This is a genomic window from Pseudomonas folii, from assembly GCF_014357575.1.
GTDB classification, from domain to species: Bacteria; Pseudomonadota; Gammaproteobacteria; order Pseudomonadales; family Pseudomonadaceae; genus Aquipseudomonas; species Aquipseudomonas folii.
Map to the genome: position 1 here is coordinate 1 of NZ_JACONW010000044.1, position 40549 is coordinate 40549.

33 protein-coding genes, 4 tRNA genes and 1 riboswitch are annotated in these 40549 nt (G+C 57.1%); of the genes, 30 read left to right on the forward strand and 7 right to left on the reverse strand.

What is annotated here, in order from left to right; all coding sequences use genetic code 11:
- Nucleotides 1–95 precede the first annotated feature (95 nt).
- Entirely contained in the window at nt 96–374 is a 279-nt protein-coding gene (gene rpsT / locus H8S59_RS11560) for a 30S ribosomal protein S20 (protein WP_027899711.1), read from the reverse strand.
- Between the two features lie 252 nt (nt 375–626).
- On the opposite strand from rpsT, the gene murJ reads away from it, so the two are divergent.
- From murJ to ispH, 6 genes are all read left to right on the forward strand, one after another.
- Nucleotides 627–2165, forward strand: a complete 1539-nt coding sequence (gene murJ, locus H8S59_RS11565; protein WP_187521487.1) for a murein biosynthesis integral membrane protein MurJ — start codon at nt 627–629, stop codon at nt 2163–2165.
- A gap of 132 nt (nt 2166–2297) precedes the next feature.
- Nucleotides 2298–3224 carry a bifunctional riboflavin kinase/FAD synthetase gene (gene ribF, locus H8S59_RS11570; RefSeq protein WP_027899713.1) on the forward strand — a complete coding sequence of 309 codons (927 nt, stop codon included), beginning with the start codon at nt 2298–2300 and terminating at the stop codon, nt 3222–3224.
- Between the two features lie 20 nt (nt 3225–3244).
- The gene (gene ileS / locus H8S59_RS11575; RefSeq protein WP_187521488.1) at nt 3245–6076 is read left to right on the forward strand and encodes an isoleucine--tRNA ligase; all 2832 of its coding nucleotides are present in this window, start codon (nt 3245–3247) and stop codon (nt 6074–6076) included.
- Entirely contained in the window at nt 6069–6572 is a 504-nt protein-coding gene (gene lspA, locus H8S59_RS11580) for a signal peptidase II (RefSeq protein ID WP_095096760.1), read from the forward strand. Before ileS ends, lspA begins: the two co-directional genes overlap by 8 nt.
- Entirely contained in the window at nt 6565–7017 is a 453-nt protein-coding gene (locus H8S59_RS11585; protein ID WP_027899716.1) for an FKBP-type peptidyl-prolyl cis-trans isomerase, read from the forward strand. Before lspA ends, H8S59_RS11585 begins: the two co-directional genes overlap by 8 nt.
- A gap of 62 nt (nt 7018–7079) precedes the next feature.
- The gene (gene ispH, locus H8S59_RS11590) at nt 7080–8027 is read left to right on the forward strand and encodes a 4-hydroxy-3-methylbut-2-enyl diphosphate reductase (protein ID WP_095096757.1); all 948 of its coding nucleotides are present in this window, start codon (nt 7080–7082) and stop codon (nt 8025–8027) included.
- Nucleotides 8028–8200: 173 nt separating this feature from the next.
- On the opposite strand, the gene H8S59_RS11595 is transcribed toward ispH, so the two are convergent.
- Complete coding sequence (locus H8S59_RS11595) at nt 8201–8698, reverse strand: GspH/FimT family pseudopilin (RefSeq protein ID WP_187521489.1); 498 nt, start codon at nt 8696–8698, stop codon at nt 8201–8203.
- A 131-nt stretch (nt 8699–8829) separates the two neighbouring features.
- On the opposite strand from H8S59_RS11595, the gene H8S59_RS11600 reads away from it, so the two are divergent.
- Genes H8S59_RS11600 through thiO form a run of 7 tightly spaced genes read left to right on the forward strand, consistent with a single transcriptional unit; the run spans nt 8830 to nt 15864 of the window.
- A complete protein-coding gene (locus H8S59_RS11600) occupies nt 8830–9309 on the forward strand; it encodes a GspH/FimT family pseudopilin (RefSeq protein ID WP_187521490.1) in 480 nt (159 codons plus the stop codon).
- Nucleotides 9302–9826: a type IV pilus modification protein PilV gene (gene pilV, locus H8S59_RS11605; protein WP_187521491.1), complete on the forward strand. Its 525-nt coding sequence runs from the start codon at nt 9302–9304 to the stop codon at nt 9824–9826. Before H8S59_RS11600 ends, pilV begins: the two co-directional genes overlap by 8 nt.
- The gene (locus H8S59_RS11610; protein ID WP_187521492.1) at nt 9823–10530 is read left to right on the forward strand and encodes a PilW family protein; all 708 of its coding nucleotides are present in this window, start codon (nt 9823–9825) and stop codon (nt 10528–10530) included. Before pilV ends, H8S59_RS11610 begins: the two co-directional genes overlap by 4 nt.
- An 11-nt stretch (nt 10531–10541) precedes the next feature.
- Entirely contained in the window at nt 10542–11045 is a 504-nt protein-coding gene (locus tag H8S59_RS11615; RefSeq protein WP_246475243.1) for a pilus assembly PilX family protein, read from the forward strand.
- The gene (locus H8S59_RS11620) at nt 11032–14292 is read left to right on the forward strand and encodes a pilus assembly protein (RefSeq protein ID WP_187521493.1); all 3261 of its coding nucleotides are present in this window, start codon (nt 11032–11034) and stop codon (nt 14290–14292) included. The genes H8S59_RS11615 and H8S59_RS11620 overlap by 14 nt, the downstream gene beginning before the upstream one ends.
- Nucleotides 14293–14304: 12 nt before the next feature.
- Nucleotides 14305–14727, forward strand: a complete 423-nt coding sequence (locus H8S59_RS11625; RefSeq protein WP_122807588.1) for a type IV pilin protein — start codon at nt 14305–14307, stop codon at nt 14725–14727.
- A gap of 27 nt (nt 14728–14754) precedes the next feature.
- Nucleotides 14755–15864, forward strand: a complete 1110-nt coding sequence (gene thiO / locus H8S59_RS11630) for a glycine oxidase ThiO (RefSeq protein ID WP_187521494.1) — start codon at nt 14755–14757, stop codon at nt 15862–15864.
- Between the two features lie 78 nt (nt 15865–15942).
- On the opposite strand, the gene H8S59_RS11635 is transcribed toward thiO, so the two are convergent.
- The gene (locus H8S59_RS11635; RefSeq protein ID WP_281391296.1) at nt 15943–16182 is read right to left on the reverse strand and encodes a PP0621 family protein; all 240 of its coding nucleotides are present in this window, start codon (nt 16180–16182) and stop codon (nt 15943–15945) included.
- Between the two features lie 400 nt (nt 16183–16582).
- Entirely contained in the window at nt 16583–17596 is a 1014-nt protein-coding gene (locus H8S59_RS11640; RefSeq protein ID WP_095096736.1) for an outer membrane protein assembly factor BamD, read from the reverse strand.
- Nucleotides 17597–17744: 148 nt separating this feature from the next.
- Here H8S59_RS11640 and rluD point away from each other — a divergent pair, with 148 nt between their 5' ends.
- From rluD to H8S59_RS11695, 11 genes are all read left to right on the forward strand, one after another.
- Entirely contained in the window at nt 17745–18707 is a 963-nt protein-coding gene (gene rluD, locus H8S59_RS11645) for a 23S rRNA pseudouridine(1911/1915/1917) synthase RluD (protein WP_095096734.1), read from the forward strand.
- Nucleotides 18704–19435: a peptidoglycan editing factor PgeF gene (gene pgeF, locus H8S59_RS11650; RefSeq protein WP_187521495.1), complete on the forward strand. Its 732-nt coding sequence runs from the start codon at nt 18704–18706 to the stop codon at nt 19433–19435. Before rluD ends, pgeF begins: the two co-directional genes overlap by 4 nt.
- Nucleotides 19436–19885: 450 nt before the next feature.
- A complete protein-coding gene (gene clpB, locus H8S59_RS11655) occupies nt 19886–22450 on the forward strand; it encodes an ATP-dependent chaperone ClpB (protein WP_187521496.1) in 2565 nt (854 codons plus the stop codon).
- A gap of 285 nt (nt 22451–22735) precedes the next feature.
- Nucleotides 22736–22811, forward strand: a tRNA-Asn gene (locus tag H8S59_RS11660).
- A 21-nt stretch (nt 22812–22832) separates the two neighbouring features.
- A tRNA-Pro gene (locus H8S59_RS11665) sits at nt 22833–22909 on the forward strand.
- Between the two features lie 5 nt (nt 22910–22914).
- Nucleotides 22915–22990 (forward strand) — tRNA-Lys (locus H8S59_RS11670).
- A 102-nt stretch (nt 22991–23092) separates the two neighbouring features.
- A tRNA-Pro gene (locus H8S59_RS11675) sits at nt 23093–23169 on the forward strand.
- Nucleotides 23170–24100: 931 nt separating this feature from the next.
- Complete coding sequence (locus tag H8S59_RS11680) at nt 24101–24967, forward strand: alpha/beta fold hydrolase (RefSeq protein ID WP_095096725.1); 867 nt, start codon at nt 24101–24103, stop codon at nt 24965–24967.
- Between the two features lie 98 nt (nt 24968–25065).
- Nucleotides 25066–26280, forward strand: a complete 1215-nt coding sequence (locus tag H8S59_RS11685; protein ID WP_187521497.1) for an efflux RND transporter periplasmic adaptor subunit — start codon at nt 25066–25068, stop codon at nt 26278–26280.
- Nucleotides 26277–27377 (forward strand): efflux RND transporter periplasmic adaptor subunit, encoded by a 1101-nt coding sequence (locus tag H8S59_RS11690; RefSeq protein WP_246475245.1) that lies wholly within the window; start codon nt 26277–26279, stop codon nt 27375–27377. Before H8S59_RS11685 ends, H8S59_RS11690 begins: the two co-directional genes overlap by 4 nt.
- A complete protein-coding gene (locus H8S59_RS11695; RefSeq protein ID WP_187521498.1) occupies nt 27374–30415 on the forward strand; it encodes an efflux RND transporter permease subunit in 3042 nt (1013 codons plus the stop codon). The genes H8S59_RS11690 and H8S59_RS11695 overlap by 4 nt, the downstream gene beginning before the upstream one ends.
- 239 nt (nt 30416–30654) lie before the next feature.
- Here H8S59_RS11695 and H8S59_RS11700 read toward each other — a convergent pair whose 3' ends face one another.
- Nucleotides 30655–32028 (reverse strand): ATP-binding protein, encoded by a 1374-nt coding sequence (locus H8S59_RS11700; protein ID WP_187521499.1) that lies wholly within the window; start codon nt 32026–32028, stop codon nt 30655–30657.
- Nucleotides 32028–32687: a response regulator gene (locus tag H8S59_RS11705; protein WP_187521500.1), complete on the reverse strand. Its 660-nt coding sequence runs from the start codon at nt 32685–32687 to the stop codon at nt 32028–32030. Before H8S59_RS11705 ends, H8S59_RS11700 begins: the two co-directional genes overlap by 1 nt.
- A 169-nt stretch (nt 32688–32856) precedes the next feature.
- On the opposite strand from H8S59_RS11705, the gene H8S59_RS11710 reads away from it, so the two are divergent.
- From H8S59_RS11710 to mntP, 6 genes are all read left to right on the forward strand, one after another.
- Nucleotides 32857–33126 carry a PepSY domain-containing protein gene (locus tag H8S59_RS11710; protein WP_027900126.1) on the forward strand — a complete coding sequence of 90 codons (270 nt, stop codon included), beginning with the start codon at nt 32857–32859 and terminating at the stop codon, nt 33124–33126.
- On the forward strand, nt 33126–33671 hold the full coding sequence (locus H8S59_RS11715) for a cytochrome b/b6 domain-containing protein (RefSeq protein WP_187521501.1): 546 nt from the start codon (nt 33126–33128) through the stop codon (nt 33669–33671). Before H8S59_RS11710 ends, H8S59_RS11715 begins: the two co-directional genes overlap by 1 nt.
- Nucleotides 33672–33708: 37 nt before the next feature.
- Nucleotides 33709–35007, forward strand: a complete 1299-nt coding sequence (locus H8S59_RS11720) for a sialidase family protein (protein WP_187521502.1) — start codon at nt 33709–33711, stop codon at nt 35005–35007.
- The gene (locus H8S59_RS11725) at nt 35004–35633 is read left to right on the forward strand and encodes a hypothetical protein (RefSeq protein ID WP_187521503.1); all 630 of its coding nucleotides are present in this window, start codon (nt 35004–35006) and stop codon (nt 35631–35633) included. The genes H8S59_RS11720 and H8S59_RS11725 overlap by 4 nt, the downstream gene beginning before the upstream one ends.
- A gap of 23 nt (nt 35634–35656) precedes the next feature.
- A complete protein-coding gene (locus tag H8S59_RS11730; RefSeq protein ID WP_187521504.1) occupies nt 35657–37690 on the forward strand; it encodes an LTA synthase family protein in 2034 nt (677 codons plus the stop codon).
- Nucleotides 37691–37887: 197 nt separating this feature from the next.
- A riboswitch (yybP-ykoY riboswitch) is annotated at nt 37888–38065 on the forward strand.
- Nucleotides 38064–38630, forward strand: a complete 567-nt coding sequence (gene mntP / locus H8S59_RS11735) for a manganese efflux pump MntP (protein ID WP_187521505.1) — start codon at nt 38064–38066, stop codon at nt 38628–38630. It overlaps the preceding riboswitch by 2 nt.
- Before the next feature lie 107 nt (nt 38631–38737).
- On the opposite strand, the gene H8S59_RS11740 is transcribed toward mntP, so the two are convergent.
- Complete coding sequence (locus tag H8S59_RS11740; protein ID WP_187521506.1) at nt 38738–40243, reverse strand: methyl-accepting chemotaxis protein; 1506 nt, start codon at nt 40241–40243, stop codon at nt 38738–38740.
- Nucleotides 40244–40549 lie beyond the last annotated feature (306 nt).

The following is a 40549-nucleotide window of genomic DNA, read 5'->3' on the forward strand; positions in this document are numbered from 1 at the left end:
CAAGTTCGCTCCTACCGGGTTACTGTAATTCATCAAATTGCAGACAACAAAAAACCGACCCTTGGGTCGGTTTTTTTACGGCTTAAGCTTATCGCTTAGGCTGCAGCAGCAACGCTCAGGTCTTTGATGTGACCGTTCAGGCGGCTTTTATGACGAGCAGCTTTGTTCTTGTGGATGATGCCTTTATCGGCCATACGGTCGATAACTGGCACGGCCAGAACATAAGCAGCTTGTGCTTTTTCAGCGTCTTTTGCGTCGATGGCTTTAACTACATTCTTGATGTAGGTACGAACCATGGAACGCAGGCTGGCGTTGTGGCTGCGACGCTTCTCAGCCTGTTTTGCACGTTTTTTGGCGGAAGGTGTGTTGGCCACCGTCGAGCTCCTCGAAAGACTTTTTAGGGAATAGCTTACAAAATAGGCCGCGAATCATGCCGATGACTGGATTGATTGTCAAGGGGTGGTGATCGGTTCCGCCGAGTGGTCGCTATGTTCAACCGGGATATTTATTTCCGGTGCACGACCTGTAAACTCGCCGGCTTTGCCTCTGTGCTTTTGCGGCGCGGAGTATCGCATAAATGGACAGGTTTATCGCCTGGTCCTTTAGCCAAGGCGCTAAATTCTTCAATGAACCTACTCAAATCGTTGGCTGCCGTCAGCTCTATCACCATGCTTTCCCGGGTGTTGGGCTTTGTTCGAGACACTATCATTGCGCGCACATTTGGCGCAGGAATGGCGACGGATGCGTTCTTTATTGCCTTTAAATTGCCCAATCTGCTGCGCCGGATTTTCGCTGAAGGCGCATTCTCTCAGGCTTTTGTGCCAATCCTGGCGGAATATAAAAGCCAGCAAGGCGAGGAGGCGACACGCACCTTTGTCGCTTACGTCACAGGGCTCCTGACACTGGTTCTGGCGCTGGTCACTCTACTTGGGGTAATCGCTGCGCCTTGGGTGATCTGGGCCACTGCGCCGGGCTTTGTCGATACTCCGGAAAAATTCGCGCTGACGTCTGATCTGCTGCGAGTGACCTTTCCTTATATATTGCTGATTTCCCTGTCGTCGCTGGCAGGTGCGATTCTTAATACCTGGAACCGCTTTTCGGTCCCGGCGTTTGTGCCAACGCTACTGAACGTCAGCATGATTTTCTTCGCCTTGTTCCTCACGCCTTATTTTGACCCGCCTGTAATGGCGCTGGGCTGGGCGGTTCTGGTCGGCGGCCTGTTGCAGTTGCTCTATCAGCTGCCGCACCTGAAAAAGATCGGCATGCTGGTACTGCCGCGTCTGAATCTGCATGACACGGGCGTGTGGCGGGTAATGAAGCAGATGCTGCCTGCCATCCTTGGCGTCTCGGTCAGTCAGATTTCTCTGATTATCAATACGATATTTGCCTCGTTCCTTGTGGCTGGTTCAGTGTCCTGGATGTACTACGCCGACCGTTTGATGGAGTTGCCGTCCGGTGTGCTGGGTGTGGCGCTGGGTACGATTCTGCTGCCAATCCTGTCGAAAACCTATGCCAGCAAGGATCGTCAGGAATATTCGCGGATTCTCGACTGGGGTCTGCGCCTGTGTTTTGTGCTGGTCCTGCCGTGCACGCTCGCGCTGGGGATTCTGGCTGAACCGTTAACCGTTTCCCTGTTTCAATACGGTAAATTCGACGCCGTCGATGCTGCCATGACCCAGCGGGCGCTCATCGCTTACTCGGTGGGGTTACTGGGCATCATTGTGATTAAAGTGCTCGCGCCGGGCTTTTACGCTCAACAAAATATTCGCACCCCGGTGAAAATCGCGATTTTCACCCTTATTGTGACCCAACTGCTTAACCTGGTTTTTATCGTACCGCTGCAGCATGCCGGGCTGGCCCTGGCGATCAGTGTTGGCGCTTGCATCAACGCGCTGCTGTTGTTCTGGCAGTTGCGCAAGCAGGATCTGTTTCAGCCGCAGCCGGGTTGGGCGAGGTTTCTGCTCAAGTTGTGTCTGGCGGTTGGGGTGATGTCTGGCGTGCTGCTCGGTCTGATGCATGTGATGCCGGCCTGGAGCGACGGGCAAATGCTTGAACGCTTCATTCGTCTCGGCGGGCTGGTGGCGGCTGGGGTTGTGGCTTATTTCGCGACCCTGTTGCTGTTGGGTTTTCGCCTCAAGGATTTCGCCCGTAGCGCAGTACTGTGAGCAATAGTTGTAACGGGTAGTCGTCGTTTTTTCCCGTCGTGGAGCGATGACTGTTGTTTTGCCTTGGCGTGTTCCTGTCGTCCGGGGCTGTGTGTGGTTATAATCGGCCACTTTATGAGCAAGAAGTGCGTTATGCAGCTGGTTCGAGGCCTCCATAATCTGCGCCCCCAGCATCGGGGCTGCGTCGCCACCATTGGCAACTTTGACGGTGTTCACCGGGGCCACCAGGCTATCCTGGCTCGCTTGCGTGAACGTGCGGTCGAGTTGGGCGTGCCCAGCTGTGTGGTGATTTTCGAGCCGCAGCCGCGTGAGTTCTTTGCTCCGGCCACTGCTCCGGCCCGTCTCGCACGCTTGCGTGACAAGCTGGAGCTGCTGGAGGCCGAGGGCGTTGATCGGGTGTTGTGTCTGGCGTTCAACCAGCGCTTTAGTAAGCTCAGCGCGGCAGAATTTGTCGATACGATATTGATCGACGGGCTCGGCATACAACATCTTGAGGTAGGCGATGATTTCCGTTTCGGTTGCGACCGAATGGGCGACTTCGACTTCCTGCAACAAGCGGGCGATGCCCGTGGCTTTACGGTTGAGGCGGCGCAGACCGTCGAAATCGATGGCGTTCGCGTCAGCAGTACCAAGGTGCGTAATGCCCTGGCCGTGGCGGATTTCGCCCTGGCCGAGCGCATGCTCGGGCGACCGTTCCGGATTACCGGACGTATCCTGCATGGCCAGAAGCTGGCTCGGCAGTTGGGCACTCCCACCGCCAACGTGCAGCTCAAACGGCGTCGTGTGCCGCTGACCGGGGTTTATCTGGTCAGTGCAAGCATTGATGGCAAGACCTGGCCGGGCGTCGCCAATATTGGCGTGCGTCCGACCGTGGCAGGTGATGGCAGTGCCCACCTTGAAGTACATCTTCTGGATTTTGCCGGTGACCTTTACGACCGGCGTTTGACGGTGGCTTTCCACCATAAGCTGCGTGATGAGCAGCGTTTCGCCTCCCTGGAGGCGCTCAAGACGGCAATCAATGCGGACGTCGCCGCCGCCCGTGCCCATTGGCATGGCTAACCGCTAATCAAGAGCCTGAAATGACCGACTACAAAGCCACGCTAAACCTTCCGGACACCGCCTTCCCAATGAAGGCCGGCCTGCCCCAGCGCGAGCCGCAAACTCTGCAGCGCTGGGACAGCATTGGCCTGTACCAGAAGCTGCGCGAAATTGGCAAGGATCGTCCGAAGTTCGTTCTGCACGACGGTCCTCCTTACGCCAACGGCTCTATTCACATCGGTCACGCCGTTAACAAGATTCTCAAGGACATGATCCTGCGCTCGAAAACGCTTTCGGGTTTCGACGCGCCTTATGTTCCGGGTTGGGACTGCCACGGTCTGCCGATCGAGCACAAGGTTGAAGTGACTCACGGCAAGAATCTGTCTGCGGACAAGACTCGCGAGCTGTGCCGCGCTTATGCTTCCGAGCAGATTGAAGGGCAAAAATCCGAGTTCATTCGCCTGGGTGTTCTGGGCGACTGGAGCAATCCTTACCTGACCATGAACTTCACCAACGAAGCCGGGGAAATCCGGGCGCTGGCGGAAATGGTCAAAGGTGGCTTCGTGTTCAAGGGCCTCAAGCCCGTGAACTGGTGTTTCGACTGTGGCTCGGCTCTGGCTGAAGCAGAAGTCGAATATCAGGACAAAAAGTCCTCGACCATCGACGTGGCTTTCCCGATCGCGGATGACGCGAAGCTGGCCCAGGCGTTCGGCCTGGATGCATTGAGCAAACCTGCCGCCATCGTGATCTGGACCACCACCCCGTGGACCATCCCGGCCAACCAGGCGCTGAACGTTCACCCCGAGTTTGAATACGCGCTGGTTGATGTTGGCGACAGGCTGCTGGTGCTGGCCGCTGAGCTGGTTGAAAGCTGCCTGGCCCGTTACAAGCTGGAAGGCTCGGTTATCGCCACTGCGACCGGTGCTGCGCTGGAACTGATCAACTTCCGCCACCCGTTCTACGACCGCCTGTCGCCAGTCTATCTGGCTGACTACGTCGAGCTGGGCGCTGGCACTGGCGTCGTTCACTGCTCGCCTGCTTATGGCGTCGATGACTTCGTGATCAGCAAAAGTTATGGCCTGACCAACGATGACATCATCAGCCCGGTGCAGAGCAACGGTGTCTATGTGGATTCGCTGGAGTTCTTCGGCGGTCAGTTCATCTTCAAGGCCAACCAGGCGATCATCGACAAGCTGGCCGAAGTCGGCAGCCTGATGGATACCGAGGTCATCACCCACAGCTACATGCACTGCTGGCGTCACAAATCGCCGCTGATCTACCGCGCTACCGCGCAGTGGTTTGTGGGCATGGACAAACAGCCTGAATCCGGCGACACCCTGCGTGAGCGCGCGGTCAAGGCTATCGAAGACACTCAGTTCGTTCCGGCATGGGGTCAGGCGCGCCTGCACTCGATGATCGCCAACCGTCCTGACTGGTGCATCTCGCGTCAGCGTAACTGGGGCGTGCCGATCCCGTTCTTCCTGCACAAGGAAAGCGGTGATCTGCATCCGCGTACCGTTGAGCTGATGGAAGAAGTCGCCCAACGCGTCGAGAAAGAAGGCATCGAAGCCTGGTTCAAGCTGGACGCCGCCGAGCTGCTGGGTGACGAAGCATCGAAGTACGACAAGATTTCCGACACGCTGGACGTCTGGTTCGACTCCGGTACTACGCATTGGCACGTGCTGCGCGGTTCACACCCGATGGGTCATGAGACCGGGCCACGCGCCGACCTGTACCTTGAAGGTTCCGACCAACACCGCGGCTGGTTCCATTCGTCGCTGTTGACCGGCTGCATGCTGGACGACCACGCGCCTTACCGCGAATTGCTGACCCATGGTTTTGTCGTCGACGAAAACGGTCGCAAGATGTCCAAGTCGCTGAACAACGTTGTGGCGCCGCAGAAGGTCAACGATTCGCTGGGCGCAGACATCATGCGTCTGTGGGTGTCGGCGACCGACTACTCTGGCGAAATGGCTGTTTCCGATCAGATTCTGCAACGCAGCGCTGACGCCTACCGCCGTATCCGCAACACTGCCCGTTTCCTGCTCTCTAACCTGAGCGGTTTCAATCCGGCTACCGATATCCTGCCGCCGGAAGAAATGCTGGCGCTGGATCGCTGGGCGGTAGACCGTGCCTTGCTGTTGCAACGCGAGCTGGAAGAGCATTACGGCGAATACCGTTTCTGGAACGTGTACTCCAAGATCCACAACTTCTGCGTGCAGGAGTTGGGTGGGTTCTATCTGGACATCATCAAGGACCGCCAATACACCACGGCCGCGGACAGCACTGCACGTCGGTCCTGCCAGACCGCGCTGTTCCATATCTCCGAAGCGCTGGTGCGCTGGATCGCGCCGATCCTGGCATTCACGGCCGACGAGCTGTGGCAGTTCCTGCCGGGCGAGCGTAACGAATCGGTCATGCTTAACACCTGGTACCAAGGGCTGAGCGAAATGCCGGCTGACTTCGAACTGGACCGCGCCTATTGGGAGCGGATCATGGCGGTGAAGGTCGCGGTCAACAAAGAGATGGAAAACCTGCGTGCGGCCAAGGCGATTGGCGGCAACCTGCAGGCCGAAGTCACTCTGTATGCTGAAGACGCACTGGTCGCCGACCTGTCGAAACTCAGCAACGAGCTGCGCTTTGTACTGATCACCTCCACGGCCAGCGTCGCGCCGTTGTTCGATGCTCCAGCTGATGCAGTTGTGACCGAAGTGGCGGGTCTGAAGCTCAAGGTGGTCAAGTCCGGTCATGCGAAGTGCGCCCGTTGCTGGCATCACCGCGCTGACGTGGGTGTGAACCCTGAGCATCCTGAAATCTGCGGCCGTTGCGTAGACAATATCAGCGGTGCAGGCGAGGTTCGTCACTATGCCTAATACAGGTTATGGACGTTTGGCCTGGCTCTGGTTGAGCCTGTTGGTTCTGGTCCTGGATCAGGCCACCAAGTATTACTTCGAGCATCGCCTGGAGCTGTACGAGCAAATCGTGATCATCCCGGATTACTTCAGCTGGATGCTTGCTTACAACACCGGCGCGGCCTTCAGCTTTCTGGCCGACAGCTCAGGCTGGCAGCGCTGGCTGTTCGCGCTGATCGCTATCGTGGTCAGCGTGGTGCTGGTGGTCTGGCTCAAGCGTCTGGGACGGGATGACACCTGGCTGGCCATTGCCCTGGCATTGATACTGGGCGGCGCGCTCGGCAACTTGTACGATCGTGTCGCTATCGGTCACGTCATCGATTTCATTTTTGTTCATTGGAAAGAGCACGGCTTCCCGGCATTCAATATCGCTGACAGCGCAATTACTGTTGGTGCGATCATGCTGGCGCTGGACATGTTCAAGAGCAAAAAAACCGGAGAAACCGTTAATGACTGAACAGTTATTGACCGAGCAACGCATCGGTCAGAACACGGAAGTCACTCTGCATTTTGCTTTGCGCCTGGAGAACGGCGAGACAGTCGACAGCACCTTTGACAAGGCCCCGGCCACGTTCAAGGTGGGTGATGGCAACCTGCTGCCTGGTTTTGAAGCGGCGCTGTTCGGCTTCAAGGCTGGAGACAAGCGCACCGTGCAGGTTCTGCCGGAAAATGCCTTTGGTCAGCCGAACCCGCAAAACGTCCAGATCATCCCGCGTTCGCAGTTCCAGGACATGGAGCTGTCGGAAGGTTTGCTGGTGATCTTCAATGATGCGGCCAATACTGAGCTGCCGGGCGTGGTGAAGGCGTTCGATGACGCGCAAGTGACCATCGACTTCAACCATCCGCTGGCGGGCAAGACTCTGAGTTTCGAAGTGGAAATCTTCGAGGTCAAAGCGCTTTAATCAAGCTTGAACCTGAGCCCGGCTTTGGCCGGGCTGTTTCGCACGTAGACACGAGGCACCCCATGCAAATCAAACTCGCCAACCCCCGCGGCTTCTGCGCTGGAGTGGATCGTGCGATCGAAATTGTCAATCGCGCTCTGGAAGTGTTTGGCCCGCCGATCTATGTGCGCCATGAAGTGGTTCATAACAAATTCGTTGTCGAAGACCTGCGCGCTCGTGGCGCGATCTTCGTCGAAGAGCTGGATCAAGTCCCTGACGACGTGATCGTGATTTTCAGCGCCCATGGCGTTTCGCAAGCCGTGCGTACTGAAGCGTCGGGTCGTGGCCTGAAAGTGTTCGATGCAACGTGTCCGCTGGTGACCAAGGTTCACATCGAAGTGGCGCGTTACAGCCGTGACGGTCGCGAATGCATCCTGATCGGCCATCATGGTCACCCTGAAGTTGAAGGCACCATGGGCCAGTACGACGCCAGTAATGGCGGCGCGATCTACCTGGTCGAGGATGAGAATGACGTCGCCAAATTGCAGGTGCGCAATCCGGAATCCCTGGCGTTCGTGACTCAGACGACCTTGTCCATGGACGATACCAGCCGCGTTATCGATGCCTTGCGCACACGTTTCCCGGCGATTGGCGGGCCGCGCAAGGACGACATCTGCTACGCCACGCAAAACCGTCAGGATGCGGTCAAGCAACTGGCTGATGAGTGTGACGTTGTCCTGGTGGTCGGCAGTCCGAACAGTTCCAACTCCAATCGTCTTCGCGAGCTGGCGGAGCGCATGGCAACCCCGGCTTACCTGATCGACGGAGCCGAAGACATGCAGCGCGGCTGGTTCGATGGCGTTCAGCGGATCGGCATTACCGCAGGCGCCTCGGCGCCGGAAGTGCTGGTGCGTGGCGTGATTCAGCAACTGCACGCCTGGGGCGCGACCGGCGCTGACGAGCTGGCTGGCCGCGAAGAGAACGTGACCTTCTCGATGCCCAAGGAGTTGCGGGTCAAGTCGTTGTTGTAACGCGGCGAATTACGGACCTGTAGGAGCGCACGAGCACCGCGAGGCCGCGATAGCGGTGTATCAGACAGACCGCCATCGCTGCCTCGCGGTGCTCGTGAGCTCCTACAGAAAATGCGTTGCGGGCAGGGGGCTGCAAGGCCAGCGTGAAGCGGCAACCTCCCGATTCAGATGACTTAACCGCAAAGCTCTTCTGGCTTCGTTTCGCTCTCAATTTGTACCCTGCCGGTTCTGGCCATCACCACCGCGTGGTGGCTTACGGCTTCTTTCGCATCGCAGATGAACAATCTTCCTGCAACAAAGCCATTGCCTGCTGGAACACCCAGCGCGTTAAATCGAATTTGCCTGACGAAATGAATATTTCCAAAAATCGGCACTTTCCCGCTTCGAGCGCGCTCCGTCAGCACCAGATCATCTTCACTGCCTTTCGGGTCCACAACGATCTGCCAACCCTTGCTCCAATCCTCATCAATCGCTCGAATCACCACCAGCTGACTTCGTAAAATCGCTTCCGTACGTGCTGTGCGTATCCCGCTGGCCAGTTGTTGCGCGGCATCAATGCGGCGCTGGCTCATCAGGAACTCACTGAAAGCCGGAGCGGTGAGGGTGACAACTATCCCAATGACCAGCATCGTCACTGCCAGCTCAATGATCGTGAAGCCTGCCTGTTTCATACGTTTCCCTCCATGGAAATTCTCATTTGAATGCCATGCGGGCATTCGTCCCTGTCAAACTACCGTACATCCTTGTTTACAGTTTCAGCCGGGGATGCTGTCCTATAGTCGTAACGTCTAGGAGACACTCAATGACCCAGCGATCCAAGGGGTTCACCCTCGTCGAATTGTTAATCACTGTGTCGTTGGTCGGGATACTCGCGGTTATCGCTATTCCCAGTTTCAATAGCTCGATACAGAGTTCAAAGGCTGATACCGAAGTCAGTGATTTGCAGCGCGCGCTCAACTTTGCCCGGCTTGAGGCGATAAACCGTGGAGTGAATGTTCAGGTGCGGCCCAACGTCGATGGTGCCGGCTGGAATACCGCGCTCAAAGTGGTGCTGTCATCCAATGTGACGAGCGACGCTGCGTTACGTGTAACGGCTCCAATGAGTAGCGGCGCTGCACTTGCGGTCCCGAATGTCACCCTGATCGAGTTCAATAACCTCGGCGGCCTTTCGGCCCCGGCCACGGCGGTTGCAATGACTTACACACTAGGCACAGCGATCACCAAGACGGTGTATGTATGCTTGAACGGTCGAATTGTTTCGAGTGGGAATTGCAATGGGTAAGGGACGAAAGAGCCGTCAGGTTGGCATGACGCTGATCGAGGTGTTGGTGTCGGTGTTGATATTGGGCATCGGCCTGTTGGGCGCGGCGGCCATTCAATTGAACGCCCTGAGGTACACCGACAGCTCGGCGATGACCAGCCAGGCCAGCTTCATTGCCTACGACATGATGGATCGTATTCGGGCTAATGTTGACGGCAATGCGGTGAATAATGGTTCTAACGTTCTGGCCAGCTATGCCTTGGCCTCACTGGCAGCGGCACCCGCAGGCAACATGAATAATGCGGTCTCCCAGGATCTGGCCGACTTTAGTACCAATATCACTAACTTCGCGGGAGCAGCAGGCGCTAATAGCAAGATTGAGATTAACAAGCCCTTAGTAAAGATCACTATCACATGGGATGACACCCGTGCTGCAGCAGCAAGTGACAACTCGCTGGGCAAAACGCCAGGTACGACCAATCCGCAACAATTTGAGTTGAGTTCGCAAATTGGTCTCAACAATACGGTGGCGCCATGAACACGGGCGTCCGAGGCTTTGGTCTGATTGAGATCATGGTTGCAATGGTCTTGGGCCTGATCGTGAGCATGGGGATCGTTCAGATATTCATTGCCTCCAAGGGCACGTATCAGTCACAGGACGCTGCGGCACGCATGCAGGAAGATGCGCGTTTTGCTCTCAGCAAGTTAGTGCAGGAAATCCGTATGACCGGAATGTATGGCTGTCTGGGTTTTGATACGCCTGCCGTCGCCCCAGCAATTGCAAAACCGACCGACCTTGATAATCCAATTATTTGGGATAACGCCACCAACACGCTAACTCTGATCAGTGCGGACGTGGGCGTATCGGGCGGCGCGCCGACCTGGACTATTATTTCGAATTGCAGAACATTCGCCCGGCTCTATAGCGGCCAACGGGCAGCTGGGGTTGGAGAAATCAGATTCCCTATTCGTAAAATCACTTACATCCTGAGTGGAAGCGACCTGAAAGTGAAGGTCGGCAATGGTGGCGATTCAGCGCAACCGCTGCTAAGCAATGTAAGTAGATTCACCGTCGACTTTGGTATAGCCGGAGCGCCGATGTCCTACACCGGGGTTATCAATACACCCGCCTTGGCATCCAATATTCGCAGCGTGCGCTTGACGCTGACGTTATCTGATCCTACAGGCAAAGTTCGCAACCAAACCTACAACGTCGTTGCCGCTTTGCGTAACCGGTTCTGATGAGAGTTGCCATGAAGAAAAAATCGCGGGTTGTCTCAGCAGGATTTCCCACTCAGCAGAAAGGTATGGTGCTGCTTGTCAGCCTGGTCTTTTTGCTGTTGTTGACTTTAATCGGCGTATCGTCGATGCAGAACGCTACCCTGCAGGAAAAAATGGCGGGCAGCGTTTCGGTGCGTAATAAGTCCTTTCAGACCGCAGAAGCAATACTTCGAGTCGGCGAATCTGCCATTTTGACCCCGACGTTTAGCTTGGTGGCTTGCACGAGTGACACGACTTGCGCACCTCCAACTGATTCAACCACTGTCACACAAGTGGGCAATAGCTCTGCTGGGGTCCCTTGGGTCGCGGAAGCGGGTGGCTTCTATGTTATCCAGAACATTGGCACCACGTTTTCGCCAATGAATCAGCCACAAAATTGTGTAGTTGGGCGCTCAGTTACACTTTATCGCGTGACGGCGAGCGTTCTTCAAGGCGTATCTAGAACGGTATTGGAGAGCATTTATGCTATTTGCTAAGTTGCCGAGCCGTCTGCTGAAGTCTGTTTACGGTGCATTACTAGCGTTGTATCTGACCGCCCCCGCTTATGCGTTTACTCCCGCGCAGGTTCCACTGCTGAGTTCTTCCGCAGTGGCGCCGAACGTGATGCTGTTGGTTGATAACTCAGGAAGTATGTACAACATTATCTGGTCGTCGGCCTTTGATCCCCGGGTGAATCGTACGGACGTCAGTTATTTTTCAACTCAGTGCGTGGATGCCCTTGGGGTTATCGTTATATGTCCCTTCGAGACCACCATTTCCGGAGATGAGACGTTAACTCTGGGAGATATCAACAGTCGCGGCGTCATCCTCGGGATTTCGCTGAATTGCATACTAGGAGGAGTGCCAATTCGCCGCAGTGGCACTACCTATTGTCTGGATTTGCCGGATCCAGCAGGTAACGGGCGCACTCGTTACACAGCCAACTATTTGTCCTGGTTGATAGATTCCGTGCAGCCTACCAGGGTATCGGTCCTCGGCATTATTGGTCTGGTGACTGTGTATTACAAGGATTACACCAACGGCAGCATCCCCAACGACTACCGGATGAATGTGGCCAAAACCGTCGCAACCAATCTGGTGACCAATAACACATCGTTGCGGATCGGACTGGCGCAGTTCAATGAGCCCATCACGGGCGGCGACCTCGGCCCTGGAGGTCGCATTTCCAGGGTGATCACTGACCTCTCACCGGTAACAGCAACAGTTTATCAGCCGAATGGTGTTAGTCAGGCGCAAGCCAATACCAATATCACTAATCTGAAGAATGCTATTGCAGCGCTGACGCCGACCGCCAATACGCCACTGGCTGAAACCTACTATGAGATAACCCGCTATTTTCGCGGGATGACTTCGTATTACCCCAGCGCACAGACGACCTACACCAGCCCTGTTCAGTACCGGTGCCAGAAGAATTACGGAGTGGTTATTACCGATGGTTTGCCCACGTATGACCGTACATTTCCTGCGAATGATCCGGATGACGTTGCCGATAGCTCCCGATCTTTGCCCAATTGGGATTTGGTCGCCAACGACGGCCTTAGACCAGTAACCAGTCCTGGTACTGGGGGGGATGCGGAAGGGGATACGTTATATCTCGACGATCTCGCGAGGTTTGCTTACGACATTGATATGCGTAAAGCAGCAGATGGGTCCGATTTGGCAGGGAAAAGTTGGGACAACACTGGCTTTAACAAACAGAACTTGAGTACCTACACCATCGGCTTTACAACGTCATCGGATCAGATGCTGATTGATGCCGCCGATGACAGTCATGGTCGCGGCAAGTATTTCCAGACGGGTGACAGTGCGGGTTTGACTGCTGCATTGAATCTGGCTTTGAGCGACATCTATGCCAAGGCTGGATCAGGCGGCGGCGGTGCGACCAACTCGTCTACGCTGAGCAACGGTACGCGCTTTTATCAGACGCTGTACGACCCCAAAGATTGGCACGGCACGATTAAAGCGTTCAACCTTAACGCGACAACGGGTGCCTTGAGCACTACGGTGTGGAGCACGGATAGCCTCATTACCAGCTCATCTCCCGGCCCGTTTTTTGAATCCTGGAACACGGTGTCAGGAAGCAGAATTGCCCTCGACTACAACAATCTGACCGGTGCGCAAAAAACGGCATTCGACACCACCTTGCCTACCGGGGTCACTGGCGCGCAACTGGTGAACTGGAGCAAAGGTACCGCCAATGCAAGATTAAGGGCCCGGACGATTTTACTCGGCGACGTCATTAATTCGCCTTTGACCACCGCATTGCCGACCGACAAAACATCAGCAGATTTGGCGGGTAATACGAGCTACTCGGCGTACCTGACAACCAAAGCGTCAAATATGAATTACAATCTGCTGGTCAATGCAAACGACGGGTTCTTCAACGTCATCAACCCTGACACCGGCGTGCGTCGTTATGCGTATATGCCTTCTACCTCATTGGCTTCGCTAGCGACAATCGCCTCTGCAACGTACGGCTCTGGCTCCCACAAGTTCACTGTAGACGGTCAGATTTCAGTCTTTGACACGCAGGCAGGAACCTCGTGGCGTACCGTAGCGTTTGGTGGAACTGGCGCGGGCGGCAAGGCGTTTTTCGCGATCAAACTGTTTGAAGGCAGTGATAACTCAATCCAGGCACTCTGGGAGGTGAAGGCACCCGACACATCCTCACCAGCGAACCCTTTCAACAATCTCGGCTATGCCTATTCCAAGCCTGACGTAGCGCGTATGGCCGATGGCACAAGCATTGTGGTGTTAGGCAATGGATATGGCAGCTTTACCGGGGACGCTTCGTTGTTCGTCCTCAACGCCAATACCGGAGCCCTGATCAGAGAAATCCCTATACCAGCGTCGGCCAAATTGGCAGATAACGGTCTGTCCTCGGTCAAGCTTCGCGTCAATGCGCAAAATGTTGTACAGGCGGCTTACGCCGGGGATTTAAAAGGACGCCTGTGGAAATTCGACATGAGCAGCACATCTGCTAACGGTTGGGGCGTGGCGTTCAATAATAAGCCACTGTTCACTGCCATCGCACCTGACAGCACGCCGCAACCCATCATCGTGCAGCCACTGCTGTTGGATCATCCTACCAACGGCAAAATGGTTTATTTCGGTACTGGCAAGTTCAGTGAAACCTCTGACAAAACGACTAATAGCCAGCAAGCTTTTTACGCTGTCTGGGACGCCGATGGCGCTACCGGTGGATACGTGCAGGGTAATCTGCAGCCGCAAACGATTACTGGCACCATCACAGGAAATGGTGCGACCTACTACACCACGTCCAACAACGATGTGGACTGGACACTCAAAAAAGGCTGGTACATGACCTTGTCCACAACGGAGCCTTACATCGGGGAGCGGATCATTTACTCCGCACAAACCAGCCGTGGGCGGATCATCTTCACTACGGCAGCGGTGAACTCCAGTGACCCGTGTGAAAGTACCGGCACTGGGCGTCTGTTTGAGCTGGATGCTGCCAAGGGCGGCATGCTCAATTATCAGGTTCTTGATACTAATGGTGATGGAAATATTGATGCGAATGATATTCGTGTTAGCGGCATCCGTAACGGTACGGGCATCCCGAATCTGGTGGCAGTTGTGTCGAGTCCTACTGGCAAAGATGACACCAAGTATCTGGTTGACTCGAGTAGTAACCAAGGTATCAATTTGCAAGAGAAAGGCGGCTCTGTGAACCAACGCATCATGTGGCGGCAAATACAGTAAGGAATACGGTGTATGCGAAGCAGATCAACAGGTTTTACTTTGATCGAACTCATGATTGTCGTAGCGATTGTGGGTATTCTGGCGGCCATTGCGTATCCCAGTTACACGGAATACGTGAGGCGTACCCACAGGGCGGAAATTGCGAGTTTGTTGAATGAGCAGGTCCAAGCGCTGGAGCGCTTCTATTCCCGCAATGGTCAGTACTCTAACGTAGCGGCGGCAGGAGGGAATGCGGCCGTGAACCTGGTGCTTTCACAGGGTAACGCTTATTACACAATTGATCCGAAGCGGGATCCCCAGGCTTTTACCCTGACCGCGACCCCAATCGCCGGCTCGATGATGAACGGTGACAAATGCGGTAATTTCATCATTACCAATACCGGCGCTATCAGTAACTCAACGGGTCTTGCGAGCAAGGATTGCTGGGGCCGCTGATCCCCCAATTCTTTGAACGAGTACAAGATGTCCAGGCAGCAGGTTGTGATTGTTGGCGGTGGTGTGATCGGTTTGTTGACCGCGTTCAACCTCGCATCCGAAGTTGATCAGGTCATCCTTCTGGACCGTGCCGGAGTAGGGCAAGAAGCATCATGGGCGGGCGGCGGCATTGTTTCCCCGCTCTATCCCTGGCGCTACGTCACCGCAGTGACGGCGCTGGCGCACTGGTCGCAGGATTTCTATCCGCAGCTGGCCGAGCGCCTGTTTGCACAGACCGGGATCGATCCCGAAGTGCACACCACCGGTTTGTACTGGCTGGATCTGGACGACGAGCAGCAGGCGCTGGGATGGGCTGCCCGAGAGGCGCGACCGCTCAGCGCTGTGGATATATCGGCGGTTCACGACGCTGTGCCCGTACTGGGCGAGGGTTATGAGCGTGCGATCTACATGACCAACGTCGCCAACGTGCGCAATCCCAGGCTGGTCAAATCCCTGAAAGCGGCGCTATTGGCGTTACCCAACGTCACCCTTCACGAGCACTGTGCCGTGACGGGATTTGTCCGTAACGGTGAGCGGGTGGTGGGCGTGAGCACGTCGTCCGGAGATATTTTGGGCGATCAGGTGGTTCTCACTGCAGGTGCCTGGAGCGGTGAGTTGCTCAAGACCCTTGGCCTTGAACTGCCGGTCGAGCCGGTCAAAGGCCAAATGATTCTGTACAAGTGCGCTGCGGATTTTCTACCGAGTATGGTGCTGGCCAAGGGGCGATATGCGATCCCTCGGCGTGACGGGCATATTCTGGTGGGCAGTACCCTGGAGCACGAGGGATTCGACAAGACCCCAACCGATGTGGCGCTGGAAAGCCTCAAGGCTTCTGCGGTGGAGCTGCTTCCCGCGTTGGCGGATGCTCAAGTGGTGGGGCACTGGGCTGGCCTGCGTCCGGGCTCGCCTGAAGGTATTCCCTATATTGGTCCAGTGCAGGGCTTTGAAGGCCTATGGCTCAACTGTGGCCATTACCGTAACGGCCTGGTGTTGGCGCCTGCGTCCTGTCAATTGCTGGCGGATCTGCTGGTTGGGCGTGAGCCGCTGATTGATGCGGCACCCTATGCGCTGAGCGGTAGGGTTGCGGGGCTGCTGTAGGAGTGAGCTTGGTCGCGAGGCGGCGTGTCAGGCACAACGCCTCGCTAAAACGCTCACTCCTGCATCAGAGGGCGCAACTCAGCGATCACGAGTCGCCGGGCCTTCCAGACGATGTGCCTCGCTGCAATACCATTGCTGCCCCTGATTGAGGGCACGGTCCTGAGGCAAATGCACACCGCATTGAGCGCAGCGGACCATGGGTGCTGCCACGCCTTCGGGAGGCGGAGCTTTGCGACGTGGGGTCGGCGGGTTGAGCAGACGCTTGACGAACCACACAACCGCCGCGATCAGCGCGACCCACATAAGTAAGCGAATCATGATTTCCAGCTTAGTGATTGGAGATTTTGCAGTGTAGCGAAGCAGAGGCTATTGGAATAGGTTCAGCCTGTAGGACGGGCTTTAGACGGGATGGCTATGTTCCTGGCGCAGGGGATGAAGCGGATGTAACGGTGCTCTCCCTCGACGTGGGACCGGCTTTAGCCGGGAAGAGGTCGGTAGAGCCAAGAAAAACTGACCGTCAGAAAGACCGCCTTCCCGGCTAAAGCCGGTCCCACGTCCTGAACTGTGGTTGTTGCGCGGTATTGGTGAGTCAGGCAGTACGCTATCGCGGCCTCGCGGTGCTCTCGCGCTTCTGCAGGTATGTTTTACCGCCTGCAGAAGCGGGTAATCCGAGGCAAAAAAAAGAGGCCCGCAGGCCTCTTTTTTGTACACGCTGGTATCAGTCGAACACACCAAACGTCATGTAGCTGAACCACGAGCGGTCTTTTTCGCCTTTCGCTTCGCGTTCCTGCTCGTCGAGCTCTTCCTGGTTTTCCGGAAGCAGCTCACGCGGGATGGCTTGCTTGGCGTCTTCGTACTGCTTGATCACGTCCTGGTTGGCGCGGGTTTCACCCGGCGGCAGCGGCGGATTGCTTTCGATCAGGCCCAAGGTTGCCTTGGACAGCCATGAGCGGTTGTCCGCTTCGGCTTCACGCGGTACGAACTGACCGTCAACCAGTTGTGGATGGTTCGGGTAGTTGGCCTTGAGCACTTCCAGGCTGGTAGCCGCCAGATCGTCCAGGTGCAGACGCTGATAGGACTCTACCATCACGGCCAGGCCGTCACCCACGGATGGGGTTTCCTGGAAGTTTTCGATCACGTAACGCCCGCGGTTGGCGGCAGCGACATAGGCCTGACGAGTCAGGTAGTAGTCGGCAACGTGAATTTCGTAAGAGGCCAGCAGGTTGCGCAGATAAATCATGCGCTGCTTGGCATCCGGCGAATAGCGGCTGTTCGGGTAGCGGCTGGTCAGTTGCGCGAACTCGTTGAATGAGTCACGAGCGGCACCCGGGTCACGTTTGGTCTGGTCCAGCGGCAGGAAGCGCGCCAGCAGGCCAACGTCCTGGTCGAACGAGGTCAGGCCCTTCATGTAGTAGGCGTAGTCAACGTTCGGGTGCTGCGGGTGCAGACGGATGAAGCGTTCGGCAGCAGACTTCGCAGCTTCCGGCTCACCGTTCTTGTAGTTCGCATAAATCAGTTCGAGCTGTGCCTGATCAGCATAGCGACCGAATGGATAACGCGACTCCAGCGCCTTGAGCTTTTCAGTAGCTGTCGAATAGCTGTTGTTACCCAGGTCGGCCTGCGCCTGCTGGTACAGCTCGACTTCGCTCAGGTTTTCGTCAATCACTTCCTTCGACGAGCAGGCAGCGGTGAGTGCGAGGATGGCTATCAGCAGCAGGTGTTTCACTTGCATGGCGGCTTGCGTCCCTATAACGGTCGCTGTCTTGGGCGTGACCGTCCTGTTATGATGAGCACCCCGCGGAACCCCCGGGGCAAAAGACGCCGTATTTAACCACAAGCGCGCTGCCGAAACCAAAGGCTAGCCGCCACCTAGTCTGGCCATGTCCGAAAATATAGAACTTCGCGCAGAGGTGCCGTCCGATTTGGGCGGTCAACGCCTCGATCAAGTCGCCGCACAATTATTCGCTGAGCACTCTCGCTCGCGCCTTTCTGCCTGGATCAAGGACGGCCGTTTGACGGTTGACGGAGGCGTCTTGCGCCCCCGTGACATCGTACACGGTGGTGCTGTTCTGCAATTGATTGCAGAGCAGGAGGCCCAGGGAGAATGGCTCGCTCAGGACATCGAACTCGATATCGTCTATGAAGACGATCAGATCCTGGTCATTAACAAGCCTGCCGGTCTGGTGGTGCATCCCGCTGCCGGTCACGCCGATGGCACGCTGCTCAATGCTCTGCTGCACCATGTGCCGGACATTATCAATGTGCCGCGCGCCGGTATCGTGCACCGTCTCGACAAGGACACCACCGGTCTGATGGTGGTCGCCAAGACGATTCAGGCGCAGACCCAGCTCGTTACCCAACTGCAAAGCCGTACCGTGAGCCGCATCTATGAATGCATCGTGATCGGTGTCGTTACTGCCGGTGGCAAGATCGACGCGCCTATTGGCCGTCACGGTCAGCAACGCCAGCGCATGGCGGTGATGGAAGGCGGCAAGCAGGCGGTGAGTCACTACCGTGTGCTTGAGCGTTTCCGTTCCCACACCCATGTGCGGGTCAAGCTGGAAACCGGCCGTACCCACCAGATTCGTGTGCATATGGCGCACATCAACTATCCGTTGGTGGGTGATCAGGCTTACGGTGGTCGTTTCCGTATTCCGCCTGCTGCCAGTGCGACCATGGTTGATTCGTTGAAAACCTTCCCGCGTCAGGCGTTGCATGCGCGTTTCCTGGAGCTGGATCATCCGACCACCGGTAAGCGCATGAGCTGGGAATCGCCGCTGCCTGACGATTTTGTCTGGTTACTGTCGCTGCTCAAGCAGGATCGCGAGGCGTTCATCGGGTGAGTGACTGGCTGATTCCTGACTGGCCCGCGCCTGCGGGAATCAAGTCCTGCGTCACAACCCGTAGCGGCGGCGTCAGTCTGGCGCCGTTCGACAGTTTCAATCTGGGTGACCATGTGGGTGACGATCCGCAGGCTGTCGCTGCCAATCGCCTGCGTCTGACCTCGGAGCTGAAGATTCAGGCTGCCTGGCTCAAGCAAGTGCATGGTGTGGTGGTGGCTGAGGCTGACCCTCGCCAAGTGGTCGAGGCTGATGCCAGTTGGACCGACAAGCCGGGCATTGCCTGCACCATCATGACCGCCGATTGCCTGCCTGCTCTTTTCTGTGATCGGGCCGGTACTCGCGTGGCCGCGGCTCATGCCGGGTGGCGCGGATTGGCAGCCGGTGTGCTGGAGGCTGCTGCCGATAGTCTGCAAGTTGCGCCCGATGAAGTTCTGGTCTGGCTTGGTCCAGCCATCGGCCAGCCGTCCTTTGAAGTGGGGGCGGAAGTTCGCGAAGCCTTTATAGGCACGCATCCGCAAACCGACGCCGCGTTTATACCCAGCAAAAATCCTGGCCGGTTCATGGCCGACATCTATGCCCTCGCTCGCTTGCGATTGGCAGCCCGCGGGATCACTGCCGTTTATGGCGGTGGCTTCGATACCTTCACTGATCCTCGCTTCTATTCCTACCGCCAAAACGCTCGCAACGGCCGCTTTGCGTCACTGATCTGGATCGATCCAGTCAGGTAGGAGTTGCCCCGATGTCCCTGACAACGCGCTGTCGCGCAGCAAACATTGGATCTGTAGGAGCGCACGAGCAACGCGAGGCCGCGATGGCGGTGTATCAGACAGGACGCCATCGCTGCCTCACGGTGCTCGTGAGCTCCTACAGAAAAGTATTCCAAATCAGATGGTTGCAATTTGCTTGATGAGAGCGAACTTGTTCGCGAGAAAGGGTACAGGCGATAGATAAACATCGCCTGCCGCCCAGTTTCGCGAACAAGTTCGCTCCTACCAGCAGGGTCCGTGCATGATCTCATTCATGAGGCTATCGTTTAGATGTCCCACTGCATTGCTGATCTGCGTCAATTAAATTCAGCTTGAATCTCACGCAAACGCCCGCATGTACTTGGGCATCCAGCAGGTTTTTTTCATAGGTGTGTTTATTTGCTCCGGCCTGCTTATATAGGAAGGTGACTAATGCGTATCGATAGATTGACCAGCAAGTTGCAATTGGCGTTATCTGATTCCCAATCCCTGGCGGTAGGTCTAGACCATCCGGCCATTGAGTCTGCGCACCTGATGCAGGCGTTGCTTGATCAGCAGGGCGGCACCATCAAGCCACTGCTGCTGCAAGTGGGCTTCGACATCAACAGTCTGCGCAAAGAATTGAGCAAAGAGCTCGACCAACTGCCGAAAATCCAGAACCCGACAGGCGACGTGAATATGTCCCAGGATCTGGCTCGTCTGCTGAATCAGGCAGATCGTCTGGCGCAGCAGAAGGGCGACCAGTTCATCTCCAGCGAGTTGGTCTTGCTGGCGGCCATGGACGAAAACAGCAAGTTGGGCAAATTGCTGCTCGGCCAAGGCGTCAGCAAGAAGGCGCTGGAGAATGCCATCAGCAATCTGCGCGGCGGCTCTGCAGTCAACGACCCTAATGTCGAAGAGTCGCGCCAGGCACTGGATAAATACACCGTCGACCTGACCAAGCGTGCCGAAGAAGGCAAGCTCGATCCGGTGATCGGCCGTGACGACGAAATCCGTCGGACCATTCAGGTGCTGCAGCGCCGGACCAAGAACAACCCGGTTCTGATCGGCGAACCTGGTGTGGGTAAAACCGCCATCGCGGAGGGTCTTGCTCAGCGCATCATTAATGGTGAAGTGCCGGATGGCCTCAAAGGCAAGCGTTTGCTGTCTCTGGACATGGGCTCGCTGATCGCCGGGGCCAAGTTCCGGGGTGAGTTCGAGGAGCGCCTGAAATCGCTGCTCAATGAGCTTTCCAAACAGGACGGCCAGATCATCCTGTTCATCGACGAGCTGCACACCATGGTCGGCGCCGGTAAGGGCGAAGGCTCCATGGATGCAGGCAACATGCTCAAGCCTGCGTTGGCGCGTGGCGAGCTGCATTGTGTCGGCGCGACCACGCTCAACGAGTACCGCCAATATATAGAGAAGGACGCGGCCCTTGAGCGGCGCTTCCAGAAAGTGTTGGTGGATGAGCCGAGTGAAGAAGACACCATCGCGATCTTGCGTGGCTTGAAGGAACGCTACGAGGTTCACCACAAAGTCGCGATCACTGACGGCGCGATCATTGCGGCGGCCAAATTGAGCCACCGCTATATCACCGATAGGCAGTTGCCCGACAAGGCCATCGACCTGATCGACGAAGCGGCCAGCCGTATTCGTATGGAAATCGACTCCAAGCCGGAAGTGCTCGACCGTCTTGAGCGTCGCTTGATCCAGTTGAAGGTTGAATCCCAGGCACTGAAGAAAGAAGACGACGAGGCTGCGATCAAGCGTCTGGAAAAACTTCAGGAAGAAATCGTCCGCCTGGACCGTGAATACGCTGACCTCGAAGAAATCTGGACGTCGGAAAAAGCCGAAGTCACCGGTTCTGCGCAGATCCAGCAAAAGATCGAACAGTCGCGTCAGGAGCTGGAAGCGGCTCGTCGCCGTGGTGACCTGAACCGCATGGCTGAATTGCAGTACGGGATCATTCCGGACCTGGAACGCAGTCTGCAAATGGTCGACCAGCACGGCAAACCTGAGAATCAATTGCTGCGCAGTAAGGTGACAGAGGAGGAGATTGCCGAAGTCGTCTCCAAATGGACTGGGATTCCCGTGTCGAAGATGCTCGAAGGGGAGCGCGACAAACTCCTGCGTATGGAGAGCCTGCTGCACCAGCGCGTTATCGGTCAGGACGAAGCGGTAATTGCGGTTTCCAACGCGGTACGTCGTTCTCGTGCCGGTTTGTCTGATCCAAATCGCCCAAGCGGTTCGTTCATGTTCCTCGGCCCAACCGGTGTCGGTAAGACCGAGCTGTGCAAGGCGCTGGCGGAGTTCCTGTTCGACACCGAAGAGGCGATGGTGCGAATCGACATGTCCGAGTTCATGGAGAAGCATTCCGTGGCTCGACTGATTGGTGCACCACCAGGCTATGTCGGTTATGAAGAGGGCGGTTATCTCACCGAGGCGGTCCGTCGCAAGCCGTACTCCGTGATCTTGCTGGACGAGGTGGAGAAGGCGCACCCGGACGTCTTCAACATCTTGCTGCAAGTGCTGGAAGACGGCCGCCTGACCGACAGCCACGGTCGCACGGTGGATTTCCGCAATACCGTGATCGTGATGACCTCCAACCTGGGCTCGGCGCAGATCATCGAGCTTTCGGGGGATCGCGAAGCACAGCGCGCGGCGGTGATGGACGCTGTCAGCAATCACTTCCGGCCGGAGTTCCTGAACCGTATCGACGAAGTGGTGATCTTCGAACCTCTGGCCCGCGACCAGATTGCCGGCATTACGGATATTCAGCTGGCTCGCCTGCGCAGCCGTCTGACCGAGCGCGAACTGAAACTGGAGCTGAGCCCTGAAGCGATGGATAAACTCATCGCGGTGGGTTACGACCCGGTTTACGGTGCTCGTCCGCTCAAGCGTGCGATCCAGCGCTGGATCGAGAACCCGCTGGCGCAGTTGATTCTGTCGGGCGGTTTCATGCCGGGCTCCAGCGTCACCGGCACAGTGGTTGACGACGAAATCGTCTTCAACTGATGGGGTTTGCAGTTCAGGCTCGTCAGCGATGTGTTATCGCGGGCGAGCCTGACGCTGCTTATGGATGGATTTGCGAGGGCCGAAAGGCCATCTGAAAAAAAATCGCAAATCATTGTCTTAAAAGCAATTTAAGGGGTTGACACCTCTTTTTAAAATTGTAGAATAGCGCGCCTCAGAGACGTGAACGCAGCGATGCAAACACATCGAAGAGGCTGAATTAACAAGTTAACAGCGCGTTAGTTCAGAGCAGTAAGTTGTAAAAAGTTGCATCTGAAATCGATACGTTCCGCGATAGCTCAGTTGGTAGAGCAAGTGACTGTTAATCACTGGGTCCCTGGTTCGAGTCCAGGTCGTGGAGCCAGATTTCAAAATGTAGCTGTATCGGGGTATAGCGCAGTCCGGTAGCGCGCCTGCTTTGGGAGCAGGATGTCAGGAGTTCGAATCCCCTTACCCCGACCATTTTTGGGTCGTTAGCTCAGTTGGTAGAGCAGTTGGCTTTTAACCAATTGGTCGTAGGTTCGAATCCCACACGACCCACCATTTTTGGCCTCAGCAGCAATGCCGGGGCCGAATCTTATAGATCTGATGCCATTCGCATCAAATCGCAGACGGCTTGTTGAGGCGTCTTTAAAAAGTTTCACCCGGGGTATAGCGCAGTCCGGTAGCGCGCCTGCTTTGGGAGCAGGATGTCAGGAGTTCGAATCCCCTTACCCCGACCATCTTCACAAAAAAGCCTGATTTAAGCCTTGTGCTCAAATCGGGCTTTTTTGCGTCTGCGTTTTGTTGGTTTTGACGTCGCTTACGGTCTGCCTTAAGGATTCCAAATCCCGGTAGGAGGCAACTTGTTGGCGAGGCGGTAGAAGGGGTGGACCACTCCAAAAACGCCTCGCGAACAAGTTCGCTCTCATCAAGCAAACTGTAACCACCTGGTCTGGAATGGTTTTTTGTAGGAGCTTACGAGCACCGCGAGGCAGCGATGGCGTACTGCCTGACACACCGCTATCGCGGCCTCGCGGTGCTCGTGCGCTCCTACAGTGTCCATGATGCTTCGCAACAGCGTGGTGTGAACACCGGGGCAGCTCCTACCAGAATACATTCCAGTCTCCAGGTCGCATTTCGATTCACGATCTGCTGATTCGCTTGTCGGCCATGACTGGCGGTAGCTCTAAAAACTCCCTCCAACCGGCGTCAAATTAATTGCGGCCTTTGAAGTCAACGGTCATTGACGCGTCTAAATCAACGTTCCGGGCCCCAGGTCACAAAAAAAATCGAAAAGTTCCGCCCTAAGTTGTAACTATATGTTTCAAAAAATCGCCATCGTTGTCACATTTTGGCTTCAATGAGCGGTCAGAAAAATGGAAATATTTCCCGTTTCTGTTGCGCTTGAAGGCCCGTCTTTAATAGTTGGATCCAATCTCCAGCCTCTCGTTTTCCCCCACCAATAGCGTTTAGCCATTTTTATGACGCCAATGGGGTGTCGTTTTTTGGTTTCTGATTCGTTAACAATAGCGTTAATCGATTCAGCGTATCGATGCACCTAAAAACAAGAAACTCAATGGAATTTGCCTGTAACCGGGTGAGGCTTTGGCATGGCAGCCGAAGCAGAGAAACTTAAAAAACTTTTGGAATTACGAAGGCTAGGAGGCTGTCATGGGTGCGCAAACCAAGATTCTGGATATCGAAGAGTTCAAGATCTACACCGAAACTTATTGGAAAAGTGACAGTGCCAAGACGGTTCTACTCGTCAATGGCGCGCTGTCGACCACCGGCTCGTTTGGTCAGACGGTGAAGTACCTGGCACCACACTTCAATCTGGTGCTGTTCGATCTTCCGTTCTCCGGTCAGTCCAAGGCTCACAACCCTGGCGATACGATTGTGACCAAGGAAGACGAAGTCAGAATTCTTCTAAATATCATTAATCTCTACAAAATCAATTACTTGCTCTCGGTTTCCTGGGGCGGGGTGTCCGCGCTGCTGGCGCTTTCCGAGTCGCCAGCGTCGGTTGAGAAAGCAATCATCAGCTCGTTCTCGCCGGTGCTCAATGAGCCGATGCTGGACTACATCGACAAGGCACAGCTCTATCTGGCCGCGCGTGAAAAACGCAAGATCGGTTCATTGCTTAATGACACCGTGGGCAAGTATCTGCCGCGACTTTTCAAACTCTATAACTACAAACATCTGATCAGCCTTGCTGAACATGAATACGGTCAAATCGACTTTCATATCAGCCAGATTCGTAAACTCAGTGCGAGTAATTACGTCGAGCGTTTCTCTTCTATCAAGATTCCTGTGTTATTCGTCAATGGCGAGAAAGATGAATACACCACGGTAGAAGATGCCCGCAGTTTCTCCACATACATCGCTCAAAGCAGCTTTAACGTAGTGCCCGATACCGGCCACTTTCTCGACCTTGAGAGCAAGGCCGCCTGGCTGAACTCGCAGAAAACCGTCTTGAATTTTCTGGGGGCACAGAAAGAAACCAGTCATGCATGGCCTGAAGTGGCAGCGATTGCCTGAGGTACGGAACGGCCCTTGAGCCGTTCCGTAGCGGGACCTCGTTCTGACACCCGTCTTCGGGTGTGGCGATACTTCACTGGGCTGTGGCTTTGTCGTTGATGAATATTTCTTGTGCAGTGCAATTGTGCGGGCGTTGTCGTGTTGCCGGAAAATCCCGGTTTTTGAATCCCGGAAGAGTGGTTCGCCAGCCTTGGCTGGCGCTGGGACTCAACGTTTTGCTGGTGCTTTCCCTCAGTGGCTGTTCTGACGATAAGCCGGTGTCGAAAACGCTGGTCCGTGTGGCGGTTCAGGAAGTGGTTTCCTCCGACGTCCTGACCAGCGTCGAGCTGACAGGCGATATCCAGGCGCGCAAGGTTACGGAGCAGGCTTTTCGGGTGTCCGGCAAACTGGTGCAGCGCTTTGTCGATGTGGGTGATCGCGTGCGGGCTGGTCAGCGGTTGGCAAAGCTGGACCCGCGAGAGCAAAACACCGAACTGGCGTCGGCCGATGCAGAAGTCGCCGCCAGAGAATCGCGACTGCGCTTGGCACAAACCAATTATCAGCGTCAGCAAACCTTGCTGCCCAAGGGCTACACCAATCTCAGCGAGTATCAGAAAGCGCAGTCTGCGCTGGAGAGTGCGCGGGGTGATCTTGCCGCACTGAAAGCACAGCAGGCCAATGCGCGCGATCAATTGGGCTACACCGAACTGGTCGCGGTGGCTGACGGGGTCATCACGGCGCGTCATGCCGAAGAAGGCCAGGTGGTGCAGGCAGCCACGCCTATTTTCAGTCTTGCCCACGATGGCGAGCGAGAAGCGGTATTCGCCGCCTATGAATCATTGCTGGACTCTGACCAACCGGGGCGCCGCGTGCTTGTTAAGGGGCTGGGCAATCCGGATCTGACGCTGTCCGGCAAGATCCGTGAAATCACTCCGATTGTCTCCTCCGCCAGCGGCACATTACGGGTACGCGTCGCACTGCAGGACGCTCCCGCCAATCTCGCTCTGGGCACGGTTGTCAGCGCGAAACTTGATTCCCAGGCCCGCAAAGCGTTCACCCTGCCATGGTCGGCTTTGAGTCGCAGCCACGGTAAACCTGCGGTTTGGCGGGTGGACGAGCAGAGCCGTGTGCGTCTGGTTGAAGTGCAGGTGCTGCGTTATGAGCAGGGTCAGGTGGTTATTGCCTCCGGAGTGGCGGAGGGTGACTGGGTGGTATCCCGCGGTCTGCAGTTTTTGTATCCGGGGCAGAGGGTCGACATCGCTGAGCGCGAGGGCCAAGACACGACAGACGACAAGAGCAAGGCCATCGCTATGGCAGCGGGGGCGAGTCGATGAAGGTCTCCGTGATCCGCATCGTTTTGATCTGCAAAGTCTGGTTGTTCTGCATCATTTTCATGATGGTCGCAGGCTGCCGTGACAAGCCGTTGCGTGAGGTGGTCGACCGGCCTGTGTTGTTTATCGAAATGGTCGATGCGCAGCAGCATGTTCATGGCCGCTTTGCGGGCAGCATTCAGCCGCGCTACGAAGTCGCACTGGGTTTTCGGGTGGCAGGCCGCATAGCAACGCGTCAGGTCGAGATCGGCGACAGGGTTCGTCGGGGCGACCTTCTCGCGACCCTTGAACCCAGCGATCAGCAGAACCAGCTGCGGGCCCGACAGGCAGAACTGAACAAGGCCAAAGCAACCTGGCAGCAATTGAACGCAGAGCGGCAGCGCTATCAGCAACTGATCGAGCGGGGTGTGGGCGCTCAGGCGCGACTGGATCAGATGATAGGTGATTTGCAAACTCAGGACGCCATGCTCAGTCAGGCCCGCAACGCGTTGCAGCAAGCCAGTGATCATATGTCCTACACCCGTCTGCTGGCTGAGTTCGATGGGGTGGTCACCGATTGGCATGGCGAGGTCGGTCAGGTGGTCGCGACCGGGCACCCGGTCATCAGCCTGGCGCGTCCGGAAAGCCGTGAAGCTGTGGTTGATCTGCCTTTGGATCTGGTTGCCAGCCTTGATCAAGGCATCCGGATTCAGGTGATTTCCCAGCTCAACCCACAGGCTTTTGTTGCTGCTCAGGTGCGTCAGTTGTCGCCGCAGATCGATCCGACGACCCGCACCCAGCGTGTGCGGCTGACCCTGGATTCCGTGCCTGACAGCTTTCGGCTGGGTTCGACGGTGAGCATTGAAATTATCAGCGCCGCCGCTTCGTTTCGTGAACTGCCGGGCAGCGCCGTGCTGGAACGTGAGGGTCAGGCGCAGGTATGGGTCATTGATCCGCACTCAGCGACCTTGAGCTCACGGGAGGTAACGATCCTGGCCCGGCATGGTACGTCGGTGCGTGTGCAAGGCGAGTTGCGTGACGGTGACAAGGTAGTCATCGCCGGAGTCAACGGTCTGAAAGCCGGGCAGAGAATTCGTATGGATCGCGAGGTCAGTTTGTGAGGGAGCGTTTTAACCTGTCTGCCTGGGGGCTTCGGCACCGCACACTGGTCTGGTACATGATGTTCGTTTCGCTGCTGATGGGAAGCTGGTCGTTCATGAATCTTGGGCGCGAGGAAGATCCTTCGTTTGCCATCAAGACCATGGTCATTCAAGCCCGTTGGCCGGGTGCAACCTTGCCGGAGACGCTGCAGCAAGTCACCGATCGTATGGAAAAGAAGCTCGAAGAAATCGACGCGCTGGATTACGTGAAGAGCTACACCCTGGCTGGCGAGTCGACGCTGTTTGTATTCCTCAAGAGCGACACCCACAGCGCCGACATTCCCGCCGCCTGGTATCAGGTGCGCAAGAAGATCATGGACATTCGGGGTGAGCTGCCTGACGGGATTCAGGGGCCTGCGTTCAACGACGAGTTCGGTGACGTTTTCGGCAGCATCTATGCGTTTACCGCCGACGGCCTGTCGTTTCGTCAGCTACGCGACTATGTCGAACAGGTCAGGGCAGACATCCGCAGTGTGCAGGACCTGGGCAAGATCGAGCTGCTGGGGGCGCAGCGTGAGGTGATCTACCTGAATTTCTCCATGCGCAAGTTGGCGGCTTTGGGGATTGATCAGCGGCAGGTCATCGCCAGTCTGCAAGCGCAAAACGCGGTAACGCCCGCCGGTGTCATCGAGTCCGGTCCGGAAAGAATTGCAGTGCGCACCAGTGGCCAGTTTTCGGACGAAGGTGACCTGCAAGCCGTCAACCTGCGCTTCGGTGACCGCTTCTTTCGCCTGAGTGATCTGGCAACGGTGGAGCGTCGTTATGCCGATCCGCCGAGTTCGATGTTCCGCTTCAACGGCCAGCCAGCGATTGGTCTGGCCGTGGCCATGAAGCAGGGCGGCAATATCCAGGATTTCGGCACGCGATTGCAGCAGCGTATTGATGCGCTGACCAGCGAGCTGCCACTGGGTATCGACGTGCATCTGGTGTCGAGTCAGGCCGAGGTGGTGGACAAGGCCATTGGCGGCTTCACCCGTGCGTTGTTCGAGGCGATTCTGATTGTACTGGTGGTGAGTTTCCTCAGCCTGGGCATTCGTGCCGGACTTGTGGTGGCGTGTTCGATCCCGCTGGTGTTGGCGCTGGTTTTCGTCTTCATGGAGTACAGCGGCATCACCATGCAGCGTATTTCTCTGGGGGCATTGATCATCGCATTGGGGCTGTTGGTGGACGACGCCATGATCACCGTGGAAATGATGGTGACCCGACTTGAGGGCGGCGATTCGTTGCAGCAGGCGGCCACGTTTGCCTACACCTCCACGGCATTCCCGATGCTGACGGGCACGCTGGTGACGGTCGCCGGTTTCGTGCCCATTGGCCTGAACTCCAGTTCGGCGGGAGAGTACGTCTTCACCATGTTTGCAGTGATCGCAGTGGCGTTGCTGCTCTCATGGTTGGTGGCGGTGTTGTTTGCGCCGCTGATTGGCGTGCACATCCTCAAAGTACCCAAAGCTCATCAGCATGCAGGCGGTGCCTGGATGGCGGGATTTCGACGGGCGTTGTCAGCAGCGCTCAAGCATCGCTGGTGGGTAATCGGCTTTACCGTGCTGGTCTTCATCGGCTCGCTGTTCGCGGGCAAGTTACTGCAGAACCAGTTTTTCCCGGACTCGGACCGTCCGGAAATTCTCGTCGATATCTACATGCCGCAGAACGGCTCCATCGACGGTACGCGTCAGGTGATGGATCGCCTCGAAACCACGCTCAAGGACGATCCGGACGTGTTGCACTGGAGTTCCTATGTCGGCAAAGGCGCAGTGCGTTTTTACCTGCCGTTGGATCAGCAGTTGAGCAATCCGTTTTACGGTCAACTGGTCATTGTCAGCCGTGGCGGGGAAGGGCGTGATCAACTGATCGAGCGTTTGCGCCAGCGTTTTCGCGATGACTTCGTCGGTGTTGGCGGCTACGTGCAGCCTCTGAACATGGGCCCTCCGGTGGGGTGGCCGGTGCAATATCGGGTCAGCGGTCCTGACATCGAGCAGGTCCGTAGCCAGGCCATGGCACTGGCGGCCATTCTGGATGCCAACGCCAATATCGGGCAGGTCATCTACGACTGGAATGAGCCTGGCAAAGTGTTGAAGATCGACATCGCTCAGGACAAGGTGCGCCAGTTTGGCCTGTCTTCCGAAGACGTGGCGCAGATTCTCAACAGTCTGGTATCCGGCACCAGCATCACCAAGGTTCGCGATGACACCTATCTGGTGGATCTGGTGGGGCGTGCCGAAGCCAGTGAGCGGACCTCGCTGCAAACCTTGAGCAACCTGCAGATTCCGGTGCCCGGCGGGACCAGCGTGCCGTTGATGGCCTTCGCCAGTTTGAGTTACGAGCAGGAGCAACCGCTGGTCTGGCGTCGCGACCGGCTACCGACCATTACCCTGAAAGCCAACGTACTCGGCCATTTGCAGCCCGCGGCGCTTGTGCGTGAGTTGCGTCCGCAGGTCGAGGCGTTCAGTGCGGCCTTGCCAGTGCGTTACTCGGTGGCGACCGGCGGCGCGGTCGAAGCCAGCGCCCGCTCCCAAGGGCCGATTCTGAAAGTGGTGCCGCTGATGTTGTTATTGGTCGCGACCTTTCTGATGATTCAGTTGCAGAGTGTGAAGAAACTGATGCTGGTGGTCAGCGTGGTGCCGCTAGGGTTTATCGGGGTTGTCGCAGCGCTGTTGTTGACCGGCTATCCGCTGGGCTTCGTGGCGATTCTCGGGGTGCTGGCGTTGATCGGGATCATCATCCGCAACTCGGTGATTCTGGTCACGCAGATCGACGAGTTCATGGCGGCTGGAGAAGAGGCGTGGACCGCAGTGGTCAAGGCCACCGAGCACCGCTGTCGCCCGATCCTGCTGACTGCAGCGGCAGCAAGTCTGGGCATGATCCCGATAGCCCGCGAGGTGTTCTGGGGGCCGATGGCCTACGCCATGATTGGCGGCATTGCGATTGCTACCGTGCTGACGCTGTTTTTCCTGCCTGCGCTGTACATGGTTTGTTATGGGATCAAACCGCCCAGGGCCTGAATCGTGGGCAGGATGGAATACGGTCTTTGTGGTGGATCCTGCGGGAGCGGCGACTCCTATCGAAAAAAACAGCTACCTGATTTGGGATGTTTTTCTGTAGCGCACGAGCACCGCGAGGCCGCGATAGCGTCGTATCAGACAGGACGCCATCGCTGCCTCGCGGTGCTCGTGAGCTCCTACAGGTCAGTGTTTGCTGCGCGACAGCGCGGTGTCATGGACACCGGACAGGCCCAGAAACGTCAGCTCTCAAGACTCCTCAACCGCAACTGCGCACAGCATCCGCCATCAGGGCGGTTGCCGATCTGAAAGCTGCTGTCGAGTTTTTTCACGATCATCTCGACGATGGCCAATCCCAGACCTGCGCCGTTGCTGTGGCCATTGCTGTAGAAACGCTCCAGCAGACGCGGTGCATTTTTTTCGTCGATGCCCGGCCCGCTATCCTCGACGCGCAACTCGGCCTGGCCGTCGTGACTGCGGTCGAGAAGGACCCGAATCTCACTGTTGGCCGGAGCGAAATTAAGGGCGTTGGTCAGCAGGTTCTGGAAGGCGACGGTAATCGCCGCAGGATCACTGTGTAACCGGAAGTCCTCGACGCCATCGAATACCAGCTCGACTTTTTTCTCGGCTGCCAGCGGCGTCAGTTCGGCGAGCTCCTCGCGGACCAGACTGCCCAGGTCGAAGGTCTGCAGTTCGTCGTGGTTTATTTTCGGCTCCAAACGCGCCATGGTCAGCAACTGGCTGGCAATGCGCGTGGCGCGATCGACGCCATGCACCAGAAAGTCCAGTGCCTCTTCGCGTTGCTCTGGCAGTTGCGCCTGCCGGGCGTTTTGCGCGTGGATGCGCAGGATGGTCAGCGGGGTACGCAATTCATGGGCAGCGTCGGCGATGAAGCGTCGCTCCCGCTCCAGCAGGTTTTCGATCTGGATCAGCAGGCGATTAAGCGAGGTCTGCATGGGCTCCAGTTCTTTGGGCAGCGGCGAAAGAACCAGCGGTTCAAGGCTCTCCGGCGCACGGCGGCGGATAACGCTGGCCATGAGTTGCAGCGGGCGCATTCCCCAGCCAATTGCCAGCCAGATGGCGATGGCGAGAAGTGGCACACCAATCACCGTAGGCCAAAGGGTATGGCGGACGATGCGTTGAATCAGATCCTGACGCACGTCGTCACGTTCGCCAACCCAGATCAGTAGCCCTTGCTGTTTATCGACCAGCAGAAAACCACACCAGTCATTGCCGTCTTTGAGGAAGTCGTGTGAGCCCTCGGTGACGGGCGGGCCGTCCAGCTCGGGTGCCTCGGCGGAGCGCACCAGAAGTTCGCCAGTGTCACGCCAGATCTGGAACGTCAGACGGGTTTCATAGGGATGCGCGGCTTCACCGCCGCCTACTCGACTCATGGCTTCGTCGAAAGCCTGATACAGCCGATCAAGGTCCGTTTCGCCCGGCGGCCGTTGACGCAGAACACCTTGGAGCAGGCGTGCGCTTTGCGCCAGTTGCGCGTCGTACACCTCTTCAATTTCAGTGTGGCTATCGCGCAGCGCCAACCAACTGATGGTCAAGTCGCCCAACAGCAGCAGGAGCAACACGGGGACGAGAATGCGCGCGCGAACTGAACTCATCACAAGGTCTCGATCCGGTAGCCCACACCGCGCACGGTACGGATCAATTCTGCGGAGAGCTTTTTGCGCAGGTTGTGGATCAGCACCTCCAGCGTGTTGCTCTCCACCTTGTCTTGCCAGCCGTACAGCGTCGACGACAAGCGCTCGCGGGTCACGACTTTACCGGGCCGTATCATCAGTTGATGGAGGAGCTGGTACTCCATGGGCGTCATGGCGATTTCAACGCCGTTGAAGCTGACTTGCTGCGTCGAAGGGTCCAGGCTGATTTGCCCGTGCTCCAGCAACGGTTGCGCCCGGCCCTGGCTGCGCCGCAGCAGCGCACGAACCCGAGCCTTGAGCTCGTCCACATCGAAGGGTTTGACCAGGTAGTCATCCGCACCGGCGTCCAGCCCGGCGATGCGGTCAGGCGTGCCGTCGCGTGCGGTCAGGATCATGACCGGCAGTGACTGTTGCTCCGCGCGAATCTGACGCAGCAAGTCGAGACCGTCCAGACGCGGCAGGCCAAGGTCGAGCAGCAGCAAATCAAAGCGTTCGCTGCGCAATGCATGTAACGCGCTCGCGCCGTCTTGCAGCCAGTCCAGCGTATAGCCTTCGCTGCCGAGGGCGACGCGGATGCCCTGGCCTACGGCACGGTCATCTTCCACGAGGAGCAGGCGCATAAGGTGTTCCGTATTGGTTTCAGCCGGTGAGGGCGCACATGATGCCGCTACGCCAGCGCTTCGGGCAGAGCCTTGTGTCGGAGAAGATGTAACGGCCTGTTGCGTCCTAAGCTTTCGCTAAGCTTCGTTTCGCACAGTAGCGGCTCCTTAGTTCTTACGAGTGTCTGCCATGCGTAAAGTCCTGTTGCTAGTTCCCTTTCTGCTCGCCAGTCCACTGGCCCTTGCCGGTCCACAATGCACCACCGCCGAACGTTCTACCTGGCAGGATCAGGGCAAATTCCAGGAGCAACTCAAGGCTCAGGGTTACGAGATCAGCAAGTTCAAAGTTACTGATGGCAACTGCTACGAAATCTACGGTTTCGACAAAGACAAACGCAAAGTCGAGATCTATCACGATCCGGTCACCGGCAAAGCCGTGAAGACCGAGATCAAGGGCTGATGAGCCGCCCCACCCTTCGCCTGTGGGACCCGCTGGTGCGGCTGTTCCACATTTCCCTGGCCGGTGTTTTCGTTTCTAACTACTTCTTCAATGAAGCGGGTGACGATTGGCACGTGTGGTTGGGCTATTACGCGGTTGCCTGCCTGGTGGTGCGCGTGGTGTGGGGTTTCATTGGGCCACGCAGTGCGCGCTGGTCCGATTTCTGGCCGACGCCTGCGCGCTTGCGTGCCCATATTGGCTCGCTAGTCAGGCGTCAGCCGGAACATCGGCTTGGGCATTCGCCGCTGGGCGCACTGGTCATGGTGCTGATGATGGCGATGATTTTCGCGATCGGTTTCACCGGATGGCTAATGACCGAAGTGGATGCACTGTGGGGTGCAGACTGGCCTCAGCAGATTCATGAAACGCTGGCTGACGGCCTGGCGCTAGTGGTGTGCCTGCACATAGCGGCGGCACTGTTTGAAAGTTATCAGGTGAAGGACAACCTGCCGTTGTCAATGATCACTGGCCGGCGGCGACCTCTCGCCGATGAGTCCCGAGATTGAGTCCTGGCGTTTTGCCGCACAGCTGTGATAAATACTCATGCGATTAATTCCCCTGAATGTCCCGGCATTGAGCGCATATGTTGCGCTCACTCTTGTTTTCCTGGCTGCATGGTTCAGCCATCCTCAGCATACGCTGTCTGCCTTTGCAGTCGCGTCACCGATAACGCCCGTTGCTGGCGTCGCGGTCAAAGCCAGCTACAGCTCGCGCTTCGCATCGTCTGATCTTGATGATTTCGTTCACTCCTCGGCAGTGACCGCATTGCCCGGTGGCGACCTGATGTCGGTGTGGTTCGCGGGCTCCCGTGAAGGCGCGGGGGATGTTGAAATCCGCGCCTCGCGATTCGATGCGGGCTCAGGCGAGTGGGGCGATGAACAGGTATTGGCGACGCGTCAGTCGACGCAGGAAGGCACCGGCAAGTACATCCGCAAGCTGGGTAACCCGGTGGTTGCTCTGGCACCGGACCAGCGCTTGTGGCTGTTCTATGTTTCCGTATCGGTAGGCGGCTGGGCAGGCAGCTCAGTCAACGTGATGGTCTCCGAGGACATGGGCAAGAACTGGTCGCAGCCGCGTCAACTGGTCACCTCGCCGTTCCTCAATATCAGCACCCTGGTGCGCGCCGCGCCTGTGTTTCACGCCGACGGTTCGATCGGCCTGCCGGTTTACCACGAGTTTCTGGGCAAGTTCGCCGAATACCTTTACCTGAGCGCCAATGGTGATGTGATCGACAAATTCCGCATCAGCCGCGGCACGAACTCTCTGCAGCCAACCGTGGTGCCGCTGGATGGCAAGCGCGCGGTCGCATTGCTGCGCTATGCGGGCAATACCCATCACAAAGTGCTCGCCAGTCGCACTGAAGATGGCGGCCAAACCTGGAGTGAACCGTTGCCCCTTGCGCCGAGCAATCCCAACTCTTCGCTGGCAGCGGTCGGCACGCCTGATCGCGGTCTGTTGGTGGCGCTGAATGACCTGCGTGACGGTCGTTTCAAATTAAGCCTGTACGGCACGGACGAGCAGATGGATCACTGGACTTCTCTGATCGATCTGGACAAGTCCCCCGATCCGCTGGGCAATCCGTTTTCCTTCGATGCCTACAAGGAAATCATCGGTGAAGGTTTCCGCGCTTCCAGCGGTGAGCGCCGTCATCCGCTGGAAGCGCAGTTCCTGAGCAACCTCGATCAGCGTGTGTGCTCCCCTCAAGGCTGCGATTTCGAGTATGAATACCCTTACTTCATCCGCAGCCCCGACGGCATGTATCACCTGGTGTATTCGTGGAATAACACCTTCATCAAACACGTCAGCTTCAATGAAGCCTGGCTCGCGGAGCAACTGCTGTGATGTCTCTGTGGCAAGCTCATCTGTTTTTCAGTCTGGCGCTATTCCTTCTGGTTGCTCCGTTGGCGCCGAGCGTGAAGTCGCGTCTGATCATTCTGGCGGGTTTCTCAGCCCTGAGCTTTGTCAGCTTCAATGGTCTTTCGCTGGCCGCCTATGTGCGCAGCTTTACCGACGATCTGGCGATCACCACCGCGATTGTTCTTGTCTGGTTCAGCTTGCAGCGCCTGGGCGTGAAACTGCCTGGAGTGGATCGACCTGGCACGCTGGTGGTGATTGTTTTCGCGGTTTTTGCATTGGTTCTGTATCCGGCAACGCTGGGGATGAGCTACAGCGATCCTTATCGTCTGGGCTTTAATCCGCGGCCGCTGATCATTGCTGTTGCGGTCATCGCTTTCGGTTTGCTGTACCTGCGCAACGGCCTGGGTGTGGTGATGCTGGCGGGCGCAACACTGGCCTTCGCGGTGCGCAGCAAACCTTCTGAAAACTACTGGGACTACCTGATCGACCCATTGCTGGCGCTGTATTGCTGCGTGGCGCTGGTGGTGATGGTTGTGGGCGGCATCTATCGCCGCTGGCGCAGTAACCGACCAATAACGGTATCAAGCATCAAGCCGGTTTCGGGCTTGTGAGTGCGAGAGTCAAGGGGATGAAAATGGGTTGGCTGCAATCACGGCGCCTGCTGTATTGGCTGGGCGTGACCGTGCTTTTTTTCGTGCTGCTGAGTGTTTTGCGGCTGGTGTTTTTCTTCGGTTTCTCCGGCGTTGATCCTGCCAGCCTGAGCACTGACACTACCGTCGCCCAGACGCTGGGGATCGGCTTTCGTTTCGACTTGCGTCTGGCTTTGCTGTTGGCCTTACCTCTCGTTGTCCTGTTGTGGTTCCCACGCTGGAACCTGCTGAACGTAAGGGCGCTGCGGTGGGTGACGCGGGTCTATCTGGCGGTCGTATTGGCGCTGGTCACTCTGATCTACATCGTCGATTTCGGTCATTACGCGTATCTGGGGGTACGGATCAACGCCAGCGTCATGCGTTATCTGGACGACGCGCAGATTTCCCGGGACATGCTTTGGCAGACCTATCCGGTGTTATGGATCACCGCCAGTTGGCTCGCCGGTCTCGGGGTGATAGTCGCTGCCTTCATCGGGCTGGAACGGCTGACCCTTGAGCGCCCGGCCAGGCCGATCAAGCGCTGGTCTGCTGCGTTTGGCGCAGTGCTCGTGACGCTGGCCACGTTGTTGGGGCTGCTGGGGCGAGTGGAAAACCTCAATCTGGAAAACCCGGTACCGCTGCGCTGGAGCGACGCGTTCTTCTCGGGCAACAGCCAGGTTGCTGCTCTGGGTTTGAACCCGGTGCTGTTCCTGTATGACACGCTCAAGGTCGGGCAATCGCGTTACGACGAGGACGCTGTGCGTCGTCACTATTCGGTCGTCGCAGAGTATCTGGGCGTCGATAAGCCAGACCCGCAAAGCCTGACCTTCAAGCGTCAGCAAGACGTGCAGCCTTACAACGTGGCTGCCACGCGGCCGCCGAACGTGGTGTTTGTCATGCTGGAGTCGTTAGGCACCAGCGCCGTGGGGGCGTATGGCAACCCGCTCAATCCCACGCCGAATCTGGACTCGTTGGCCAGGCAAAGCTGGTTCTTCCGGCACTTCTATGTGCCGGTCACCGGAACGGCCAAAACGGTATGGGCAAGCATTACCGGGGTGCCCGATGTGACCCGTCAGGAAACCGCGACCCGACACCCGATGCTGACCCGGCAAAACACACTGATCAACGACTTCAAGGGCTACGAGAAGCTGTACATGATCGGTGGCAACTCCGGGTGGGCCAATATGAACGCGCTGATCCGCCGCAGCATCGTCGATATTCGACTATATGACGAGCGTGACTGGCATTCTCCTGTGGTGGATGTGTGGGGGATTTCCGACCTGGATCTGTTCAAGGAAGGCGACCGAATCCTGCGCGCGCTGCCCAAGGATCAGCCGTTCTTCGCTTATCTGCAGACGGCAGGCAATCACCGGCCGTTTACCATTCCCAGGGAAAACGACGGTTTTGAAGTCAGCAACCTGAGCCTCGAACAAGTGCAGGCCGCGGGTTCGCGCAGCGTGGAGCAGTACAACGCGGTGCGCTTGTTGGACTTCAATATTGGGCGGCTGATGGAACTGGCCAAGGCGGGCGGTTACTACGACAACACGATTTTTGTCCTGTTTGGCGACCACAACACCCGCATCAGCCAGATCCCGCATATGCCACCGGCGTTTGAGCAGTTAGGTCTGGAGAGCAACAACGTACCGATGTTGATCCACGCACCAGGCTTGATAGGGACGAAGGTTGTCGAGGAGGCGGTGGGGTTGGCGGACCTGTTGCCAACCGTGGCGGGCATGGCGGGCATTCCGTTCAGCAACGGCGCCATGGGCCGGGATATCCAACAGCCTGCGCCGGAAGGTGAGCGCCTTGTGCCCTTGGTCTTGCGCGAAGGCACGTTCCCGTTGATTGGTGGCGTGACCCGGAATTTCCTCTTGCAGATGGAGCACGACGGTACCTCGCCGACGCTGCACGACCTGGCCTCAGCCACCCCTCTAGAGGACGTCGCAGGGCAGCATCCCGAGGAGTTCAGTCGGTTGCGTGCGTTGACCCTGGGGCTGCATGAGAGTGCGCGGCTGATGTTGTATCGGAATGTGCAGTGAGGTTGAACATGGGGGCGCCAAGCAGATAACCCTGTGGGAGCGGTGCTTGCCCGCGATAAGGACACCTCGATTCTGCAGATGAATCACCTAAACCTTATCGCGGGCAAGCACCGCTCCCACAAGGATAGTGTTCCTCATGTACAACCGAAATTTGTGAACCATTTGACGATATTTTCATGCCCTTTACAGGTATGATGCCCCCCTTCGTTGGGGAGTAGCCTGCTGCTGAGTTATCTCAGTAGCGTTCGTATCAACATTCTCGGCAGCAGCCGTGGTACGAGCACCTTTTGGTTGGCGAGACCAGCGACATATCCATGCCTAAAGTCGGGCGTGTGGATGTGTCGTTGACTCATAGCCCGACTGGAAGTAAACCGTGAATCCCATTTCCCTCATATTCCTGGCCTTGGCCATGTCCACGGACGCTTTCGCAGCGGCCATCGGTAAAGGCTCAAGCCTGCACAAACCGCGTTTTATCGAAGCGCTGCGCACCGGTTTGATCTTCGGCGTGATTGAAGCCATCACGCCCGTCGTCGGCTGGGCCATCGGTAATGCCGCAAGCAGCTTCGTCGAAAGCTGGGACCACTGGATCGCCTTTACGCTGCTGCTGATTCTCGGCTTGCACATGATCTACAACGGCGTGAAGCCGGATGATGAAGAGCCAGAGGAAAAAGCCGGTCAGCATTCGTTCCTGATTCTCGCTGTCACCGCTTTTGCCACCAGCGTCGACGCGCTTGCCGTAGGTGTCGGCCTGGCTTTTGTGGACGTGAATATTCTGGTCGCAGCCGCTGCAATCGGTCTGGCTACCATGACCATGGTCACCATCGGTGTGATGCTGGGTCGGGTACTGGGGACGATGGTCGGCAAGCGCGCCGAGATCATGGGTGGTGTGGTACTGATGCTGGTGGGTGCGACGATTTTGTACGAACACTTGTCGGCGTAGTCGATTCGAGAGTGTGTAGGAGCTGACGAGCAGCGCGAGGCTGCGATGGCGGTTTGCCTGACAAATCGCTTCGCGGCCGTCGTGACCTCCGTCCGCTCCTACAAAAATTACAGCTGATTCTTCACCGCAAATGCCGCGCCCAGCGCCTGAAGACGGTTCGCCATCGGCGAGAGGTCTTCGCTGCACTGGATGAGGGTAACGACATCCGAGGCATTGTTCTGCGCAATGGCGTGGACAGCGGTCAGACGATCATTGATGCCCACCGATGCTGCAGATTGCTGCTCGGTGGTGCCCGCGATCAGCACGTTCAACCGGTGGATTTCCAGCACATCGGCAACGGTGCTTTTCAATAGCTCAGAGCCCAACTGACTGGCCTGCACGCAGCGGCCGACTTCTTCGCCGCTGGTACGCATCGACTCGGCTGCGGTGCGGCTTTCCTTCTGTAATGATTCGACGATCTGGCGGATTTCGTCCACCGAGCCTGCGGTCTTCTGCGCCAGGCCGCGAACCTCATCGGCCACCACGGCAAATCCGCGGCCCTGTTCGCCTGCACGCGCTGCCTCAATGGCAGCATTGAGCGCCAACAGATTGGTTTGTTCGGCGATTTCACGGATCACGTTAATCACCTTGCCGATCTTTTCTGCCTGTTCTGCCAGCGACTTCACGCTCTGGTTGGCACCGCTGATGGAAGACTCCAGATTGGCGATGTCTTTGCTGGCCCGATCCACTGACTCACGACCTTTCACCAACTGCTCATTGGCCTTGTTGGCACCCTGATGCGCCTGGCTGGCGTGTTGCGAGATGTCATCCAGCGCGGTGGTGAGCAGTTGCATGGCGTGGGTCATGCGGGTGATTTCTGCCAGTTGTTGCTGCGCGCCCTTGTCCAGAGTGTCGCCGGTGACAGAGAGCTGACGACCCATGTCGCTCAAGCCGCTGGTTTCCTGGATGACACCGCCAACGGTGTGGGTGATTAACGTCAGGAAATCATCAAAGCGCTGCGCAGAGTGCACGCCCACACGATTTTCAGCGACGCCCGTTCTGTTATCCAGGCGCGTTGCAGCCTGCAGGATCTTGTCCAGCAGATCCTGGCTTTCTTTGGCCGCGCTATAGCTGTGGATGGCGAGATAAATCAGAATGGCACTTTCCGCGACCACATAGGCCGCATGGATGAAGACCATATCCCAGCCAGCGTGATGCTGCATCACGTACACCGGATAACCTTCATGTTGCAGCACGTGGAACAACAGGTGGTGAACAGCGATGGTGGCCGCTGCGACAACGATGGGCAGCCAGTCGCGATAAAACGTCAGCACTGCGAGCAGCGCGAAGATCCCGAAGTGGACCTCGACGACGCCTTGGGTTTGATTGATATGCAAGCCCGCCATCACCATCAGAGCAACGCCCGTCAAGCAACGAAATAACCGGGTGCCCCCCAGGCTAGGGTACAGCGCGGTCATCGCGAGGGCGGTGCCGCCACCGACCAGAATGGCCTGGCCGAAGGTCGAGTAAACGGTCGCCAGCCCCAGGGCGTAGACGAAACATATCCACAAGAGCCCGAGCATGATGCGGTCAGCTTTGCGGTAATGATCGGTAAAACGAGGCACGGTCGACATAGCGCAAATCCTCAACATCCATTTCAGGGAACCGCAGGAACGCCGAGTATGCCTGTGTCGATGGGACTAAAGAAGCGGAATGCCATTAGTGGTGCAGTTGCAGCACACAATGGATCTTCAGGAGGGACGCTGTCGCTAAGCAGACCCAAGACCTGTAGGAGCTGCCGAAGGCTGCGATCGCGGTGTACCAGTAGAAATGCTTCGCAGCCTTCGGCAGCTCCTACGGAAAATGCATTTCAATCCAGTATTTTGCTGGTGTTTGATGAGAGCGCACGAGCAGCGCGAGGCAGCTCTCATCAGATATAA

Bases quoted from the DNA above. Each gene is read 5' to 3' on its own strand.
- H8S59_RS11705 (WP_187521500.1), bottom strand. From the start codon at position 32,687: ATGCGCCTGCTCCTCGTGGAAGATGACCGTGCCGTAGGCCAGGGCATC.
- H8S59_RS11635 (WP_281391296.1), bottom strand. From the start codon at position 16,182: ATGATTCGCTTACTTATGTGGGTCGCGCTGATCGCGGCGGTTGTGTGG.
- H8S59_RS11685 (WP_187521497.1), top strand. From the start codon at position 25,066: ATGAATATTTCTTGTGCAGTGCAATTGTGCGGGCGTTGTCGTGTTGCC.
- H8S59_RS11585 (WP_027899716.1), top strand. From the start codon at position 6,565: ATGACTGAACAGTTATTGACCGAGCAACGCATCGGTCAGAACACGGAA.
- thiO (WP_187521494.1), top strand. From the start codon at position 14,755: ATGTCCAGGCAGCAGGTTGTGATTGTTGGCGGTGGTGTGATCGGTTTG.
- H8S59_RS11680 (WP_095096725.1), top strand. From the start codon at position 24,101: ATGGGTGCGCAAACCAAGATTCTGGATATCGAAGAGTTCAAGATCTAC.
- H8S59_RS11625 (WP_122807588.1), top strand. From the start codon at position 14,305: ATGCGAAGCAGATCAACAGGTTTTACTTTGATCGAACTCATGATTGTC.
- H8S59_RS11710 (WP_027900126.1), top strand. From the start codon at position 32,857: ATGCGTAAAGTCCTGTTGCTAGTTCCCTTTCTGCTCGCCAGTCCACTG.
- H8S59_RS11615 (WP_246475243.1), top strand. From the start codon at position 10,542: ATGAAGAAAAAATCGCGGGTTGTCTCAGCAGGATTTCCCACTCAGCAG.
- H8S59_RS11730 (WP_187521504.1), top strand. From the start codon at position 35,657: ATGGGTTGGCTGCAATCACGGCGCCTGCTGTATTGGCTGGGCGTGACC.
- H8S59_RS11600 (WP_187521490.1), top strand. From the start codon at position 8,830: ATGACCCAGCGATCCAAGGGGTTCACCCTCGTCGAATTGTTAATCACT.
- H8S59_RS11690 (WP_246475245.1), top strand. From the start codon at position 26,277: ATGAAGGTCTCCGTGATCCGCATCGTTTTGATCTGCAAAGTCTGGTTG.
- H8S59_RS11640 (WP_095096736.1), bottom strand. From the start codon at position 17,596: ATGCAAGTGAAACACCTGCTGCTGATAGCCATCCTCGCACTCACCGCT.
- H8S59_RS11715 (WP_187521501.1), top strand. From the start codon at position 33,126: ATGAGCCGCCCCACCCTTCGCCTGTGGGACCCGCTGGTGCGGCTGTTC.
- rluD (WP_095096734.1), top strand. From the start codon at position 17,745: ATGTCCGAAAATATAGAACTTCGCGCAGAGGTGCCGTCCGATTTGGGC.
- H8S59_RS11740 (WP_187521506.1), bottom strand. From the start codon at position 40,243: ATGTCGACCGTGCCTCGTTTTACCGATCATTACCGCAAAGCTGACCGC.
- H8S59_RS11700 (WP_187521499.1), bottom strand. From the start codon at position 32,028: ATGAGTTCAGTTCGCGCGCGCATTCTCGTCCCCGTGTTGCTCCTGCTG.
- lspA (WP_095096760.1), top strand. From the start codon at position 6,069: ATGCCTAATACAGGTTATGGACGTTTGGCCTGGCTCTGGTTGAGCCTG.
- H8S59_RS11610 (WP_187521492.1), top strand. From the start codon at position 9,823: ATGAACACGGGCGTCCGAGGCTTTGGTCTGATTGAGATCATGGTTGCA.
- ispH (WP_095096757.1), top strand. From the start codon at position 7,080: ATGCAAATCAAACTCGCCAACCCCCGCGGCTTCTGCGCTGGAGTGGAT.
- H8S59_RS11620 (WP_187521493.1), top strand. From the start codon at position 11,032: ATGCTATTTGCTAAGTTGCCGAGCCGTCTGCTGAAGTCTGTTTACGGT.
- H8S59_RS11595 (WP_187521489.1), bottom strand. From the start codon at position 8,698: ATGAAACAGGCAGGCTTCACGATCATTGAGCTGGCAGTGACGATGCTG.
- clpB (WP_187521496.1), top strand. From the start codon at position 19,886: ATGCGTATCGATAGATTGACCAGCAAGTTGCAATTGGCGTTATCTGAT.
- ileS (WP_187521488.1), top strand. From the start codon at position 3,245: ATGACCGACTACAAAGCCACGCTAAACCTTCCGGACACCGCCTTCCCA.
- ribF (WP_027899713.1), top strand. From the start codon at position 2,298: ATGCAGCTGGTTCGAGGCCTCCATAATCTGCGCCCCCAGCATCGGGGC.
- H8S59_RS11720 (WP_187521502.1), top strand. From the start codon at position 33,709: ATGCGATTAATTCCCCTGAATGTCCCGGCATTGAGCGCATATGTTGCG.
- pilV (WP_187521491.1), top strand. From the start codon at position 9,302: ATGGGTAAGGGACGAAAGAGCCGTCAGGTTGGCATGACGCTGATCGAG.
- murJ (WP_187521487.1), top strand. From the start codon at position 627: ATGAACCTACTCAAATCGTTGGCTGCCGTCAGCTCTATCACCATGCTT.